At 62.0% G+C, this 48,305-nt stretch carries 51 protein-coding genes, 5 tRNA genes and 1 other RNA gene (1 of these 57 cut by a window edge); 34 read left to right on the top strand and 23 right to left on the bottom strand.

The window, feature by feature from the left end; translation table 11 throughout:
• The first annotated feature begins 524 nt into the window (after nt 1-524).
• From ACR30Z_RS14420 to ACR30Z_RS14390, 7 genes are all read left to right on the top strand, one after another.
• Nucleotides 525-944: a DUF3052 domain-containing protein gene (locus ACR30Z_RS14420; protein WP_026542347.1), complete on the top strand. Its 420-nt coding sequence runs from the start codon at nt 525-527 to the stop codon at nt 942-944.
• Nucleotides 941-1,444, top strand: coding sequence for a peroxiredoxin (locus ACR30Z_RS14415; protein ID WP_434373191.1), 504 nt, complete (start codon nt 941-943; stop codon nt 1,442-1,444). Before ACR30Z_RS14420 ends, ACR30Z_RS14415 begins: the two co-directional genes overlap by 4 nt.
• On the top strand, nt 1,441-2,397 hold the full coding sequence (locus tag ACR30Z_RS14410) for an NAD-dependent protein deacetylase (protein ID WP_434373190.1): 957 nt from the start codon (nt 1,441-1,443) through the stop codon (nt 2,395-2,397). The genes ACR30Z_RS14415 and ACR30Z_RS14410 overlap by 4 nt, the downstream gene beginning before the upstream one ends.
• A gap of 77 nt (nt 2,398-2,474) precedes the next feature.
• Nucleotides 2,475-2,550, top strand: a tRNA-Val gene (locus tag ACR30Z_RS14405).
• A 114-nt stretch (nt 2,551-2,664) separates the two neighbouring features.
• Entirely contained in the window at nt 2,665-2,955 is a 291-nt protein-coding gene (locus ACR30Z_RS14400) for a hypothetical protein (RefSeq protein ID WP_434373189.1), read from the top strand.
• A 255-nt stretch (nt 2,956-3,210) separates the two neighbouring features.
• Nucleotides 3,211-4,005, top strand: coding sequence for an IclR family transcriptional regulator (locus tag ACR30Z_RS14395; RefSeq protein ID WP_144651292.1), 795 nt, complete (start codon nt 3,211-3,213; stop codon nt 4,003-4,005).
• Nucleotides 4,006-4,133: 128 nt separating this feature from the next.
• Entirely contained in the window at nt 4,134-5,492 is a 1,359-nt protein-coding gene (locus ACR30Z_RS14390; RefSeq protein WP_434373187.1) for an MFS transporter, read from the top strand.
• Between the two features lie 90 nt (nt 5,493-5,582).
• Here the strand turns inward: ACR30Z_RS14390 and ACR30Z_RS14385 are convergent, their stop codons facing one another.
• A complete protein-coding gene (locus ACR30Z_RS14385) occupies nt 5,583-6,071 on the bottom strand; it encodes a hypothetical protein (RefSeq protein WP_144651296.1) in 489 nt (162 codons plus the stop codon).
• Between the two features lie 123 nt (nt 6,072-6,194).
• Nucleotides 6,195-7,262 (bottom strand): D-2-hydroxyacid dehydrogenase, encoded by a 1,068-nt coding sequence (locus ACR30Z_RS14380; RefSeq protein ID WP_434373186.1) that lies wholly within the window; start codon nt 7,260-7,262, stop codon nt 6,195-6,197.
• Nucleotides 7,263-7,343: 81 nt separating this feature from the next.
• On the opposite strand from ACR30Z_RS14380, the gene ACR30Z_RS14375 reads away from it, so the two are divergent.
• The 3 genes from ACR30Z_RS14375 to ACR30Z_RS14365 are packed head-to-tail and all read left to right on the top strand — an operon-like array spanning nt 7,344 to nt 10,110.
• Nucleotides 7,344-8,255, top strand: coding sequence for an NAD(P)-dependent oxidoreductase (locus ACR30Z_RS14375; RefSeq protein ID WP_434373185.1), 912 nt, complete (start codon nt 7,344-7,346; stop codon nt 8,253-8,255).
• Nucleotides 8,256-8,290: 35 nt separating this feature from the next.
• A complete protein-coding gene (locus tag ACR30Z_RS14370) occupies nt 8,291-9,061 on the top strand; it encodes an SDR family oxidoreductase (protein ID WP_144651302.1) in 771 nt (256 codons plus the stop codon).
• Nucleotides 9,061-10,110, top strand: a complete 1,050-nt coding sequence (locus ACR30Z_RS14365; protein ID WP_434373183.1) for an L-idonate 5-dehydrogenase — start codon at nt 9,061-9,063, stop codon at nt 10,108-10,110. Before ACR30Z_RS14370 ends, ACR30Z_RS14365 begins: the two co-directional genes overlap by 1 nt.
• Before the next feature lie 10 nt (nt 10,111-10,120).
• Here the strand turns inward: ACR30Z_RS14365 and ACR30Z_RS14360 are convergent, their stop codons facing one another.
• On the bottom strand, nt 10,121-10,849 hold the full coding sequence (locus ACR30Z_RS14360; protein WP_434373182.1) for a FadR/GntR family transcriptional regulator: 729 nt from the start codon (nt 10,847-10,849) through the stop codon (nt 10,121-10,123).
• A gap of 241 nt (nt 10,850-11,090) precedes the next feature.
• Here ACR30Z_RS14360 and gndA point away from each other — a divergent pair, with 241 nt between their 5' ends.
• Both gndA and ACR30Z_RS14350 read left to right on the top strand, forming a co-directional pair.
• Nucleotides 11,091-12,527, top strand: a complete 1,437-nt coding sequence (gene gndA, locus ACR30Z_RS14355; RefSeq protein ID WP_434373181.1) for an NADP-dependent phosphogluconate dehydrogenase — start codon at nt 11,091-11,093, stop codon at nt 12,525-12,527.
• A 102-nt stretch (nt 12,528-12,629) separates the two neighbouring features.
• The gene (locus ACR30Z_RS14350; RefSeq protein WP_434373179.1) at nt 12,630-13,469 is read left to right on the top strand and encodes an oxidoreductase; all 840 of its coding nucleotides are present in this window, start codon (nt 12,630-12,632) and stop codon (nt 13,467-13,469) included.
• Here the strand turns inward: ACR30Z_RS14350 and epsC are convergent.
• The 3 genes from epsC to msrA all read right to left on the bottom strand — a co-directional run bounded on the left by epsC (nt 13,466) and on the right by msrA (nt 15,619).
• Nucleotides 13,466-14,050, bottom strand: coding sequence for a serine O-acetyltransferase EpsC (gene epsC, locus ACR30Z_RS14345; protein WP_144651310.1), 585 nt, complete (start codon nt 14,048-14,050; stop codon nt 13,466-13,468). The two genes, ACR30Z_RS14350 and epsC, sit on opposite strands and share 4 nt — an antisense overlap.
• 41 nt (nt 14,051-14,091) lie before the next feature.
• Nucleotides 14,092-15,027, bottom strand: coding sequence for a cysteine synthase A (cysK, locus tag ACR30Z_RS14340; RefSeq protein ID WP_144651312.1), 936 nt, complete (start codon nt 15,025-15,027; stop codon nt 14,092-14,094).
• A 67-nt stretch (nt 15,028-15,094) separates the two neighbouring features.
• The gene (msrA, locus tag ACR30Z_RS14335; protein WP_434373177.1) at nt 15,095-15,619 is read right to left on the bottom strand and encodes a peptide-methionine (S)-S-oxide reductase MsrA; all 525 of its coding nucleotides are present in this window, start codon (nt 15,617-15,619) and stop codon (nt 15,095-15,097) included.
• Nucleotides 15,620-15,744: 125 nt separating this feature from the next.
• On the opposite strand from msrA, the gene ACR30Z_RS14330 reads away from it, so the two are divergent.
• Both ACR30Z_RS14330 and ACR30Z_RS14325 read left to right on the top strand, forming a co-directional pair.
• Entirely contained in the window at nt 15,745-16,671 is a 927-nt protein-coding gene (locus ACR30Z_RS14330) for a Nif3-like dinuclear metal center hexameric protein (protein WP_434373176.1), read from the top strand.
• An 89-nt stretch (nt 16,672-16,760) separates the two neighbouring features.
• Nucleotides 16,761-17,498: a zinc ribbon domain-containing protein gene (locus ACR30Z_RS14325; protein WP_144651318.1), complete on the top strand. Its 738-nt coding sequence runs from the start codon at nt 16,761-16,763 to the stop codon at nt 17,496-17,498.
• Between the two features lie 46 nt (nt 17,499-17,544).
• On the opposite strand, the gene ACR30Z_RS14320 is transcribed toward ACR30Z_RS14325, so the two are convergent.
• Nucleotides 17,545-18,309, bottom strand: a complete 765-nt coding sequence (locus ACR30Z_RS14320; protein WP_144651320.1) for a YaaA family protein — start codon at nt 18,307-18,309, stop codon at nt 17,545-17,547.
• Between the two features lie 57 nt (nt 18,310-18,366).
• Between ACR30Z_RS14320 and rnpB the strand changes: the two genes are divergently transcribed.
• The 4 genes from rnpB to ACR30Z_RS14300 all read left to right on the top strand — a co-directional run bounded on the left by rnpB (nt 18,367) and on the right by ACR30Z_RS14300 (nt 21,713).
• Nucleotides 18,367-18,756: RNase P RNA component class A (rnpB, locus tag ACR30Z_RS14315), an RNA gene on the top strand.
• Nucleotides 18,757-19,021: 265 nt separating this feature from the next.
• The gene (locus ACR30Z_RS14310; protein WP_434373175.1) at nt 19,022-20,509 is read left to right on the top strand and encodes a glyceraldehyde-3-phosphate dehydrogenase; all 1,488 of its coding nucleotides are present in this window, start codon (nt 19,022-19,024) and stop codon (nt 20,507-20,509) included.
• 72 nt (nt 20,510-20,581) lie between these two features.
• On the top strand, nt 20,582-20,791 hold the full coding sequence (locus tag ACR30Z_RS14305) for a hypothetical protein (protein ID WP_017200613.1): 210 nt from the start codon (nt 20,582-20,584) through the stop codon (nt 20,789-20,791).
• Between the two features lie 121 nt (nt 20,792-20,912).
• Complete coding sequence (locus tag ACR30Z_RS14300) at nt 20,913-21,713, top strand: HNH endonuclease family protein (protein ID WP_144651435.1); 801 nt, start codon at nt 20,913-20,915, stop codon at nt 21,711-21,713.
• Here the strand turns inward: ACR30Z_RS14300 and ACR30Z_RS14295 are convergent.
• From ACR30Z_RS14295 to orn, 4 genes are all read right to left on the bottom strand, one after another.
• Nucleotides 21,698-22,531: an acyltransferase domain-containing protein gene (locus tag ACR30Z_RS14295; protein WP_434373173.1), complete on the bottom strand. Its 834-nt coding sequence runs from the start codon at nt 22,529-22,531 to the stop codon at nt 21,698-21,700. The two genes, ACR30Z_RS14300 and ACR30Z_RS14295, sit on opposite strands and share 16 nt — an antisense overlap.
• Before the next feature lie 3 nt (nt 22,532-22,534).
• Nucleotides 22,535-23,107: a peptide deformylase gene (gene def, locus ACR30Z_RS14290; RefSeq protein ID WP_434373172.1), complete on the bottom strand. Its 573-nt coding sequence runs from the start codon at nt 23,105-23,107 to the stop codon at nt 22,535-22,537.
• 127 nt (nt 23,108-23,234) lie between these two features.
• Nucleotides 23,235-23,310, bottom strand: a tRNA-His gene (locus ACR30Z_RS14285).
• Nucleotides 23,311-23,442: 132 nt separating this feature from the next.
• A complete protein-coding gene (gene orn, locus ACR30Z_RS14280; protein ID WP_144651441.1) occupies nt 23,443-24,078 on the bottom strand; it encodes an oligoribonuclease in 636 nt (211 codons plus the stop codon).
• Nucleotides 24,079-24,226: 148 nt separating this feature from the next.
• Here orn and mptB point away from each other — a divergent pair, with 148 nt between their 5' ends.
• A complete protein-coding gene (mptB, locus tag ACR30Z_RS14275) occupies nt 24,227-25,783 on the top strand; it encodes a polyprenol phosphomannose-dependent alpha 1,6 mannosyltransferase MptB (protein WP_208760009.1) in 1,557 nt (518 codons plus the stop codon).
• A 15-nt stretch (nt 25,784-25,798) separates the two neighbouring features.
• Here the strand turns inward: mptB and ACR30Z_RS14270 are convergent, their stop codons facing one another.
• Nucleotides 25,799-26,485, bottom strand: a complete 687-nt coding sequence (locus ACR30Z_RS14270; protein WP_434373171.1) for a DNA alkylation repair protein — start codon at nt 26,483-26,485, stop codon at nt 25,799-25,801.
• 162 nt (nt 26,486-26,647) lie between these two features.
• On the opposite strand from ACR30Z_RS14270, the gene map reads away from it, so the two are divergent.
• Complete coding sequence (gene map / locus ACR30Z_RS14265; protein ID WP_144651445.1) at nt 26,648-27,415, top strand: type I methionyl aminopeptidase; 768 nt, start codon at nt 26,648-26,650, stop codon at nt 27,413-27,415.
• Here the strand turns inward: map and ACR30Z_RS14260 are convergent.
• The gene (locus tag ACR30Z_RS14260; RefSeq protein WP_434373169.1) at nt 27,378-28,016 is read right to left on the bottom strand and encodes a GNAT family N-acetyltransferase; all 639 of its coding nucleotides are present in this window, start codon (nt 28,014-28,016) and stop codon (nt 27,378-27,380) included. The genes map and ACR30Z_RS14260 overlap by 38 nt on opposite strands.
• A gap of 62 nt (nt 28,017-28,078) precedes the next feature.
• Entirely contained in the window at nt 28,079-28,633 is a 555-nt protein-coding gene (locus tag ACR30Z_RS14255; RefSeq protein WP_434373168.1) for a single-stranded DNA-binding protein, read from the bottom strand.
• 222 nt (nt 28,634-28,855) lie between these two features.
• On the opposite strand from ACR30Z_RS14255, the gene ACR30Z_RS14250 reads away from it, so the two are divergent.
• Nucleotides 28,856-28,928 (top strand) — tRNA-Arg (locus ACR30Z_RS14250).
• Between the two features lie 40 nt (nt 28,929-28,968).
• Here the strand turns inward: ACR30Z_RS14250 and ACR30Z_RS14245 are convergent.
• Nucleotides 28,969-29,406 (bottom strand): SRPBCC domain-containing protein, encoded by a 438-nt coding sequence (locus ACR30Z_RS14245; protein WP_144651451.1) that lies wholly within the window; start codon nt 29,404-29,406, stop codon nt 28,969-28,971.
• 90 nt (nt 29,407-29,496) lie between these two features.
• Between ACR30Z_RS14245 and ACR30Z_RS14240 the strand changes: the two genes are divergently transcribed.
• Both ACR30Z_RS14240 and ettA read left to right on the top strand, forming a co-directional pair.
• Nucleotides 29,497-29,985 carry a DUF6993 domain-containing protein gene (locus ACR30Z_RS14240; protein WP_244296775.1) on the top strand — a complete coding sequence of 163 codons (489 nt, stop codon included), beginning with the start codon at nt 29,497-29,499 and terminating at the stop codon, nt 29,983-29,985.
• Nucleotides 29,986-30,041: 56 nt separating this feature from the next.
• Nucleotides 30,042-31,724, top strand: coding sequence for an energy-dependent translational throttle protein EttA (gene ettA / locus ACR30Z_RS14235; protein WP_144651453.1), 1,683 nt, complete (start codon nt 30,042-30,044; stop codon nt 31,722-31,724).
• A 92-nt stretch (nt 31,725-31,816) separates the two neighbouring features.
• On the opposite strand, the gene ACR30Z_RS14230 is transcribed toward ettA, so the two are convergent.
• Nucleotides 31,817-32,722, bottom strand: coding sequence for an acyl-CoA thioesterase (locus ACR30Z_RS14230; RefSeq protein WP_144651461.1), 906 nt, complete (start codon nt 32,720-32,722; stop codon nt 31,817-31,819).
• A 63-nt stretch (nt 32,723-32,785) separates the two neighbouring features.
• On the opposite strand from ACR30Z_RS14230, the gene ACR30Z_RS14225 reads away from it, so the two are divergent.
• Nucleotides 32,786-33,457 carry a hypothetical protein gene (locus ACR30Z_RS14225; protein WP_144651463.1) on the top strand — a complete coding sequence of 224 codons (672 nt, stop codon included), beginning with the start codon at nt 32,786-32,788 and terminating at the stop codon, nt 33,455-33,457.
• 3 nt (nt 33,458-33,460) lie between these two features.
• Here ACR30Z_RS14225 and ACR30Z_RS14220 read toward each other — a convergent pair whose 3' ends face one another.
• Together ACR30Z_RS14220 and ACR30Z_RS14215 are read right to left on the bottom strand one after the other, a co-directional pair.
• Nucleotides 33,461-33,943 (bottom strand): globin, encoded by a 483-nt coding sequence (locus ACR30Z_RS14220; RefSeq protein ID WP_144651465.1) that lies wholly within the window; start codon nt 33,941-33,943, stop codon nt 33,461-33,463.
• Nucleotides 33,936-34,634, bottom strand: coding sequence for a mechanosensitive ion channel family protein (locus tag ACR30Z_RS14215; RefSeq protein WP_144651467.1), 699 nt, complete (start codon nt 34,632-34,634; stop codon nt 33,936-33,938). The genes ACR30Z_RS14220 and ACR30Z_RS14215 overlap by 8 nt, the downstream gene beginning before the upstream one ends.
• Before the next feature lie 87 nt (nt 34,635-34,721).
• On the opposite strand from ACR30Z_RS14215, the gene ACR30Z_RS14210 reads away from it, so the two are divergent.
• Nucleotides 34,722-35,720 (top strand): NAD-dependent epimerase/dehydratase family protein, encoded by a 999-nt coding sequence (locus ACR30Z_RS14210; RefSeq protein ID WP_434373166.1) that lies wholly within the window; start codon nt 34,722-34,724, stop codon nt 35,718-35,720.
• Here the strand turns inward: ACR30Z_RS14210 and ACR30Z_RS14205 are convergent.
• Together ACR30Z_RS14205 and pepN are read right to left on the bottom strand one after the other, a co-directional pair.
• Nucleotides 35,717-36,196 carry an OsmC family protein gene (locus ACR30Z_RS14205; protein WP_144651471.1) on the bottom strand — a complete coding sequence of 160 codons (480 nt, stop codon included), beginning with the start codon at nt 36,194-36,196 and terminating at the stop codon, nt 35,717-35,719. The two genes, ACR30Z_RS14210 and ACR30Z_RS14205, sit on opposite strands and share 4 nt — an antisense overlap.
• 51 nt (nt 36,197-36,247) lie before the next feature.
• Complete coding sequence (pepN, locus tag ACR30Z_RS14200; protein ID WP_434373165.1) at nt 36,248-38,815, bottom strand: aminopeptidase N; 2,568 nt, start codon at nt 38,813-38,815, stop codon at nt 36,248-36,250.
• Nucleotides 38,816-38,945: 130 nt separating this feature from the next.
• Between pepN and ACR30Z_RS14195 the strand changes: the two genes are divergently transcribed.
• From ACR30Z_RS14195 to ACR30Z_RS14185, 3 genes are all read left to right on the top strand, one after another.
• Nucleotides 38,946-39,950, top strand: coding sequence for a hypothetical protein (locus tag ACR30Z_RS14195; protein ID WP_434373164.1), 1,005 nt, complete (start codon nt 38,946-38,948; stop codon nt 39,948-39,950).
• 97 nt (nt 39,951-40,047) lie between these two features.
• Nucleotides 40,048-40,530 carry a ribose-5-phosphate isomerase gene (locus ACR30Z_RS14190; protein WP_374955190.1) on the top strand — a complete coding sequence of 161 codons (483 nt, stop codon included), beginning with the start codon at nt 40,048-40,050 and terminating at the stop codon, nt 40,528-40,530.
• Nucleotides 40,530-41,417, top strand: coding sequence for an Fpg/Nei family DNA glycosylase (locus ACR30Z_RS14185; protein ID WP_434373163.1), 888 nt, complete (start codon nt 40,530-40,532; stop codon nt 41,415-41,417). The genes ACR30Z_RS14190 and ACR30Z_RS14185 overlap by 1 nt, the downstream gene beginning before the upstream one ends.
• A gap of 81 nt (nt 41,418-41,498) precedes the next feature.
• Here ACR30Z_RS14185 and ACR30Z_RS14180 read toward each other — a convergent pair.
• A tRNA-Gly gene (locus tag ACR30Z_RS14180) sits at nt 41,499-41,572 on the bottom strand.
• A 128-nt stretch (nt 41,573-41,700) separates the two neighbouring features.
• Between ACR30Z_RS14180 and ACR30Z_RS14175 the strand changes: the two genes are divergently transcribed.
• From ACR30Z_RS14175 to ACR30Z_RS14150, 6 genes are all read left to right on the top strand, one after another.
• A tRNA-Pro gene (locus ACR30Z_RS14175) sits at nt 41,701-41,775 on the top strand.
• A gap of 69 nt (nt 41,776-41,844) precedes the next feature.
• A complete protein-coding gene (tig, locus tag ACR30Z_RS14170; protein WP_144651482.1) occupies nt 41,845-43,227 on the top strand; it encodes a trigger factor in 1,383 nt (460 codons plus the stop codon).
• A 220-nt stretch (nt 43,228-43,447) separates the two neighbouring features.
• The gene (locus ACR30Z_RS14165) at nt 43,448-44,059 is read left to right on the top strand and encodes an ATP-dependent Clp protease proteolytic subunit (RefSeq protein ID WP_014922040.1); all 612 of its coding nucleotides are present in this window, start codon (nt 43,448-43,450) and stop codon (nt 44,057-44,059) included.
• A 40-nt stretch (nt 44,060-44,099) separates the two neighbouring features.
• Nucleotides 44,100-44,759, top strand: a complete 660-nt coding sequence (locus ACR30Z_RS14160) for an ATP-dependent Clp protease proteolytic subunit (RefSeq protein WP_011775058.1) — start codon at nt 44,100-44,102, stop codon at nt 44,757-44,759.
• A gap of 182 nt (nt 44,760-44,941) precedes the next feature.
• Complete coding sequence (clpX, locus tag ACR30Z_RS14155) at nt 44,942-46,231, top strand: ATP-dependent Clp protease ATP-binding subunit ClpX (protein WP_434373162.1); 1,290 nt, start codon at nt 44,942-44,944, stop codon at nt 46,229-46,231.
• An 83-nt stretch (nt 46,232-46,314) separates the two neighbouring features.
• Nucleotides 46,315-46,959 carry a mycothiol-dependent nitroreductase Rv2466c family protein gene (locus tag ACR30Z_RS14150; protein WP_434373160.1) on the top strand — a complete coding sequence of 215 codons (645 nt, stop codon included), beginning with the start codon at nt 46,315-46,317 and terminating at the stop codon, nt 46,957-46,959.
• 18 nt (nt 46,960-46,977) lie between these two features.
• On the opposite strand, the gene ACR30Z_RS14145 is transcribed toward ACR30Z_RS14150, so the two are convergent.
• Both ACR30Z_RS14145 and valS read right to left on the bottom strand, forming a co-directional pair.
• The gene (locus ACR30Z_RS14145; RefSeq protein WP_434373158.1) at nt 46,978-47,853 is read right to left on the bottom strand and encodes an Fpg/Nei family DNA glycosylase; all 876 of its coding nucleotides are present in this window, start codon (nt 47,851-47,853) and stop codon (nt 46,978-46,980) included.
• 343 nt (nt 47,854-48,196) lie between these two features.
• A protein-coding gene (valS, locus tag ACR30Z_RS14140; protein ID WP_434373156.1) for a valine--tRNA ligase crosses the window boundary here: on the bottom strand, nt 48,197-48,305 show its end. 2,510 nt of this gene lie beyond the right edge of the window; the window shows 109 of its 2,619 coding nt (coding positions 2,511-2,619); the start codon falls outside the window, past its right edge; its stop codon occupies nt 48,197-48,199.

Genomic DNA, 48,305 nt, shown 5'->3' with positions numbered 1-48,305 from the left:
TCCGCGATCAACGCATCAAGGGACTCAATCCACTCCGCGGTCTCTTCCGGATCACGATCAGGCAGCTGGGCAGTCAACCCGCTGAGGATGTGTGAGGTCTCTTCTCCTGCAGCCACGTCCAACCTTCCTTTAGGCGCATGCATCGGCGCCTCAGGTCTGGCAGGGTAACTGCCCGTCGTGAACGCGTCGTGTGCGACATCTCGGTTTCAACAGCCCGGTCGGATGCGCCGGGCAGGTCTTGTGAGCGCATGGCTGCCCAGTAGAATTCTGCGGGGCGATCGCCCTGCAGCCATAACGCTCATGGCCACTCTAGCTTTCGCGGCGCTGCGATGCGTAGCCGCGAGCCCCGCAGGGCGTTGTATGTCACACCCAGCAGGGTTCCGTGACGGAAAGCACTCGATTGTCACGGCCCCGAAACGCCCTAGGTGGTGCGGAATGTGCCTCATGGCAGGGACAATGGCTTGAAGCACACGCCCAAAGGGTGTTGGCTGTTAGTAATGGAAGTCACTTCAAAAGGAGGAAACGTGAGCGAGGCCGACGCCGCCACATCGGTAAATGTGGCGGAACGAATGGGTTTCAAAGATGGGGATCTGATTCAGGAGCGCGGCTACGACGACGACGTCGACTTCGACTTGCGTGACGATATTGAAGATGTCACGGGCTCCGAGCTGTTGGATGAAGACGATCATGACGTTGTAGATGCTGTCGTCTTCTGGTGGCGGGATGGCGATGGTGATCTTGTTGATGCCCTCATGGATTCGCTCACCACGCTGAAGGAAGGCGGAGTTGTCTGGGTTCTGACCCCCAAGTCAGGCCGCGACAACTATGTTTCTCCAGCCGACATCCAGGATGCCGCGCCTACGTCCGGCCTGCACCTCACCACTTCGGCCGGCGTGTCGAAGGACTGGAGTGCCACGCGCCTGGTGCCCAAGAAGAACAAGTGACGGAAGTCCGACAGGCGCCTGCTTCGGTGTTCGTTCCTGGAATAGGGCAGCCTGCACCGGAATTCGAACTGCTGAACCAGTACGGTGAGCCCGTCCGTTTGTCGGACTACCGGGGCCGCAACGTTGTTGTGGTGTTTTTCCCTTTTGCTTTCTCCGGCATTTGCACCGGAGAACTGTGTGAGATTCGCGACAACATCGCCGCCTTCAAGGATTCGAACGCCACCGTGCTGGCGATATCGGTGGACAGTAAATTCGCCCAACGTGCCTACGCAGAGAAAGAACGCTTAGACTTCGACCTTCTGGCCGACTTCTGGCCGCACGGAGCGGTAGCGCAGGAGTATGGCGTTTTCGACGCCGAGAGTGGGATGGCACTGAGGGGTACATTCATCATCGACGTGTCGGGAATCATCCGTTATGTCGTGGTCAATCCGCGCGGCCAGGCAAGGGACTTCGCCGAATATCGGCAAGCCCTCTTGGCGCTGGGCGAACACCAGCCGTGAGCCGCACCAGACCCGGAGTGGGTATGACGGGTTTTGCCAGCATGCCGCCTGCTCGCGAGGTGCAGCTCGATTCCGACGAGCTGGCGGCCATGAGGCCGGCCCTGGAAATTTTGGGCGGCAGGCGCCTCGCTGTGCTGACGGGAGCCGGGCTGAGCACCGACTCCGGTATTCCTGATTATCGAGGACCCGGATCCGCGCCGCGCAACCCCATGACCTTTCAGGAGTTCATCGGCAGTGAGGCCAACCGCCGCAGGTACTGGGCTCGGAACCATATTGGTTGGTCCCATCTCCGGCACGCCGATCCCAACGCCGGACATGCCGCCGTCGCGCTGTTGGAGCGTCGGGGCCTGATGACCGGGCTTATCACCCAGAACGTGGACCGGCTCCACGAAGACGCAGGAAGCATCAATGTGGTGGACCTCCACGGACGCTTCGACCAAGTGATCTGCCTGGACAACGGGCATACCTTCAGCAGGCGGTTGATCGCAGCCATTCTTGAGGAAATCAATCCCGGCTTCCTGGAGGCTGCGGTGGAATCGGGGGTGGTGGAGATGGCCCCTGATGCTGATGCCACGGTTGAGGATCCGGAACTCATCACCTCGTTTGTCATGGCTGTCTGTCCCGTCTGCGGTGGGACGCTCAAACCCGACTTTGTCTACTTCGGCGAGAACGTGCCCAAAGGGCGTGTAGCACGCGCCTATGGGATGGTGGACGAGGCCGATGCCCTGCTCGTGGCGGGATCATCCTTGACGGTACAGAGCGGCTTGCGTTTCGTTCGTCACGCGGCAAAAGCCGGAAAGCCGGTAGTCATCATCAACAGGGGCACCACCCGTGGCGATGAATTTGCCGTGCTGAAACTGGAGCTCGGAGTGAGCGGAGCCTTGGACTTTCTGTCGCGCACTCTGCCGGATCTGCCAGAGGCTTCTGAACCGATTGGCGTTTCCGGCAATTGATCATGTAGAGTCATTGTTCGTTGGTTGAAGCGCTGAAGCAGTGAATAAGCACTGGGGAAGCGTCAAAACCATTGATTGGGTCTTTAGCTCAGCTGGTAGAGCGCCACGTTTACACCGTGGATGTCATCGGTTCGATCCCGGTAGGACCCACCATAGAAAAACCCCGTCGATTCAAGCCAAACGGCTTGGAGGGCGGGGTTTTTTGCTGCCTGTGAACTGTTTCCGGAACCGCCTTAAATGTCGGAGCTGGCCCCTAGGGTTTCGTCCATGGAACACGTGTACATCCGCACAACTGCCCAAGGACTCCCGGCCACCGTAGTGAGGGGGAGCCGGGAATGGCAGATTGCAGTGGAGCCAGTCCGCTGGTTTGAGCGCGTCTCATGGTGGGAAGCGTCCACGCGTATGCCGCGGGGGCAGGGTCGAGTGGACGTAGAGGTCTGGCAGGTCCAGGTTCGTTTGGGTGGCAATGTGAGGTCAGCCCTCGTCACTTGGCAACTGGTGCGGGACGGTTCTGGAGGGGGCTGGAGCCTGAGGGGCGAAGAAGCCGCTGTGGCGTAGCTATCCGCGCAGGAAATGGATGAGCTCTCCACCACGACTATTGGGGGATGCCGCGGTGGAGAGCTCGAAAATGAATATACAGCGAACTCTTGGGTTTGGAAAGCGGAGCAGTCTGGCGTTGCCCACACAACGGGGTGCCGCCCCATAACACCCTCCAGTTGCCCCCTTAAGTACCGACCAGGCCCATCCCAGTGCCACTATGATGGGTAGTGTTCAGCAGATTGAACGAACAGATTGCTCTGACGAAGGAGAATCATGGCCGATTCCCGCACTACCCGCTCCGAAGGGCTGGGCGCGTCGTCGCCGGCACCTGCTGTCACCCGCGCTGCCGCTGTGCTCGAAGCCCTCGCAGGATCGCCTTCCGGGCGTCTGACACTGAGCGATCTGTCGCGCGAACTCGGGATTCCAAAATCCTCCACGTCCAACTTGCTCCTCGCGCTGGAAGAGGCACGCCTGATCACCAGGCAGGGCGCCGACTTTGCGCTGGGGCGAAAGCTCGTTGAACTGGGGGCCGCCTACCTTAGTCGCCTCGATGAGGTGCAGGAGTTCTATAAATACTGTGAGCAGGCGCCCACTCTTTCGGGTGAAACCGTGCGGATCGCGATGCTCGACGGCGATCATGTCATTTACCTCGCCCGCTATGAGGGTCACCCTGCGGTCAGGCTGACATCCAATATCGGTGACAAAATGCCCGTCTCGCTCTGCAGCGTCGGAAAGGCCCTCTTGGCGCAGTTGCACGATCACGACATTGATGGAATGTTCCCGGACGGCATGGAACTGCCCGTCATGACCGCGAACTCCTTGCGAACAGCCGAGGCGCTCAAGGAGCAGATCAAGACCATCCGCAAGCAGGGGTTCGCCTTCGAGGACGAAGAGTCCACGGTGGGTGTTGTATGCCTTGCCGTGCCGGTGCCCACCCACGGGGCCCACGGCCCCAGCCTGGGCCTGTCCGTAACGGCCCTGAAGGCTACGTATTCGGAGGAGCAGGGCGCCCTCATGGTCAAGGAGCTCAAGGAGCTTGCCCGCTCTTTGGGTAATCCAATGGGCTGACCAAATAAATCTGATTACAACCTTGGCAGTAAGTTCAACAAGCTGTACTCTGTTCATCATAGTGATCTTGGCGGTGATGCCATCGCTATCTCGCTGGGCCAACGGGGGCCCGGGGTGATTTTGAGGGAGTGCTTGTGATAACTCGTACTAATGCAAAGCTCGCGGCTGAGGCCGACGACGCTGTAGTTGAGCCGGAACAGCTTCGGCGGGCAACGTTGGCCAGCTCGGTTGGTTCAGCCCTGGAGTACTACGACTTCTACATTTATGGGCTTGCTTCGGCACTGATCTTCGGACCACTGTTCTTCTCGCCCTTGGGCCCTGATGGGGCGCTGATTGCGTCCTTCGCAACCTACGGCGTCGGCTTCGCTGCCCGGCCGTTTGGTGGGTTGTTCTTTGGCTACATCGGCGACCGGTTCGGCCGGAAGATGGTCCTGATCCTCACCATCGCCTTGATGGGAACGGCAAGTTTCGCCATCGGCCTGCTGCCCACCTTTGAACAGGCCGGAATGCTGGGAGCCGTGCTGCTGGTGGCTTTGCGCATCGTCCAGGGTCTTGGCGCAGGTGCTGAGCAGGCAGGCGCCACCACCTTGATCTCAGAGGTGGCTCCGCGCCGTCGTCGTGGTTTCTTCGCATCCTTGCCGTTCGTCGGCATCCAGTTGGGCACGCTTCTGGGCGCGGGTACTTTCGCGCTGATCGCCATGGCGGACAAGTCCGTCCTGCAGGGCTGGCTGTGGAGGGTGCCCTTCCTGGCCAGCTTCATCCTGATTGCCGTCGCCATCTTCATCCGGCTGAAGCTCAAGGAAACGCCTGCGTTCCAAGAGTTGGAAAAGCACAAAAATGTGGTCAAGAACCCCATCGGTGAGCTGTGGAGGCATTCCAAGAAGAACGTCCTGATCGGCATCGGCCTCCGAATGGGTGAGAACGGCAACTCCTCGATCTACTCCGCGCTGCTGGTGTCGTTCATGAGCATGCCGGCAGGCGTCTTTGCTGGAAACAACTCCATTGGCCCGGTTGGGCTGCTGATTGCCGCTGGCTTCGCTGCCGTCATGGTGGTCACGTTCGGCGCGCTGTCCGACCAGTACGGTCGCGTTCCGGTGTACCGCTACGGTGCCCTGTTCCAGGCCATTATCGCCGTCCCCGCGTTCTACTTGGTCACCTTGGGCAACGTCACCCTGGTATGGGTAGTGATGGCCGTGGGTATCGCCATCGGTGTCCAGTCGATGCTTGGGCCTCAGTGCCCGCTCCTGCCAGAGCTGTTCGGCTCGCAGTACCGCTTTACGGGTGTCGCCATGAGTCGGGAGATCTCCGCAGTCCTGGCTGGCGGCCTCGCGCCCCTGCTCGGCGCGCTCATGCTCGCTGCAACCAACCACTCGTGGCTGGTCCTGGCCATCTACTCCCTGGTCCTGGCCCTGATCTCCTTCGTGACCACGTTCTTCACCCCGGAGACAGCCGGCCGCGACCTCGTCAGCACGGAAGACGCAAAGTAGCCTTCGCGGTCCTTCCCAGCAAAGCAGCGCGGCAGCCTCCCGGCGGAGGGTGCCGCGCTGCTTTGTGAGGTGTGGCCATGTGCGGACGGACTATTCCTGCCCGGCCCGCGGCGGCTTGAAGACGTTTCCTGAAAGCGGCGAGGCAGCGAACCAACCTGTGCCTTCTTCAGGTGGGTGGGCTGCAAGGGCGCGGGAGATCCTGTCTTGTTCTGCGCGCGCCGCGGCTACGAGGGCATCGAACGCAGCAACGGCCCGTGAGTTGGGGGATTTCGTACCGCGGAACCGACGTGCCACTGCGTTTTCCTCATATGGAGTGAACTGGACTTCGTAGCCGTCGCCGAGTTCATCGGCCAAGCGTTGAGCCAAGCGGTTGCCTTCAGCTGCGTAGAAGGAGGGCAGGTCCGGCGCTTTCCAAGCGAAATCGCGCGTCAACGAGTCGTAGTAGAACTGCTCCCAGTCTTTGAGCTCCTGTTCCAGGGATGGTGTGAGCCCGGCGAGCTCGTAGTCGACAGGCCGGTCGAGCCACAACACTGTGTCTGCATAGTCCGGAAAGATGCGCACAATCGCAGGCTTTTCCATAGGAGGATGGTACTGCGCGGGACGGGAACCTGCGACGACAATGGCGCTTGGGATGCCTTAACCACAACACGCCCAGAAGCCGTGATCCGGCTGCCGGGCGTGCGAAGTGGGAGGTCTGCCGGTTTAGTAAAAGTGAACCGGATCCACCAAGTGGGGGAGTTCGCCGCCGTCCAGGAAGGTGCGGAGGTTGCTGCAGAAGCGTTCGGCAATCAGGCGGTTCTCGGCTGTGCTGAGGGCAGAGGTATGAGGTGACACCAGGACCTTGGGGTGATTCCACAACGGGCTGTCCTGGGGCAATGGCTCAACGGCAAAGACGTCAAGGCATGCGAAGGAGACTTGCCCGTTGTCGAGAGCCTCAAGCAGGGCCTCCTCATCCACCACGGTGCCGCGGCCCACATTGACGAACACGGTTCCCGGTTTCATGGCCGAGAAGACGGCAGCGTTGAACAGCTTCTCGGTGTAGGGCGTTCCGGGAAGTGTGTTGACCACGGCGTCGGCATTGGCCAAAAGACCGGCCAGGCCGTCGTTGTCCGTCACTTCGTCGATGCCTTCGATGGCCTCGACATTGCGCTTGGTGCCGCTGACTTTCATCCCCAAAGCTCGGGCGATCCTTGCGGTTTCCATACCGATTTCACCCAGGCCGGTGATGACCAGCGTGGAGCCATTGACCAGCTTGGTGGGCGTCCGCAGTTCCGGCCAGAACTTGTCGGCCTGATCCTGTGCCATCTCCGCGCTGCGCTTGAAGCCGTTGAGGATGCCGAAGGCGGAGAACTCTGCCAAAGGCAGGGCATGAACTCCGGCAGATGTTGTGACGCGGAACTTCTGAAGGGTCTCAGTGTCCAATCCGGAAGCCTTGACTGCTCCTCCTGCGCCGGCTGCCATGGCGTGGATCCACTGCAGGTGCGGGTTGCTGCCGGCAATCCGCGCGAGTCCGGCAGGGCTTTCGTTGGGAAAGCCGTACAGTACCTGCGCGCGGTTCAGCATGGCCCAGTAGCGTTCCTCCTGTTCGGGCGTCCGTTTGAAATGGGGGTCGCCGGCGTGATCGGCGGGGAAGCGCTCGGGGGGCAGCAGCTCGGGATCGTAGAGAACTGTTACGGAGGGGTCTACTGCGCGAATCAGCTCTACGTGCTCTGCTTCGAGCGGTACAGCGATGGCGATGGTAAGTTCATCAGTCGTCATAGTGTTCATCATACTGAATGGCGGCTAGGATATTGAACAGATTTCGAGGAATTACGTCGCCGCCTATGAACACAACGAAGTGAGGAATCCACCATGACCAGCAAACGAGTCGGTTTCGTCGGCTTGGGCCTCATGGGTGCGCCCATGGCTGCCAACATCGCCAAGGCAGGGTGGGGCGTCACCGCCTGGAACCGCTCCGATGCCGCTTTCGACGGCTTGGCAGGCGTCAGCCGCGCAGCTGCGGTCGCCGACCTCCGCGATGAAGATGCCATCATCTTCATGCTCCCGGACCTGCCATTCATCGAAGCAGCCTCCGCCGCCCTGCTCGAATCCTGGCGGAGCGTGCCACCTACGCCAGGTACCGCCGTCGTCATCATGAGCAGCGTCTCCCCAACCGCGGTCCAGCGGTTTGGCGAAACAGTCCGGCAAGCAAGCAGCGGCAATGCCGTGGTGGTGGACGCCCCGGTCAGCGGCGGTACCACCGGCGCTCAGAACGGAACGCTGGCCATTATGGTCGGCACCACCGAATCGCGCTTTGAAGCGCTTAGGCCGCTCTTCGAGACCATGGGGACCACCGTCCGGCGTATGGGGCCCCTTGGGGCGGGCTCACTGGCCAAGGCCTGCAACCAATTGATCGTAGGAACCACGACGGCGGCACTTGCCGAAGCGGCCGAACTCGCCGAACGCTCCGGAATGGACGTGGAAGCCCTTTTTGAGGTCCTCTCAGGCGGGCTGGCCGGAAGCCGGGTGCTGGACAATGTCGGCCCACGCTTGGCCGCCAAGGACTATGCCCCCACAGGGCCGGCCAAGTTCATGCACAAGGATCTCGGCTTCGTCCTCGACAGCGCTGAAGCGGTGGGCTCAGCTGCGCCTCTCGCTACGGCCGCGATGGAGCTCTACGCCGAACTCAAGCGCCAAGGACTCGGTGACCAGGACCTCGCCGTCGTCCGACAAACCATCGCCAACCTGAGCCTGACACCAGCCGCGACGTCGAACAGCAACTGAGCCGGCGCAACCGAAGAAGGAATGAAAAACAAACTATGAGTGGACTTTTCGATCTGACCGGGCGCGTTGCCCTGGTCACTGGTTCAAGCCGGGGGATCGGCAACGCCCTTGCCCGGGGCCTCGCCGACGCCGGAGCAACGGTGGTGCTCAACGGCATCAACGCCGAACGGCTAGACGCCGCCCGGAAGGCCATGGCCGCGGACTACTCCGAGGACCGGGTTCACAGCCTTGCGTTCGATGTCACGGACGCCACGGCCGCCGCTGATGGAGTGGCATGGATTGAGCAGAACGTCGGGCCGCTGGACATCCTGGTGAACAACGCCGGGATCCAACACCGCGTTCCCATGCTGGACCTCGACGTCAAGGACTGGGATCGGGTGATCACCACGGACCTCACCAGCGCTTTCCTGGTGGGCAGGGAAGCGGCTAGGCACATGATCCCCCGGAAACAAGGCAAGATCATCAACATCTGCTCGGTCCAAACCGACCTCGCCCGCCCCACCATCGCGCCGTACGTCGCTGCCAAGGGTGGTCTCCGCAACCTGACGCGTGCCATGACAGCCGAATGGGCTGCGTCCGGCTTGCAGATCAACGGGATCGCTCCGGGCTACATCCACACGGAAATGACGCAGAACCTGGTGGATGACCAAGACTTCAACTCCTGGATCCTTGGCCGCACTCCGGCCAACCGTTGGGGGACTGTTGCCGATCTGGCCGGCCCCACTGTGTGGCTCGCATCCCAAGCGTCCAACTTCGTCAACGGACAAACGATCTTCGTCGACGGCGGAATGACGGTGGTGGTCTGATGAGCATCACCCTTCCCACCTCCGGTCCCGCTGTTGTTGCCCATGGCAAGGGCGATCTTCGTATCGAAGACATCCCGCTGGCCACCCCTGCCGAGGACGAGTCGATCGTGGAGATCGCCTATGGCGGCATCTGCGGTTCGGACCTCCACTACTGGCTGCACGGTGCCGCGGGGGAGTCCATCCTCAAAGAGCCCTTGGTCCTGGGGCACGAGATCGTCGGTGTAGTTGTCCAGCAAGCAGCCGACGGTACTGGGCCGGCGGCAGGAACGCCCGTGGCCGTCCACCCGGCAACGCCTGCGCCCGGCGATGTCAGATACCCCGAGGACCGGCCCAACCTTTCCCCAGGCTGCACCTACCTGGGAAGTGCCGCGCGGTATCCGCACACGGATGGGGCCTTCAGCCGCTACGCAAACCTGCCCTCCAGGATGCTCCGGCCGCTGCCGGAAAACCTGGACCTGCGCACTGCCGCATTGGTGGAGCCTGCCAGTGTCGCCTGGCACGCCGTGGCCCGCGCGGGGAACGTCCAAGGGAAAACGGCCCTTGTCATCGGCAGCGGCCCGATCGGCGCCTTGACCGTCGCCGTCCTGAAGCGCGCTGGCGCGGCCAGGATTGTCGCCGTCGATATGCATGACAAGCCTCTGGAGATCGCCCAAGCGGTCGGAGCGGATATGGTCCTCAAGGGTGACGAAGCCGAGGCCATCGCAGCGGTGGACGCCGATGTCGTCATTGAATCCTCAGGCAGCCACTACGGCCTGGCCTCGGCCATCAAGGGAGCTACCCGCGGCGGCAAAGTAGTGATGGTGGGCCTCCTGCCGTCCGGGCCCCAGCCGGTATTCATCTCCCTGGCCATCACCCGCGAGCTGGAGCTGCTGGGTTCCTTCCGCTTCAACGACGAGATCGATGAGGTCATTGCGGCGCTTGCCGATGGTTCGCTGTTTGTCGATCCCGTGGTGACGCACGAATTTGACCTCGCCCATGGTTTGGAAGCTTTCGAAGTGGCGAAGAACTCTGCGGAATCCGGCAAGGTGTTGCTGAACTTCCAGCCGTAACGTGGGTGCCCTAGTTCCTTGAGACCGGAACGAAGACGCGGGGCTGGTCGTCCCAGCTGGGGGCCAGCTCCGCGATGGTCTGACGCATGATCTTGGCGGCGGCGTCGCGCGCTAGGGGACCGTCACCGGCGTCGATGGCATGGGCTACGTCCATGTGCCACTGCAGCGCCTGCTTTTGGGGGTGCTCGGGCATGAGGCCGTGGACTGTTCGACCGGTCAGGGTCTCGGTGACCTGGCCAATGAGGTTGGCAAACATTTCGTTGCCCGAACCGGAGAGTACCAAGGCATGGAAGCGGATATCGAGATCGAGGAACGTTGCCATGTCCCCGGCGTCGCCGGCCTCCTTCATGGCCAGCGAAATTCCCACCAGCTCCTGCCGAAGGCTCTCCGGGGCGTTGCCCGCGGCAAGCTCAGCCGCAACGGGCTCGACGGCGGAACGCAGCTCGGCGAGCGACCGCAGTTGGGCGCCGCGCCCCTCGCCGGCAAGCCGCCAACGGATCACCAAAGGGTCGAAGGGATTCCAACGGTGTGCCGGAAGCACCCGGATGCCCACGCGCTTGATGGTCTCCACCAGCCCCAGCGACTGGAGCACCCGCACAGCTTCACGGACCACCGAGCGCGAGACATTGAGTTCGTCTTCCAGATGCTCAGCCAGCATGACGTGGCCGGTAGGAAGGTCGCCACCGACAATCCGGGTTCCCAGATGCTCGACGGCGCGGTGGTGGAGGCTGGTTGACATAGAGGTAAGCATAGTGGCGCGGAGACCTCGCGCGTCCAGCAACCGGCGTCGCAGTGCCCTCGGGCGCCAACGGCGTCACGGCGGCATCATAGACTGTTTATGACGCGGAACCGTTCCACAACGTGGGCTCCGCTTTCCCGCCCCAGACTTAAATACGTATGGTTTATTACAGCCCCTGGTTTTTGAATCCGCTTCCTGCGTGCCCGCAGGACTGTTTGTACACGAACGAATTGGAGTTTTGATGTCAGCACACATCGGTGTCACCGGCCTTGCGGTGATGGGCGCCAACCTGGCCCGCAACCTCGCACGCAACGGCTTCACCGTGGCTCTCCACAACCGCTCCGTGGAAAAGACCGACGCCTTGCTGGAAAAGCACGGCACGGACGGCGACTTCATCCGTACGGAAACGCTGCAGGAGCTCGTGGACTCCCTTGAAAAGCCCCGCCGCGTCCTTATTATGGTCAAGGCCGGCGCTCCCGTTGACAACGTCATCGAGCAGCTCGAACCACTGCTCGAGGCCGGCGACATCATCATCGACGCCGGTAACTCCCACTACGAGGACACCCGCCGTCGTGAAGCTGCACTGGCCAAGAAGGACCTGCACTTTGTAGGTGTCGGTGTTTCCGGAGGCGAAGAAGGCGCACTGAACGGCCCCTCCATCATGCCCGGCGGTTCCCGCGAGTCCTACGACGCCCTCGGCCCGCTGCTGGAGAAAATCTCCGCCAAGGTCGGCGGCGAGCCTTGCTGCGCTTGGATCGGTACCGACGGCGCCGGCCACTTCGTCAAGATGGTCCACAACGGCATCGAGTACGCCGACATGCAGGTCATCGGCGAAGCTTTCGACCTCCTCCGCTCCGGTGCGGGCATTGAGCCGGCCGAGCAGTCCAAGATCTTCGCTGAGTGGAACAAGGGCGACCTTTCCTCCTTCCTGATCGAAATCTCGGCCGAGGTTCTGGGCCATGTTGACGCCAAGACGGGCAAGCCGTTCGTTGACGTCGTCGTTGATGCCGCTGGCCAGAAGGGCACCGGCCGCTGGACGGTCATCTCCGCCCTGGAACTCGGCTCACCGGTCTCCGGCATCGCCGAGTCCGTGTTCGCCCGCGCACTGTCCTCCCAGACCGAGCAGCGCAAGCTTGGCCAGGAGCTCCTGGCAGGTGAAGAAGCTTCCGTGGAAATCCCGGAGACCTTCGTCGAGGATGTCCGCCAGGCCCTGTATGCCTCCAAGCTTGTCTCCTACGCCCAGGGCTTGGACATGCTGACCTCCGCTGCCAAGGAATACGGCTGGGACCTCAAGCTGGACGAAATCGCGTCCCTGTGGCGTGCAGGCTGCATCATCCGTGCAGAACTGCTCAAGGACATCACCAAGGCCTACGCTGCCGAAGAGAAGCCCGCCAACCTGCTGTTCGCACCGGCCTTCACCAAGGCCATCGCAGAGGCACTCCCGGCTTGGCGTCGCGTAGTTGCCACGGCTGTGCAGCTGGGTATCCCTGTACCGGTGTTCTCCTCCTCGCTGGCGTACTACGACGGCCTGCGCCGCAAGCGCGTTGCCGCCGCCCTGATCCAGGGCCAGCGCGACCTCTTCGGTGCACACACCTACGGCCGCGTAGACACCGAAGGAACGTTCCACACCCTCTGGGGCGAAGACAAGTCCGAGATCTCGGCAGTCGACACCCACTAGCACCCCCGTGCCCAAGGCCGGTTCCTCCCCGTTACGCTGGGAGGAGCCGGCCTTTGCCGTACCGGGTGCCGGTGCGGTGGCCGCCAGCGAAGGATTGATGCCATGCCAGCCCACGTCGCACTGGTCACCGGCGCCTCCACGGGAATCGGGTTCGAAACGGCCATCGCCTTGAGGGCCGCCGGATACGCCGTCTACGCAGGGGCACGCCGCGTTGACAAGATGGAGCCCCTGAAGCGGCATGGCATCACGGTCATGTTGTTGGACGTTACGTCGGAGGAATCCATGGTGTCCGCCGTGGCTCTGGTGGAGGCGGCTCACGGGCGGATCGATGTCCTGGTGAACAATGCCGGCTACGGTTCCTACGGCTCCCTCGAAGAGGTTCCCATGGCCGAGGGCAGGCGCCAATTCGAGGTTAATGTGATGGGCCTGGCCAGGATGACCCAGCTGGTGATTCCCGGGATGCGCAGCAGGAGCTCGGGCCGGATCATCAACGTCTCATCCATAGGCGGGAAGATCTACGAGCCGCTGGGCGCTTGGTACCACGGCACAAAGTTCGCCGTCGAGGGCATGAGCGACTCCCTGCGCCTGGAGCTGAGGCCCCACGGCATCGACGTGGTGGTCATTGAACCGTCGGGAACGGACTCCGAATGGGGAACCATCGCCGGTGGGAACCTGCTGGCCAACTCGGGTGACGGGCCTTATAAAGAGCATGCACACATTGTGGCTGCTGCACTGGCATCCACCTCGGGACCGGGCCATGTGCTCTCAACGCCGGCGCGGGTTGTGGCCAACACCATTGTTCGGGCTGCGAAAGCAAGACGCCCCAGGACCCGCTACCCGGTGGGCAGGGGAGCCTGGAGCGTCCTGGCAATGCGCAGAATTCTTCCGGACAGGATTTTCGACGCCGTCTTCTTGAATCTCTACAAGAGGCTGGCCGGCTAGATCCGGTACTCGATGTAGTACTCCGCCGGATCCACTGCCGGTTTTCTCTCCGACTTCGCGTCACGGTGCCGCCACGTGGCGGGAATTCCCGTGATGATCGACTCCGGTGGCGCATCCTTGACCACCACGGCGTTGGCGCCGATTGCACTGTCCGCGCCGATGGTGATGGGCCCCAGGACTTTTGCACCTGCGCCGATCGTGACGCGGTCACCGATGGTCGGGTGGCGCTTGACCTTGGCCAAGGAGCGGCCGCCGAGCGTCACGCCGTGGTAGATCATGACGTCCTCGCCGATCTCGGAGGTTTCTCCGATCACCACTCCCATGCCGTGGTCGATGAAGAACCGGCGGCCGATGGTGGCGCCCGGATGGATTTCAATGCCGGTGAGGAACCTGGCCAGCTGCGAGATCAGGCGTGCAGGGAAGCGAAGTGCCGGATTCTGCCACAGCCGATGCGTCAGCCGGTGCGCCCAAATTGCGTGCAGGCCGGAATAGGCGAAAAAGTTCTCAAAAGAGCCTCGAGCCGCCGGGTCATGTGACCGGGCGGCGTCGAGGTCTTCCTTAAGCCTTGCGAAGAAGCTCACAAAGACCTTTCTACAGGAAATGAAGGTGTGCGTGCCTGGTGTTAGCCGCGGATGTCGTCGAACAGCACGGTGGAAATGTAGCGCTCTCCAAAGTCGCAGACGACGGCGACGATCAGCTTGCCGGCGTTCTCAGGACGCTTGGCGAGCTCCAGGGCGCCCCAGACGATGGCGCCGGAGGAAATGCCACCCAAAATGCCTTCGCGGGCACCGAGGTCGCGGGCAACGCGGACGGAATCCTCCAGGGTGGCGTCCAGGACTTCGTCATAGACGTTGGTGTCCAGGATTTCGGGAACAAAGTTGGCGCCGATGCCCTGGATCTTGTGCGGGCCGGGAGCGCCACCGTTGAGGATGGCAGAGTCCTTTGGCTCGACGGCCACGATCTGGACACCCGGTTTGCGTTCCTTGAGGACCTGGCCCACGCCGGTGATGGTTCCACCGGTGCCCACGCCGGCAACGAAGATGTCCACTTCGCCGTCGGTGTCTTCCCAGACTTCCTCGGCCGTGGTGGTGCGGTGGATGGCCGGGTTGGCCTCATTGGCGAACTGCTGGGCCCAAATGGAGTTCTCCGTGTTGGCCACGATTTCCTGGGCCTTCTCCACGGCGCCGCGCATGCCTTCGGATCCAGGGGTCAGGACGATTTCGGCGCCGTAGGCACGCAGCATGACCCGGCGCTCGGTGGACATGGTTTCAGGCATGGTCAGGATGACTTTGTAACCGCGTGCTGCGCCAACGAGTGCCAGGGCGATACCGGTGTTTCCGGAAGTGCCCTCGACGATGGTTCCGCCTGGCTTCAAGGCGCCGGACTTTTCAGCTGCGTCAATGATGGCCACACCGATGCGGTCCTTGACGCTGTTGGCCGGGTTGTAGAACTCAAGCTTGACTGCAACCGTGGCGTCGAGGCCTTCGGTAAGCCGGTTCAGGCGAACCAGTGGAGTGCGGCCGACCAGCTGCGTGACGTCGTCGTAGATCCTTGCCATGAAAATTTACGCCTATCTCTGAAGAGGGAATGCTGAGGTCAGCCTAACGAGCCGGATCGAAACCCTGCTAAGCAGTAAGCCATGCAGAGTAATATTTCCGGGCCTTCGCCAGCTTGGGATTAATGATCACCTGGCAGTACCCCTGATAGGGGAACTTGGCATAGTAATTCTGGTGGACTTCTTCGGCTTCGTGGAACTCGGGAAGGCGGCTTACTTCGGTCACAATCGGATCGGACCATAGGGCTTGGGCTCGCTCGATCGCTTCTTCGAACAGCACTTTTTCCTCCGTTGTGGAGTAAAACATCGATGAGCGGTACTGGGTTCCGACGTCGTAGCCCTGCCGATTCAGCGTGGTGGGATCGTGAAGGGCGAAGAACATATCCAGGATCACCTCTTCGGGGACCACGGATTCATCGAACGTTACGGCCACCACCTCCGCGTGCCCGGTGGTTCCAGAGCAGACCTCGTAATAATCGGGATTACGGACATGGCCGCCGGTGTAACCCGACACAACTGAGCTAACGCCGCGGGTCTTCTGGTAAACGGCATCCAGGCACCAGAAGCAGCCGCCGCCAAGTACGAAAGTTTTCATGTTCTCTTCAATGGATCGGAGGGGCTGATGATTCCCGGTTCACCTTACGGGAGAATTACGGCACCTGGCAGGTGTCGCGGGGACGGAAAACTGCCTGATCCAGCGCAGTAGGGAAGAATATGGGTATGGAAGCTGTAAACACTGGCATTTCTGATGCGGATTCCGTCGAAGATGACGAAACAGAAGACGACCAAACAGTTGAAGCCAGCGGTGATCCCACGCTCGGTCAGGTGTTGCTGGCTGTCGAGGAGCTCTGGCCGGAGTCGCTGGCCGAGGATTGGGACGAAGTAGGCCTTGTGGTCGGCCGTCCCACGGTCCCAGTCACCAAGGTACTTTTCGCCGTGGACCCCACGTTGGCAGTGATCGATGAGGCCATCGAGTGGGGCGCCGAACTCCTTATTACCCATCACCCCCTGTTGCTCAAAGGGGTGAACTCCGTTGCCGCAACGTCGGCCAAGGGCCTCGCGGTCCACCGATTGATTGAAGCGGGCACTGGCCTGTTGACTGTGCACACCAATGGCGATTCGGCCGTTGGGGGAGTGTCGGACGTCCTGGCCGATGCGTTCGGGCTGGAGAATGTCACGCCCCTCACCGTGGCGGCCAACGGCTTGCCGGAGGAAGGGATCGGAAGGGTGGGCGATCTACGGGAACTCATGACTCTGGGTGATTTCGCTGCCCGTGTCTTTGAGATGCTGCCCGCAGTTGCCGGGGGAGTCCGCGTCGCTGGGGATAAGGATGGCCTGGTACGGCGAGTCGCTGTCTGCGGCGGCGCCGGCGACTCCCTGTTCGACGCCGTGCGGGCCAGCCATGCGGATGTGTATGTGACAGCAGACATGCGTCACCACCCGGCGTCGGAAGCGCGTGAAGGCGCCACCAACGGACGGCCCTACTTGATCGACGTATCGCACTTTGCCAGCGAGTGGCTGTGGCTGCCTGCCGCTGCCGAAGCACTGGGCAACGTGCTCGCAGACCAGGGCTACGACGTCGAGATCCGCGTTAGCAGCACCAACAGTGATCCATGGGACTTCATACTGACTCCCGGCGGGGACTAGAGTCTAGAAAGATATGGGCGGCCCGAACAGATACAGGCCGTCCGGCCGGACCTGATCTCCAGGAACGGCGGCGACAAGCGGAGGTAAGCGTGGCGAAAGCAGCACCGGCAGAACAATTGAAATTGCTTGAACTGCAGGGACTGGATGCCAGGCTCAAGTCGCTGGCCGGCCGTCGGAAGGTACTTGAAACGGACCCCCGCATCACGGACCTGACGGATGCCCTCAGCGTGGCCAATGGTGAACTGGGCGCGGCAAAGGTTGCCGTGCACGACGCCGAGGCCGAACTGCGCCGCGCGGAAGCCGACGTGGAACAGGTTGCTTCACGCATCGAACGCGACGAAACCCGGCTGAACAGCGGCACCGGATTGTCCAAGGACCTGGTGGCGCTGCAGAGTGACATCGCCTCACTCAACAAGCGGCGTTCCGACCTCGAGGATGTCGAGCTGGAAATCCTGGAGCGCTTGGATACCCTCCGGGAACGTCAGGCGGCGCAGCAGGCGATCGTCGACGATATCCAGGGATCTTTCGGCAGTATCCGTGCCGAACTGGACGAAGCAATCGCAGAGATTGCCGCCGAAGAGACGGTGGTGCGTGGCCAAAGGGCCGCCTTCGCGGACACCTTGGAAGGGGGACTGCTGGCGGTTTACGAGAAGACGATAGCCAAGAGGGGTGTCGGCGCCGCCAGGTTGTTCCATGGCAAATCCGAAGGTTCCGGCATGATGCTCAGCCCCGGCGACCTCGCCGAGGTCAAAGCGGCAGCCGAGGACGAGATCGTTTTCTGCCCGGACTCTGGAGTCATCCTGGTCCGCTCGGCTGAATGGAACTGAGCCGGCTGAATGGAACTGAGCCGGGACCAATCCGGCTGGCCCGGACCTACTTCGGCAGGATGATGTTCAGCGCGTGCGGCTTGCGGGCCGTGCCCTCGACGAGTTCCGTCGTCCAGACTTCACTGGCTGCCTTCGCCAGCTGAGCTGGAGTAGCCGGTGCCTTGCCACGCCGCGTCAGCAGGTGCCGCGCCAGTTCACCCCGGGTGTGCTTGGCGAAGTGGCTGACCACCGTGCGCTTGCCGTTCGACTCGCTGAACACGTTGACGTTTACCGTCTGCGTCGCCGGGGGAGCCCAAGCAGCAGCGTAGGTGCTGGAGCGGCAGTCCACCAACAGTTCGCCCTCGGCCCGTTGGGTGAGGGCAGCGTTGAGCTGCGGCTTCCAGTAGGAGGCGAGGCGTCCGACGTCGGGCAGTGCAGTTCCCATGGACAGCCGGTAGGCGGGCACATGGTCGCCGAAGCCGATGGCGCCCCACAGGGCGGACACCACCAGGATGGATTCGGTCGCCTTGCGGCGTTGCGCGGGGGTCATGCTGTTGTAGCCCAGGGCGTCATACAGGACCCCTGAGTAGACCTGGTGCGCGGGAGCCGCCGGTTCGGCGTGCAGCCGGGTATTACGTTCGACGTCGTCCCGCAACGAGGCGCCGACGCCCAGCAACGCCAGGGCGTCCTCGTGCGCGCTCACCGTTCCTAAAGCTTCGAGGACCTTCGCCCTGGCGGGGTTCAGCTCCGGAAAGCTCAGCGACTCCCATTCGATGGCGGGACCATTGGAAGCGGGGGTCTTGCCTTCTGAGGGCGGCAGGAGAATCAGCACCAGTCGATATTACCGGGGTCTTTGGGCTGTCCCAACGCCGGTAGACTTGACGACGGATGGGTCGACCAGGCGGTCGCGCGCCACGAAAGTGGCTCGAGGAACGTCCGGGCTCCGCAGAGCAGGGTGGTGGGTAACGCCCACTCGGGGTAACCCGCAGGCCAGTGCCACAGAGAACAGACCGCCTGCACCAGTGACGCTTGCGTCACCGGGCGCAGGTAAGGGTGAAACGGTGGTGTAAGAGACCACCAGCTCCCTGGGTGACCGGGGAGGCTAGGTAAACCCCACCCGGAGCAAGGCCAGACAGGACACGCTTGAGGGCTGCTCGCCCGAGTGTCCGGGTAGGCTGCTGGAGGGCGTCGGCAACGGCGTTCGTAGATGGATGGCCGCCACTCCCTTGCCGGTAACGGCAGGGGATGACAGAACCCGGCGTATCGGTCGACCCATCCATTTATGACCGCCGGGTTTGCTGGCGTGTGAGTGATTTCACGCCCCTGGGATGCCTATGCCCCTTCCTTCCGCCCTAGAATGGTTAGTGAACGTAGATGTTCTGCCGCCGGGACTGCGTTCGCAGCCGGCGGATTTTTCTTTGCTCTCGTTCAAGGCGCTGTGGGTGGACCGAAGCCCGCCGGCGCATGTGCCGCAGGATTACTCCGGGCGGCCGCTGCCATCTGCATACGAGGACGTATGTGGTTGACCCAAGGAAGGTAGTTCTGTGAGCCAGACGTCAGATTCTTGTCTTGATAAGTGGATGGGCCGGGAGGCTCTCGCCGAGGCCATGATTCCGGTGATCGGCCGGTTGTACCGGGAAAACAACGTGGTCACCAGCATCCACGGCCGCAGCCTGATCAACAAGTCCACCATGAACATCCTCAAGGCACACCGCTTTGCGCGCCGAATGAGCAACCATGAGCTCCTGCTCGAAGAAACCGCACCCCTGCTGAACGCCTTGTCCGAGCTGGAACTCGGCGCTGCAGCCATTGATATTGCACGCTTGACGGAGAAGTTCCGGGCCGAAGGCAATGGAGCCTCGCTGGACGAATACCTGCGTGCCGAGCTCGCCGAGATCGTCGGAAAGCGTGGCGCTGACGACCGCACCAGCACCGACGTCGTGCTGTACGGCTTTGGCCGTATCGGCCGCCTCCTGGCCCGCATCCTGATTGAAAAGGCCGGCGGCGGTCACGGTTTGCGCCTCCGTGCCATTGTGGTTCGCAAGGGTGCTGACAACGACCTCGTCAAGCGCGCCAGCCTGCTGCGCAGGGACTCCGTGCACGGATCCTTCGAAGGCACCATCCGGGTGGACGAGGAAGCCAACACCATCACCGCCAACGGCGTGCAGGTCCAGGTCATCTACTCGGACAACCCCGCCACCGTGGACTACACGGCCTACGGCATCAAGGATGCCTTGGTAGTGGACAACACCGGCCGCTGGCGCGATGCCGATGGCCTCGCCCAGCACCTGCAAAGCAAGGGTGTTGCCCGCGTCCTGCTCACAGCACCGGGCAAGGGCGAACTCAAGAACATCGTTCACGGCATCAACCACCGCGACATCTCGGACGACGACAAGATCGTTACCGCGGCATCCTGCACCACCAACGCCATCACGCCGGTGCTGAAGGCCATCAACGACAAGTTCGGCATCATCCACGGCCACGTGGAAACGGTTCACTCGTTCACCAACGACCAGAACCTGATCGACAACTTCCACAAGGGCGACCGCCGTGGCCGTTCCGCTGCGCTGAACATGGTCATCACGGAAACGGGTGCTGCCAAGGCTGTTGCCAAGGCCCTCCCCGATCTCCAGGGCAAGCTGACGGGTAACGCCATCCGCGTTCCTACCCCTGATGTCTCCATGGCAATCCTGAACCTCAACCTGGAGAGGGGGACCACGCGTGACGAAGTCAACGACTTCCTCCGCGAAATGTCGTTGCACTCCGATCTCCGCAAGCAGATCGACTACATCGACTCGCCGGATGTCGTTTCCACCGACTTCGTAGGCTCGCGCCGCGCAGGCATCGTAGATGGCCTCGCGACCATCTCCAACGACAAGAACCTCGTGCTCTACGTCTGGTACGACAACGAGTTCGGCTACTCCTGCCAGGTTGTCCGCGTCATGGAGGAAATGGCAGGCGTCAATCCGCCGTCGTTCCCTGCGCGCGACGTCGTGGCACCCATCGCAGTCCTTGAGACTGCCGGCGCCTAGCCGCTCGAAGTATTCGTGGGTTTCCCGGCTGAGTTACTGGTATCAGCCGGGAAACCTGACCAAAATGGGTCCATGGAAAACGAATCAACGTTGGAACATGAGACCACGCTGGAACACGCTCTGGACGTAGCCAAAGCCAACCACAAACAAGCGCAGAAACTCCTGGACCAGGCCATCGCAGCCAACGCTGCCGGCGACGTCCCCGACCAGCGCGTCGAACAACTGCGTGGGCTCCTCGCCCTGGCAACCGAGGACCTGCAACGAGTGATGCGGGAGCAGTAAACCCGAGCATTCACCCATGACCGCAGTGTGACTTTTCCTACACACTGTGGATACCGGCTCTGACTGTCAGAGCCTTGCCATACGCTCAAAGGACACTGCCTGCACCACCGGATGGAGTCCCTTGAGCATCACTTGGTCTGCCTATAAACGTGCCCGGCGAAGGTCGCGCCAAGCATGGGCCATTCTCGGCCTCGCGGCCGCCACTGTCGTGGCGGGGCTGTCATGGTTCTTCACCACCGGACAATTCAATGCTGCTGAGCCATGGGTATCGGGCCCCAGTGAAGCCCCCGTCTACAATCCCGCGTGGATGAAGCCCATCAGCGGAGCAGCCCCCGTTGCCGCCGAGAAGGCAAGCGAGGCCCTGGAGCACCTCCCGGTCAAGGGCAGGGCTCCGAAAACCGACTACGACCGGGCGGCGTTTGGCCAGGCATGGGCGGACGCTGATCGCAATGGTTGCGATACCAGGAACGACATCCTGCGCAGGGACCTCTCAGCGGTCGAGTTCACCCAGGGCTCATCCTGCAAAGTGGCCGCAGGAGAATTCCACGAACCGTACACCGGGGCGCACCTGGCGTTTCTACGGGGACAAGACACCAGTGCCGCCGTTCAAATCGACCACGTAGTGGCCCTCGCTGACGCTTGGCAGAAGGGTGCACAGCAGCTCAGCGCGCAGCAAAGGCAGACCCTTGCGAACGATCCTTTGAATCTGATCGCTGTTGATGGTCCTGCGAACGTCAAGAAGGGCGCAGGTGACGCCGCAACGTGGCTGCCGTCGAACAAGAACTTCCGGTGCCACTACGTAGCCCGGCAGATTTCGGTAAAGGCAGCCTACAAACTCTGGATCACCCAAGCGGAGAAGGACGCCATGAAGGGCGTCTTATCCGCCTGCCCGGAACAGCAGACGATCTACAACGCGAGGTGACCGTGGCCCAATTGCCAAGTGCCGCCGTCGTCGATTCTTTCCAGAACCACGCGCTGAAGTGAGGTATCACGCGGGAGTTTGTTCAGATCCTGAAGCCCTCGTTGGCGGAACGTGAAGTACACGGCATCGGTGGGCGCATCGGTGCAACGATCCAAGGTGAAGCGTTTGGCGAAGGAAGCGATGTTGCTGTCCGGAAGGCGCGACACCAAATACGGATCGAGCATCCAGGAGTCGCACGTAGCCACCGCAACCGGCTTGTCCGGAAAGTAGCGTGGGAAGAAGGTGCGTGCCTCTGCGAAGCTGGCATCGACCAGGGCAGGGGAGAGACCGCCGTCCTCCGGAATGTGCACGCCCAGCACCCACTCTTCGGCGGTGTGGGTAGCCTGTCCGGCCTCTTGGGGAGCGCGGACCAGGTGGAACTGCAGCCTGCCGAGTCGGAACAGGTTTCCGGCCATGTGCAGAGTGAGCCAACTCCAGGTATCCAGCCCAAAGCGCCCGTGGACGCGTCGGTTAATGCGGAGCTGCAGCCCCACATCGGCCAGTGAAGCCGCTGACACTGCCGGACTGATCCCGAGTTCCACATGGTAGGCGTGGGCGGACGGGGCAAACCGCAGGAGTGCCTCGATCCATTCCGTCTCGCTGGCGCCGTCTGCGGGTAGGCTTTCGGACGAACAGGACCCAAGCCTCTCCCGCATGGCCGTCATTGCCCGCAGCACGGGCTCACTTGGCGGAGTGTCCAGCAGGGCGGCGCATTCCAGTGCGTCCTCATCGGTGATATCCAGAAGTTCGAAAAGCGCCCTGTGGGCATGAGTGGCCATGGGCTAGTGTCCGAAGGGATCGGGATCGACACCGGGCATCCAGGTCAGTCCAGGTACGCCCCAGCCGTTCCTTTTGGCCTGTTTGAGGGCCTTTTTGGCGTACTTGTCCACCAGTCGGTTGACGTAGAGCTTGCCATCCAAATGGTCGAATTCATGTTGCAGGATTCGGGCGAACCAGCCGGTCGCTTCAAAATCAACGGGGTTGCCGTTGCCATCGAAGCCTTGGACCCGCGTCCACTCAGCTCGTTGCAAAGGGTAGTACTCTCCGGGGAAGGACAGGCAGCCTTCAACATCCTCGTCGGGATCCGGAAGGGCTCCCGAGACCTTGGAAAGGGTGAGCACGGGGTTGACCACCACGCCCTGTTCCGGAACGTCGTCGTCATTGGCGTACTTGTAGATAAAGATCCGCTTGCCCACGCCGATCTGCGGGGCTGCGAGGCCCACTCCGTTCGCGGCGTCATTCGTCTCGAACATATCAGCGATCAAGGTGCGGAGTTCGTCGTCGAAGACATCGACTTCGCTTGCCCGGCGGTGCAAAACAGGTTCGCCCCAAATGGTGACTGGCAGGACGGTCATGTCAGTTCTTCCTTTTGTTGATCGCAACGGTCCGGTGCGGCCTTGACCGCTACCCGGGTTAAAAGCAAAGGCCGCACCGGATAACCGGTGCGGCCTTTGTGGAAACCGGCTCTGGAGCCAATCTCGGTGGGGTGAGCTACGGGGGTTGAACCCGCGACCTCCTGGACCACAACCAGGCGCTCTGCCAACTGAGCTAAGCCCACCATGTGCCTTTTTTGGCTAGTCCGTTTGACCGGCTTTCCTCGAAGGCAACGACAAATAGCTTACCTGCTGTTTTGGGGTGCAAAGTCCACTTTTGCCGGTTTTGGCAAAAAAACCTTCAAAAATGGCGCAGATCACACCGTTTCGCTGGATCCCAAGGTCTCGGCGGTAGCGATGATGTCCTTGGAGATGCGCTGGGCAGTGGCCGTATCCGGCCCGGGAGCGGCCACGAAAACGGCTTCCCGGTAATAGCGGAGCTCATCGATGGAGTCTTTGATGTCACCCAACGCCCGGTGACCGCCGTGCTTTGCCGGTGACTGGAAGTAAGCGCGGGGGAACCAGCGCCGTGAGAGCTCCTTGATGGTGCTCACATCAATGACGCGGTAGTGGAGGTGCTCCACGATGTTTGGCATGTCCCTGGCCAGGAACATGCGGTCCGTTCCCACTGAATTGCCGCCCAGGGGAGCCTTGCGAGGATCCGGAACCCATTTCTCGATGTACTCAAGGACTTGGGCCTCAGCCTCGGCCATGGTTTTGCCGAGAGGGAGTTCGTCAAGGAGCTTGGAGCGTGTATGCATGTCGCGCACGAAGTCGTTCATTTGTTCCAGTGCGGCATCGTCCGGCTTGATGACGACGTCGACGCCGTCACCCAGGATGTTGAGTTCGGAATCCGTGACCAGCGCTGCCACCTCGATGAGGGCATCGTTCTTCAGGTCCAAGCCGGTCATTTCGCAATCGATCCAGACGATGCGTTCATTAGTAATAGGCACGCGCCTAGCCTATCCTTCAGGCGCTTCCAAGTGCTCCGATGGTACGATTTTTGAGCGCGGCAGTGTCGTTTCCACCTGCCGTGGAAAGCCCCCATGACTCAGAATTTCTGACCCGAACAGAGCGGGCGAACGATTGGACAACGACCACATGACGGTGCCAGCACCCGCCGCCCAGATGGCAGGGGTGGCGGCGCCGTCGCCGGATTCTGCTGCCAGCGAGGTGGATAACGCGCGCTCGCCGTTGATCGCCGGATTCATCGGTTCGATGTTCCTGATGTTTGGTTCGCTTGGCGTGGGATGGCTTGCCCCGGCCTCGGAGTTGCGGCGGCTCCCGCTGTTCATTTGGATGCGCACCGAAGGTGTTGGCGTCGCGCTGTCCATTGTCCTGCTGGCCATTGGTGGAATGCTCTTGGTCCGGGCCTGGCTCCGTCTCGGACAGAGGGTCAGGGTGTGGGGGCCGGAGGCCCGGAAGGCTACGTTGCAGGCCGTGGCGGCCTGGGGACTGCCCATGATGTTCTCGGTTCCCCTCTTCAGCAGGGACGTCTACGCATATATCGGCCAGGGCCGGTTGATGGTTGAGGGCATTAACCCTTACGAAAACGGAATATCGGCCCTGCCCAACTATTTCCAATTGGGTGCGGACAAGCAGTGGACCGAAGCCCCAGTGCCCTACGGGCAACTGTTCCTGTGGATTGAACAGTTTGTGGTGTGGGTGACCAACGTCCAGCCGGAAGCAAGCGTTATGCTTTTCCGTCTTGTCGCGGCGGTGGGTGTGGTTTTGTGCATCGTGTACGTGCCGAAGCTGGCCGAACTCCACGGTGTGAACCCACACAGGGCACTCTGGCTCACTGCCGCCAACCCGCTCTTCCTGACCAACTTCATCGCCAGCGTCCACAACGATGCTTTGATGATTGGCTTGGCGCTGGCGGGCCTTTACTACTGCGCAACCCGTCGGGTCATCCTCGGCATCATATTGGTCACCCTTTCCATCTCGGTCAAGCCCATCACCGTGGTCTTCCTGCCTTTCATCGGTCTTCTGTGGGCGGGCAAGGGTGCTTCGTGGCCCCGCAGGTTTGTTTTTTGGTTCTTCACGGCTGCGTTGAGCCTGGGACTCCTCTATGCCTTGAGCTTGGTTAACGGGTTCGGTTTTGGGTGGATCAAGGGCCTGTCAGCGCCCGGAAGTGTTGCTATCTGGTACGCGCCTGTTGGCTTGATCGGCTTGGCTGTCGCATCAATCTCCAACGTTCTGGGGCTTGACGGTGGGGTCATCGCGAAGTGGGTCTATGACGCGGGTAAAGTCCTGATGGTGGCTGCTCTCGCCTGGCTGATTTTCCGGGGTGACTACGACCGTCTGATGCGGCGCCTTACGCTGGCATTCGCTGCCATTGTCTTGCTGGCACCGATGATTCAGTCCTGGTATGTCGTGTGGTTGATTCCGTTGTTTGCCGTGACCGGAATCCGCAACGACTGGCAGGTCAAGGCACTTTACTTTGTGGTCTCGTTCTTCATGGTTTACGCCATCTCGGACCAACTGGACGTGTTCCCGTATCTGCAAAGTGAAGATCTGGGCCTGGCCCTGCTGCTGGCCCGCATCGCAGCGGCAGTCATCGCGATCTTCTTCGCGGTCTATTTGATCTTCATTGACCCCAAAACGAAGAGCCTGTTCCGCAACCGCGACGAACCAGGGTTGCGGCCCATCATCTGAGCGCCGGCAACCGGTTCACTTGGGCAGGATCAACCGCAAAGCCTCCCGCAGGGACAATGGGCTCAAGGCATCCGCGTTGTCTGCAGCGTAAGCCCGGACCCATTCCGGGTCCGTTTTGCCGTACTCCCGAAGGGCCCAGCCAATGGCCTTGCGGATGAAAAATTCCTTGTCCGGCAGGTTCGGTTGAATAACCGCTGCCAGCAAGGCGGGGTCGGTCTTGGTCTTGGCTCCCAACTGTGCAGTGATGGACGCCCTGCGAACCCACATATCGTGGTCGGTGGACCACTGGAGCAGCAGGGGAGCCATATTGTCGTGATGGGCAAGCAGCAGAGCGCAGATCCTGTGTGATACCCCGTCCACGAGGTCCCACCACGCACCCGTGCGGATGATCTCCTCATAGACGGGCAGCATGTCCAAGTCTGTCTTGACCATCCGCAGGCCCGTGAGGTCAATGGCTGCGTACCGCTCCTCGCGGGCCTCCGCCTGGCGCCATAGGGAGAGAACGGCCTGTCTCAGACCCGCCGGTGAAGAAACCGGGAATTCTTTTGCAGCCGCTTTCACAATTCTGCGTACCTCGGGAACCCGGATGCCCCAGGAGGGCATATCGGACTTCATGTAGGCCTGGGCCCCGCGCGCACGCTCAGCGTTCCCTTCGGAGCGAAGCGTGGCACGGATGGATTGGACGAGATCCTCGGTAGTCACGTCTTAACCCTAGGGCTGGGCCATGACGGACGCGTGTAGGCTGCCTCCACCTGGCTGTCCTCGCGCCTGCCAAAGGGCCGCCGTAGAGTAGGAGTGCCGGCAAAGCGATGCCCCGGTGCCAGACCCAACTCCCATTGCATGCCCCGCTACGGAGGAATTCCGATGTCAATGCTGAAATCGCCGGATCAAATTGCGATAATGCGGGAGGCTGGCCGGGTAGTTGCCAATGCCCTGGCAGCCGTGAGGCAACACGCTGCCGTGGGCGTCACGCTCAAGGAACTCGACGACGTGGCGGCCGCGGTGATGTCCGACGCCGGAGCCAAGCCCGCCTTCCTCGACTACCATCCTCGATGGGCCGCCGTGCCTTTTCCCGGTGTGATCTGTGCCAGTGTCAATGATGCCGTGGTGCACGGAATTCCCAATGGGTACGTCCTGGAAGACGGCGACCTACTTAGCGTTGACTGCGGCGCCTTCATGGAAGGTTGGTGCGGGGACGCGGCAGTCAGCTTCATTGTAGGAACCCCGGACCCTGTAGACCAGGAACTGATCGACGCGACGGAGGCCGCACTCGGCCGGGGCATCGAGGCGGCCCGCACGGGCAACAAGATGGGCGACCTTGCCTACGCTATCGGCGGCGAGGCCAAGCGTGCCGGATACGGCCTCCTGGCCGATCATGGCGGGCATGGTATCGGCAGGACGATGCACGCAGAGCCCCCTGTCCCCAATATGGGGAGGCCGGGTCGAGGCATCAAACTCGAGGAAGGGCTGGTCATCGCCATCGAGCCAATGTTGATCCTTGGCGGCAAGGACGATTACTACCACGATGAGGACGAGTGGACCCTGCGGTCTGCGAACGGACGCAGGGCTGCCCATAGCGAACACACGGTAGCCGTCACCGCCGAAGGCCCGATGATCCTGACCTTGCCCTAGGGGATGCTCCAGCCTTTTCAAGGCGTACAACCGGCCTCCCCGGCACGGACTCGGACGCAGGCGAAAACCCGGCAGCGGTAAAAAGCGAAAGTGTGCCGTGGTACAAATCCGCGGCCGTTGCCTTAGCCCTGACTTCTGTGTCGACCGGGTAAGCCTCAATGACCTGCGCGCCGTTGTCGAAAGCATGGTCCACCGCCGCAGCAAGCAAAGCGGCAGACACACCTCTGCGCCTCTGGCTTGGGGCGACCACGAAGCAACTCACGGCCCAAAGGTTGACGCTATCCTCGGGCCTGGGATATTCGGCCCTCAGGACTTGGGATCTCTTGAGCCGGGGATAATTGACCCGTGGTTCTACCGCACACCAACCAATTGGATGGCCGTCCCGGAATGCGAGAACTCCTGGTGCCGGACCAGTTGTGAAGGCTGTCTTCAGTAGCTGTTTACGATCATCCGGAGATGTGGAGGACCAGTCTTTGCCGGAAAGGGCGAACCACCGGCACCAGCACCGGGAGGGCTCGCCCTTGGTTCCGAACAATTCTTCAACAGCTGCCCAAGAGGCGGGAGCAGTCTCAACACTCGACGTTGCATCGTGGTGTGCCATGAACCCAGAATAGGCTCATCCCCGGGGTTGGTTTTGAAGCTGGTGGCGGCCCGGCTGGCGGTTCAAGCGCCGGCACCCACGAGTTCACCCGTGGTGGTGTCGACCATGAGGGTACCGGTGCCGTCCTCTTCCAGCCCGGTCGTCACGGTTTCGTGTTCCGGGGGAACCTGTTCGTCTTCGTCATCCGACTCCCACCCCGGGCTGTCCTCATGGGCGCTGACTGTCTCGACGGGTGGTGCGGACCCGGCTGGAGCTGATGTGCCGTTCATACGCGTGAAGTTAGCGGAGCCCCACATAAGATCGTGCCCAACGGACTCTGCGTCGATTTCCGCCACGTGGTAAACGCGGCCTTCATGCTCCCATTGCCGGAGGCGGAGTTTGCCAACGACGATGACCCGTTGCCCCTTCTTGACGCTGCACCCAACGTGCCCGGCCAGGTAGCGAAATGATTGCACTGTGTACCAGTTTGTGTTCCCATCCACCCAGGTATTGCTGGCGCGGTCGTAGCGGCGTTCGGTAGTGCCCAAACGGAATGAAGCGGTGGACGTGCCGCGCGTAGTTGTGGAGCTCTTGACCTCCGAGGCCACGAAGCCCCGGACGGTGATCATGTCGTTCATGGGTGGTCCTTCTCGGTGTAGGGAAGTGCCTGTCCGGCTCCTTCAGCTTCGTCCAACGAAGTCGGGGAAGGGAGCGATGAATCCGGCTATGTGGATAACGCAGCCCTACCGACTCGCTGTGGAGGAGCGGACACAGCCGGTGTGGGATGGCGGACCGCTGGCTGATCGCACTGTAAACTCTTTGTGGCGCCAGCGGCCTGCGATGGTGATGGCGCCAAGTGCGCCCCAGTAGCTCAGGGGATAGAGCAGCGGCCTTCTAATCCGCCGGTCGGGGGTTCGATTCCCTCCTGGGGCACAGTTAATCCCCCTTGGAACCGTCCAAGGGGGATGCGCCGTTAAGGCCTCAACTCAAGGAACCGCCTGAGGTTCTGGAGCACCAACCGCCAGGTCGCGGTGGATTGTTCAACTTCTTCCTCACTCGAATTGTTGCCCTGCGTGATAGTCACGGTGGTTCCTTCGGGGGCCGCCGCAAGGCTGTATTCGACGGTGTGGTAATTCTCCGGAGCGTCCGGTCGCCCGGAAGCCGGACTAAAGTGAGTTGTTTTCAGCACTACGGGGGGATCGAAAACAAGGATCGTGCCCCGGTCTTCATAAGACTTGCCGTTGAATTCGCCGGAGTAGGTGATGGGCTCGCCCACCTGCCAGGAGGTGGTGACGTTGGTACCCAGGAAGTACTGCTTGATGAGGGCCGGATCAGTCAGAGCCTCCCAGACATTTTCGGGCGGCACCGCGATGGTGCAGGAGACCACGGCGTCAGCGGCTCGTTGATTCATGTGATTGCTCCATCTCCCATGCGTCCCTGCGAAACTCCCGGTGGCAACGCTACGCCGGTCAGCGTCATGTGTGAATGGCACAATAGCTAGGTGATATGCAGGGAAAGCACACCGGAACATGGCTGGCAAGCAGCGGCGGGGATCCGCCTGGCAGGGTTGTCGCTGTTTGTCGCTGGGGCCTTGGCGATGACAGCCTGCACGGCAACTTCGGCTTCGCCGGTGGGCCAAGCTGCTGTTACGCCAGCACCTTCCACCACGTCCCAAACCGCACCAAGCGTGGCCCCCGCCGTCGCTGCAACCACCGCCGCTGTGGAATCGGCCCTCAAAAAGCTTGTGGCCAGTAGCCCCAAACCGGACCGCGAAGCAGTACGTGCGGCTTTGGCGGCCGCCGGCATCCCGCAAGCCAGCCTTGAAGTCTCTGTCAGCCGCACACCAACCGGGCTCGATGTCGACGCCATGGAAGCCGCCGCCCTCACGGGTGAAAGCTGTGTCATGGGGCAGATCCGTGATGGTGGAGTGGTGGTGACAGTGCTGCCCGTGCTGGCCACCGGAAAATGCTTCGTGGGAGATGCCCGCTAGCTTCACTCCAGCACCCGAATGTGAGTTAAGTACGCCTAGCCACTAGATTTAAGGGTATGGCGGAATTCATTTACACGATGACCAAGGCTCGCAAGGCCGTTGGCGACAAACTTATTCTGGACGATGTCAGCATGTCGTTCTACCCTGGCGCGAAGATCGGCGTCGTGGGACCGAACGGTGCTGGTAAGTCCACCATCCTGAAGATCATGGCCGGACTGGACACTCCTTCCAACGGCGAGGCCCGCCTGAGCCCCGGCTACACCGTGGGCATCCTCCTGCAGGAACCGCCGCTGAACGAGGAAAAGACCGTCCTGGGCAACGTCCAGGAAGGCGTGGGCGAGATCTACGGCAAGATCCAGCGCTTCAACGAGATCTCCGAGGAAATGGCCAACCCGGACGCGGACTACGAAACGCTCCTGGATGAGATGGGCAAGCTGCAGGAAGCCATTGACGCTGCCGACGCCTGGGACATCGACTCCCAGCTCGAGCAGGCCATGGACGCGTTGCGTTGCCCGCCGGCAGATTCGGATGTCACCGTCCTGTCAGGTGGTGAGCGCCGCCGCGTTGCGCTATGCAAGCTCCTTCTCCAGAAGCCGGACCTCCTGCTCCTTGACGAGCCCACCAACCACTTGGACGCAGAGAGCGTTCTTTGGTTGGAACAGCACCTTTCCCAGTACCCCGGTGCCGTTCTTGCCGTAACCCACGACCGTTACTTCCTGGACCACGTGGCTGAGTGGATTGCAGAAGTCGACCGCGGTCACCTCTACCCGTACGAAGGCAACTACTCCACGTACTTGGAGAAGAAGAAAGCCCGTCTCGAGGTCCAGGGCAAGAAGGACGCAAAGCTGTCCAAGCGCCTGACGGAAGAGCTTGAGTGGGTGCGCTCCAACGCCAAGGGCCGCCAGACCAAGTCGAAAGCCCGTCTGGCCCGCTATGAAGAAATGGCTGCGGAGGCCGAGCGCACCCGCAAGCTGGACTTCGAAGAGATCCAGATTCCGCCGGGACCGCGCCTGGGCTCCTTGGTCATCGAAGCCAAGAACCTGAAGAAGGGCTTCGACGATCGCGTACTGATCGAGGACCTTTCTTTCTCGCTGCCGCGCAACGGCATCGTCGGCGTCATCGGGCCGAACGGTGTGGGTAAGTCCACACTGTTCAAGACGATCGTCGGCATGGAGCCGTTGGACGACGGTGAGCTCAAGATCGGCGAGTCCGTGAAGATCTCCTACGTTGACCAGTCCCGTGGCGGCATCGATCCCAACAAGTCGCTGTGGGAGGTTGTCTCCGAAGGCCACGACTTCATCCAGGTGGGCCAGGTCGAGATGCCGTCCCGCGCATACGTATCGGCGTTTGGCTTCAAGGGTCCGGACCAGCAGAAAAAGGCCGGTGTCCTCTCAGGTGGTGAGCGCAACCGCCTCAACCTGGCACTGACGCTCAAGCAGGGTGGCAACCTCCTGCTCCTTGACGAACCCACTAACGACCTCGACGTCGAAACCCTGAGCAGCCTTGAGAACGCCCTTCTCGAATTCCCGGGTTGCGCCGTAGTGGTATCGCACGATCGCTGGTTCCTCGACCGGGTGGCCACCCACATCCTCGCCTACGAAGGTGACGACGAGAACCCGTCCAAGTGGTACTGGTTCGAGGGTAACTTCGACTCCTATGAGGAGAACAAGGTGGAGCGCCTTGGCCCCGATGCTGCCAAGCCGCACCGCGTTACGCACCGCCGCCTGACCCGCGACTAATTACCGTCGCCGGCGGGTACAAATGTAGAAAGGCCGGTCCCTTGGGGGGCCGGCCTTTCTGCGTTTGCTTCCGAAGCTTACGCTTGCGAAGCTTACGGAATCCTGACCATGCCCTCTTGCGCCACCGTGGCAACATGCACACCGTCGCGGTTGAAGATCCGGCCAGTGGCGAGCCCACGCGCGCCTTGTGCACTGGGCGACTCCTGGACGTACAGCATCCATTCGTCCACGCGTACAGGGCGGTGCCACCACATGGCGTGGTCAAGGCTGGCGACGCTCATTCCCGGCGTCATCCAGGCAAGGCCGTGCGCACGCAGGATTGGCTCCAGGAGCGTGTAGTCGCTGGCATAGGCAAGCGCTGCCCGGTGGAGGTTGGGGTCGTCGGGCAAGGGGCCCATGGTCTTCATCCACACTGCGTTGGTAGCCACCTGCTGGGCGGGAGGCGATACGTACAGGGCGGGGTCAATGTGGCGAACATCGAACGGTCGCTCGGATGACATATGCCGGGCCATCGGGTGGTCGAAGTGGGACAACAACTCGGCCGTGCTGGGCAGAGATTCGGGATCAGGGATGCCTTGCGGCATGGTGGCCTGATGGTCCAGTCCGGTGTCTTCCACCTGGAATGAGGCGATCATGGAAAGAATCGGGACGCCGTCCTGGTAGGCGTGCACGCGTCGGGCGGAAAACGACCGGCCATCGCGCAGCCGTTCAACACCAAAAGTGATGGGCTTGTTGGCGTCGCCAGGCCGCAGGAAGTAGCCGTGCATCGAGTGCGCCACCCTGTCCGGCTCTACGGTCCGCATGCCGGCCATCATCGACTGGGCCAAAACCTGGCCACCAAAAACGCGGTGGCGGGGTTGCTTCTGGGACGGGCCCAGGAAGATGTCCTCGTTGGTCCGGGCACCATCGAAGTCACCAAGGTCCAGCAGGCCTATCAGCACTTCCATGGGGTCTTCTGCGGGTGCTTCCACGTCAAGGCCAGCGTTCGTCTCAGTCATGGTTCGACTTTAGACGCCGCCCCGACCCCTCTCAACCGAGGACATGCCGGTAGAGTCGATCATGTGACAGACGTCTTGACCCAGTCCTTCCGTTTCGCCGATCCCCGTGACCTTGCTGACCTGAAAACCTTCGTCACCCGGGCAAAAAGCATCGACGACGGCGCCATCCGCCTCCAGGCCGCAGGCAATGTCCTGGCTGCCTATGTGTGTGTCCTCAGGCCCCGCATTCTGGGGGAGTCCACGCCCACGATCCTTGGCCTGCGAACCATGGCCTTGGCGGAGCCAGCCCACGCGGACGTCACGGTGACGCTCGCGTCCGTGATGGACCGTTTGGCCCGCTCCGGTGCCGAGGACGTGGAACTACCCATTCCGCCGTCGACAGTTTCCGAGTCATGGGCCGGTGTCGGCGCACCCCGCAGCGGTTGGGAGGCCCAGGGCGTCATGCTCGACGCCGACCTCAAGTCCGCGGCCGAGGCCGGCATCGCGGAGGTGGCTGGCGTGATACCCACTTTGGCGGGTGCCGCCGTCGTCAACAGCGCCAGGGCCGCTGTCTGGGGCCGGGCTCTCCCCGGTGCGGGTGAACTGCCCGCAGGAGCCGCGTTCGCCGCCTTTGCCCTGGGTTTCCTGGGCGACGCAGAGCAGCAGGTCTTCCGCAACGGACGCTGGTTCCGCTTGAGTGGTCCCCGCGGCCACGTGCTTGTTCGCACGGGCGCGGGGTTGGGCCTCGGTTTTTAGGCCCTAGGCGTCCGGTCCGGCTGATGGGCTGTTGACCATGGTCAGCGCCGCTCGTTCCATGTAGTCCCACAGGGTGCCCTCGTGCAGCGGGGACAGCTCAAGGGAATCGACGGCGCTCCGCATGTGGAAAAGCCAGCGATCCTTGGCCTCGGGGGTGACCCGGAAGGGCATGTGACGCATCCGAAGGCGCGGATGGCCGCGTTCCTCGCCGTAGGTGGTGGGGCCGCCCCAGTACTGCTCCAGGAACATGAGGAAACGGCGCTTTGCCGGCTCAAGGTCCTCCTCCGGGTACATGGGGCGCAGGAGGGGATCAGTTGCTACTCCGTCGTAGAAGACATCGATGAGCTTGACGAACGTCTGGTGCCCGCCGACGGCTGCGTAGAAGCTGTCCGTGTAAGCCGGCTGGCTGAACGGGTCGTTCTGCATCAGCTGGCGTCGGGGGCCCGCTTGGGGTGCCGGGGGTTGCCCGCCTGCGGTACTACTCATTGGACTTCTCCTCGGCCTTGGTGACGCGCGGGGCGCCTGCTGTCACCGGCGCTGCTGCTGCGCCGGGTTCGTCGCTGGTGTCAGGTGTCTCCAGCGGCACGTAGTCTCCCTGGGAACGGTTTCCGACCCTCAGGATTTCACCGTTCCGCAGGTACCAGATGGCTCCATCTTCGGCACGGACACGGGTAATGCGCAGGCCTACCGATTCAACGGTACCAATGACTTCGCTGGTGACGATCACATCGCCAATCCCGTATTGGTCTTCAATGGTAATGAAGATTCCCGCGAGGAAATCGCGGATCAACTGCTGGGCGCCGAAACCGATGGCGACACCCAAAATACCCACGCTCGTCAACAGCGGTGCGACATCCACGTTCATGTATTTGAGGACGTAAATGATCACGATTACCACCACTACGACGCTCACCAGGCTCGTCAACAGCGAACCGATGGTCTCGGCACGTTGTGATCGGCGTTCGTGGTCCAGTGCGCGGATGGCAGGTTGCACCCACTTGAAATGCGGCTTCTTGAAGAAAGAGCTGCCTGCGGAGACCCGTCGGGTGATGCGCAGGATGATGAAGCGTGCCACGATCCACACGGCCAGGCCCACGCCTACTGTGATGAGGATTGACATGAGGTCGATCTTCTCGGGTTCGATGTTGATTGCTTCCGCCAGGGGGATGGAGGTCAAGGTTGAATAACTCCTTGTCGTCGGCCCGTGTTCGCCGGGCGCGGAACACTCTGTCCACCTACAACCCTAGCGCCGTAGCGTGACGGTATGCGCATCCTGGTCTTGGGCGGTACCGCCTTCCTGTCGGCTGAAATCGCTCGGCAGGCCGTTGCTTCCGGCCATAGTGTCACGTGTTTCGCGCGGGGTACTTCAGCGGACCCGCCCGACGGCGTCACCTGGGTAAGGGGCGACCGGACGTTGGGTGCCGCAGCCTTCGCGGACGTGGCTGGCCGCTGGGACGCCGTGGTGGACGTGTCGCGGGATCCCTTGCAGGCGCGCGTTGCATTGGACGTGCTGGGGCCGGGCACGCAGCACTGGACTTTTGTCTCCAGCTGTTCGGTGTACGCGGACCACTCCGTACCTGGCGCGGATGAAAGTGCTGCTCTCCTGGAGCCGTTGCCCGAGGGCCAGCCAGGCAGCCCGGAAACCTACGGAGAGTCCAAATCAGCGATCGAGCAGATGACGCTGGCCCTGGTGGGAGAGAAAGCGCACATCGTCCGGGCCGGGCTTATCGGAGGTCCAGGGGACGGCACTGACAGGTACGGCTACTGGCCCGCCCGGTTCGCCGCGAACACCAACACGGTACTGGTGCCGGACATTCCCGATGCCGCGACTCAGATCATCGACGTCCGGGACCTCGCCGCGTGGGTCCTGCGATCCGCAGAACAAGGGCTAGTGGGTACTTACAACGCCTTGGGGGATGTGGTGAGGTTTGGCGACTACATTGACGGATCCCAGCAGGTGGCTGGAACTGTGCAGGAGGACGTCGTCCGGCCCAGCGAAGCCTGGCTCGTGGAGCAGGGTGTGGACTACTGGGCCGGGCCTGATTCATTGCCCTTATGGCTGCCGCCGGGACATGACGGTTTCCAAGCCCGGTCCAATCGGGCCGCGCGGGAGCGCGGGATGGTTCTGCGGCCGTGGCAGGAAACGCTCGCGGCGACGCTTGAGGATGAAAAACGACGGGGTTTGGACCGGGACCGTAAAGCCGGCCTAGGCCGTGACACCGAGCAGAAGCTCGTGGCACTTTGGCGGGAACGTCAGCCCTAGGCCGCTTCCGCCGTCGTCATCGGCTCGTGCAGCACCGGAAAGTTGACGCTGCGCGCAATGAAGCACACCTGGTTCGCTTCGTGGTGAAGCTGCGGCATCAAGGCGGTGTGGGCGGGATCGGCGATGGTGACGTTCGGTTTGAGCGTTACGCTCTCGAATTGTCCGCTGCCGTCGCGGTTGAGCTTCATGAGCCCTTCAGCGTTGTCCTCGTAGCCGGTCACCACCACGCCATGCTTGACCGCCACATGCAGGAAGGACAGCATGTGGCACTGCGAGAGTGCGGCCAGGAGCAGTTGTTCAGGGTTGTAGCGTGTCCGATCTCCATGGAACGTGGGATCGGCCGATCCCTTCAACGTTGGCAGTCCGCTGATCTCGACGTCGTGGTCGCGTGAGTATCCCCGGTAGCTTGCGGTGCCTTCGCCGAGGTTTCCGGTCCAGCGGACGGTCAGCGCGTAGTGATGTTCGTTGAGGCCCATGCGGACAGTCTAGCCAGGCACGATCGACTGTCCGCACGGGCCTCAAGGGTGCTACTCGTTGATGTCCGCTGCCCGTGCGCGCAGGGCGCGGGCTACGGCGTCGCGGTTTTCGAGCATCATGCGGCGCAGGGCCGCGCTTTCTTCGGGGAGCCCGGCCAGGAACTCATCAGTACGGTCCACCGTCGCCTGGGTGGTGAGTTGGGCGGGGTAGAGACCCACCACGATCTGTTGTGCCAGGGCGTGGGTGCGTTCCTTGACGATTCCCGGGACCGCTTCGAAGTACTTTTCCGCGTAGGGCTCCAGCAGGGAGGTGTCCGGGACCCGCATGAAGCCGGCCACGGCCGAGGACTGCAACGCGTTGGACAGCTCTCCGGTGACCACGATCGAGTCCCAGGCTGTTGCTTTGGCTTCCGGGGTGGGGATGGCTGCTGTGGCTTGGGCGGCCGCGTTCTGGCCGTTGGAGGTGTTGTCGCGGGCGAGTTCGGCGTCGATGCGTTCCTGGCCTTGGCGCCCGCCGGCCACCAGTGCGGTCAGGAGCTCCCAGCGCATGTCCTGGTCCACGGTGAGGCCTTCGAGGGTTTCTGTCCCGTCCAGGAGGGCTTGGATGCGGTCCAACTGGTCGCTGCTGCGGGACAGCTGCGCGTAGGACTTGGCGAATTGGAGTTGGGCATCGGAGCCGGCCTCCACGGAGGAAGCGAGTTCCCAGAGCTTGTCCGCGGCCGCGATGGTGGTGTCGGCTTTGTGGTCCGCGGCAACGTAGTACGTCAGGGTTGTGGCGAGTTGGCGGAGTTGGACCAGGATGACCGAAGAATCCGTTTCGTGGGCGATGTTGGCCAGGATCAGGTCCACGTAGCCGCGGGCCGGGGTTTCGCCGTCGCGCGCAGCGTCCCATGCCGAGCCCCAGACCAGGGTGCGGGGCAGGCTGGCCGCGAAGTCCTTCAGGTGGGCTTTGGCAGTGGCGAGGGAGTGTTCATCGAGGCGGACCTTGGCGTAAGCGAGGTCGTCGTCGTTGAGCAGGATCAGGTCCGGGCGTACTTTGCCCACCAAGGCGGGGACTTCGGTGCGGGGTCCGTCGACGTCGAGTTCCTCGCGGTGGGTGCGTTCCAGCTTGCCGTCATCGGAGAGCGAGTAGAAGCCGACGGCGAGGCGGTGCGGCCGGAGGGTGGGCTGTTCGTCGATCGCGGTCTGCAGGATCGCGAAACCGGTGATGGTGCCGTCGTCTGCCACCTCCAGGTCGGGGGCGAGGGTGTTCACACCGGCGGTTTCGAGCCAGAGTTTGCCCCAGGCGTCCAAATCGCGTCCGGATGCGGCTTCGAGTTCCTCCATGAGATCAGCGAGCTCGGTGTTCTTCCAGGCGTGCTTGGCGAAGTATGTACGGACACCGGCCATGAACTGCTCCGGGCCCACCCAGGCCACCAATTGCCGCAGCACGGATGCACCCTTGGCGTAGGTGATGCCGTCGAAGTTGACCTCCACGTCTTCAAGGTTGTTGATCTCGGCGAAGATCGGGTGTGTGGTGGGCAGCTGGTCCTGCTTGTAGGCCCAGGACTTTTCCACCGAAGCAAACGTGGTCCAGGCCCGGTCAAACTCAGTGTTCTCCACGGCAGCCAAGTGCGACATGTATTCGGCGAAGGACTCGTTAAGCCAGAGGTCGTTCCACCAGCGCATGGTGACGAGGTCTCCGAACCACATGTGCGCCAGTTCGTGCAGGACGGTGATGGCGCGGCGCTCAATCTGGGCACCGGTGACCTTGCCGCGGAAGACGTAGCCTTCCAGGATGGTGACGGCGCCTGCATTTTCCATGGCGCCGGCATTGAATTCCGGTACAAACAGTTGGTCGTACTTCTCGAACGGGTACGCGCAGCCGAACTGGGCCTCGAAGAACTCGAATCCCTGGCGCGTCAGTTCAAAGATGTTGTCCGCGTCGAGGTACTGCATGAGCGACTTGCGGGCGAAGACTCCGAGTGGGATGACCCGGCCGTCGGAACTCGTAACCTCGGAGCGAACGGACTGGTAGGGGCCGGCGATCAAGGCCGTGACGTAGGAAGACAAACGCGGGGTGGGCGCGAATTCCCACACGGAGCGGGCGCCGCCGTCCTCACCGGGCGCGGTTGCGGACGGAACCGGAGTGGGGGAGTTGGAGATGACGTCCCAGTGCGACGGCGCAGTGACCGTGAACGTGAAGCTTGCCTTCAGGTCGGGCTGCTCGAAGACGGCGAACATGCGCCGGGAGTCCGGAACTTCGAACTGGGTGTAGAGGTACACCTCGCCATCCACGGGGTCCACGAAGCGGTGCAGGCCTTCGCCGGTATTCATGTAGGGCGCGTCAGCAACGACTGTGAGTTCGTTCTCTGCCGCCAGCCCAGGCAGCTGGATGCGGATGCCATCGGAGATTTGGGCGGGGTCCAGGTCGGTGCCGTTGAGCGTAACGCTGTGGACCCTTTCGGTGATCGCATCGATGAACGTGGACGTTCCCGGCACAGCTGAGAACTTCACCACAGTGGTGGATCCGAAAAATTCCGGACCCTTGGTGAGATCCAAGGCGACGTCATAGGACTCGACGTTGAGCAGGGCGGCGCGGTTCGCGGCTTCGTCGCGCGTGAGGTTCAGGCCTGGCAAGTGGTGCCTCCGGGGATTGGCATGGCCGACCGGACAGGCCGGTCGCTGGTGTGAAGCCATTCTTTCACTCCGCGCCCGTAAGGCAAGGAGCCATCACCACAGTGTCGCCCCCACGGAGTAGCGTTGAACCATGGGACAGTTCCGGGACACTCTCGACTTCCGCGCACTGAGGTTTGCGGTGGCCTTTCCTCTGCTGCTCGCCCTTGGCTTCGTAGTGTGCGCGCAGATGCTGCGCAACGAGCTCCCCAACCCGGTGGCGGTGATGTGGAATTCCGACGGCGGTACCTCCTTCGCCCCGTTTGGCGCCTATGTGGCCGGCGGCGCAGCCCTCATCGTCTGCTGCGGGTGGGCGGCCTTCCTCCAGTCGGTGCCGTTGTCCCGGCCCGTGATCATGAGGCGCGTCATGATGGGCCTGGGGCTCATGGTGAGTCTCTTCATCACCACAGTGCTGGCCGCTGGCCTGGTGGGGCAATCCGGTGCTGCTGACGCCCGGGAATCCCATGTGGACCCGATCGTTTTGGCCATGGGCAGTGGTGCGGCTTTGGCCCTGGGCGTGGTCATGATGTTTGCCTTCAAACCGGATCCCCGCTGGACGCACGAGGACGACGCGGCGCTCCAGGCTGAGCTTCAGCTGCTCGAGGATCCCGATCTCGCCAGCGACACCATCAGGCTGTGGGTGCACGCCCGGAGCTCGGTTTTCATCATGATCATTGTGTCGGCCTTGTTTCCCGCTGCGTTGATAGCTGTGGCGGTCCCGTGGCTGGGTGCCTTGGTGGCAGCGGCAGCGCTGGTCGGCGCCGGGTTCCTGTTTGCCAGGGTGCGCGCCGACAGGGGAGGACTCCAGGTGTTCGCCGGTGGCATCGTGCGCGTCCTGGCCGTTCCCGCCGTCGAGATCGCAGCGGCGGCCCCCGCAGAAGTCAGGGCCGCCGACTACGGCGGGTGGGGCTGGCGACACCATGATGACGCCACGGCGATGCTGGTCAGCAGCGGTCCTGCCGTCGTCGTAAGGAAACTTAACGGTGGGCGTGTGGCGCTCAGCGCCGGCACTCTTGCCTCGGCTGACAAACTCGCCGGAATCCTCAACAGGGCCGCCCATCGGGCCCAGGACGAAGGTCAGGCCCAACAACCCGGGTAGCGGTACCCTAGGTAGCGCATCCCTTATCGCCGCGCCCGGCATGCGCTGTGCCGCTGCCCAGTGCCGTACCGGCGCGCCACAAAGAAACGGACTTCCTGTGACTACACCCCGCGTCCACATCGCTACGGACCACGCCGGCATGGAACTGAGTGCCCACCTGGTCAGCCACCTCACCGCCAAGGGCTACGAAGTGGTGGATCACGGGCCCAAGGAATACGACGCCCTGGATGACTACCCGTCCTTCTGCATCAACGCCGGCGTTGCCGTCGTGGCGGACCAGGAGGCCGGCGTGCACGCGCTGGGCATCGTCCTGGGTGGCTCCGGCAATGGCGAGCAAATTGCTGCCAACAAAGTCAAGGGCGTCCGCGCTGCGCTGGCTTGGAACCTCTCCACCGCCAAGCTGGCCCGCGAACACAACGACGCCAACGTCGTGGCCGTCGGAGGCCGCCAGCACAGTGTTGAGGAAGCCACCGAACTCATCGAAGCGTTCCTGCAGGAACCGTTCAGCAATGACGAACGCCACGTCCGCCGCATCGGCAAGATCGCGGTGTACGAAACAACCGGCGAAATCGTCGAGTAGTGCCTGAAGGGCATTCGGTCCATAGGCTGGCGCGCCAATTCCAGGACGTTTTTGGCGGCCAGCCCTTGGACGTCTCCAGCCCCCAGGGGCGGTTTGCCTCCGGTGCGGAGCTGCTGACCGGGCACACCATGGTGGAAGCCACGGCACATGGAAAGCAGTTCTTCCTCAGGTTCGATCATGGGTTGTACCTGCACGTTCACCTGGGTCTGTACGGCGCGTGGAGTTTTGGCGGCGACAGCTCTTTCACGGGTGCCTCCAGCATCGGCGCCCCTCGGCGCATTGGCGAACGGGAAAGCGGCTCTGCCGGCGAAGACGGCGAGTATGCCGGCCCGCCCGCTCCGGTCGGCGCCGTACGGGTCCGGTTGGTCTCCCGCCACGGCTGGGCGGATCTTCGGGGGGCCACCACCTGCGCAGCCATCACCTCGGCTGAGGCGCAAACCGTGCTGGATCGATTAGGTCCTGACCCGTTGCACAACAGGGCAGGGGATCGCGACGAATTCATCCGTCGTCTCCGTCGCCGCAAAACGGCTGTGGCGCTGCTGATGATGGACCAGTCGGTGCTGGCCGGCGTCGGGAATATCTACCGCGCCGAAGTCCTGTTCCGGCAGGCAGTGGATCCCTGGACGCCGGGCAGCAGCATTGACCACGAGACCGCCGGCCGCCTCTGGGACGACACCGTGAACACCATGTCCGACGGCGTCCGGGACGGACGGATTGTTACGACGCCCGCCGCGCTGTGGACGTCGGGCAGTGCAACAGCGCCCGACGCCGATGCCCACTTTGTCTACAAGCGCAACGGCCTGCCCTGCCGGGCCTGCGGGACGCTCGTGGGTGTAACGGAAATCGGTGCCCGGAAACTGTATTGGTGCCCGGGCTGCCAAGTGTGAGCCCTCCGGGTTCTGCTCCCGAGCCAAGCAGAAACTCGCCGAAACAAAAACGCCCCGATCCGCAGATCGGGGCGTTTCACATGGAGGGGACGACGGGAATCGAACCCGCGTAATCAGTTTGGAAGACTGAGGCTTTACCATTAAGCTACGTCCCCAGGAGGAATATCCACTTTCAGGACAACTTCCCGGTGGCTGTTGAAGCCGGGTACAACTAAACCTAATTCCGGCGGCAGTGTCAAATGTGCATTCCTGGCTCGCTTACCCGTAGACTGTCCTGTGCATTCGGGGTGTAGCTCAGCTTGGCTAGAGCGCCTGCTTTGGGAGCAGGAAGTCGCAGGTTCAAATCCTGTCACCCCGACTCTGTGTTTGTGTCCGCTTCTGGGACGCAACAGAACCCCATACCCACAAAATCAGGAGTACTTAGACTGTGAAGAGCGCTGTCGAGAACCTCACCGCAACGCGGGTCAAGCTCAACGTTGAGGTTCCCTTTGAGGAACTGAAGCCGAGCATCGATGCCGCGTACAAGACCGTTGCTTCGCAGATCCAGGTTCCCGGATTCCGCAAGGGCAAAGTTCCCTCCAAGCTCATCGACCAGCGCGTTGGCCGTGGCTACGTTCTGGAGACGGCCATCAACGATGGCCTCAATGGCTGGTACCAGGCTGCAGTTCAGGAAACCGGTGTTCGCCCCCTGAGCCGCCCCGAGGTTGAAATCACCGAGGTTCCGGACCCGTCCGCAACCGACGGCGAGCTCAAGTTCCAGGTGGAAATCGACGTCCGCCCCGAGATCGAGCTGCCGGAGTACGCCGGCATCAAGGTCGAGGTTGCTGCTGCTGAGTCCTCCGAAGCTGACGTCGACAAGGCACTGGACGAACTGCGCGGCCGTTTCGGCACGCTGAAGTCCGTTGAGCGCCCGGCGAAGAACGATGACTTCCTGACCATCGACATCACCGCCACGATCGATGACGCCGAGATCGATTCCGCGTCCGGCCTGTCCTACCAGGTGGGCGCTGGCACCATGCTTGAAGGCCTCGACGAAGCCGTCACCGGCCTGTCTGCCGATGAAGAAGCGATCTTCGACACCACTCTGGTCGGTGGCGACCACGCCGGCGAAGCCGCCCAGGTCAAGGTTGTGGTCAAGGCCGTCAAGGAGCGCGAACTCCCTGAAGCCAACGATGACTTTGCTCAGCTCGCTTCCGAGTTCGACACCTTGGCTGAGCTCCGTGAGGACCTCGCCAAGCAGGCCGCCGACTCAAAGGTTGTTGAGCAGGGCGTAGAGGCGCGCGACAAGGTCCTGGACAAGCTCGTTGAGCTCGTTGAGGTTCCGGTTCCGGACTCCGTCGTCGAAGAGCAGATCGAGGCACACTTCAACCCGGAGAACGCCCACGGCGAAGGTGACCACGACACCGAGGAGCACCGCGCCGAGGTCAAGGCCAACACCGAGCGTGCTTTCCAGAACGAAATCATCCTTGACGCCATTGCGGACAAGGAAGAAGTTGATGTCAGCCAGAACGAGCTGATCGACTACATCGTCACCACCGCAAGCCAGTACGGCATGGACCCCAACCAGTTCGCCCAGATCATTGATCAGAGCGGCCAGGTTCCCATGATGGTGTCCGAGGTTCGTCGTCGCAAGGCATTGGCAGTTGTGCTTGGCCAGGCCGAGGTTGTCGACACCGAGGGCAACAAGGTTGACCTCACCGACTTCGTCCGTCCTGCAGGCGAAGCAGCAGCCGAAGAGGCTGCAGCCGTTGAAGCCACGGAGGAAGCGGAGACCGTCGCCAGCGACGACCCCGCAGCAGTGAAGTTCTAGTCAACGACTTCAACCGACCCCGGATCTCTGGATCCGGGGTCGGTTTGCTTTAAGCCTGAACATAGGTGCCGGACGCAGACGTGCGCCGTCAGCGAACAGTGCGATTTCGGCGAACAAATCGTCCTTGAAAACGGTTAGTGTCCAAGTAGTGAAGTTCAGTGAGGTCACTGGCACCAGCGAGAGGTAAGTACTTATGTCACAGCAATCAGAGGCTCCCCGGATGGCAACTGTCGATCCCGCAGCCCAGGACAACTACATCTACAACCGCCTGCTGAAAGAGCGCATTATCTGGCTCGGCTCTGAGGTGCGTGACGAGAACGCCAACGCCATCTGCTCCCAGCTCCTGCTCCTCTCGGCCGAAGACCCTGAGAAGGACATTTACCTCTACATCAACTCGCCAGGTGGATCCGTCACGGCCGGCATGGCTATTTACGACACCATGCAGTTCATCCCCAATGACGTAGTCACCGTGGCAACCGGCCTGGCAGCATCCATGGGTCAGTTCCTTTTGTCCTCGGGCACCAAGGGCAAGCGCTACGCAACCCCCAACGCCCGCATCCTGATGCACCAGCCCTCCGGCGGTATCGGCGGCACGGCGTCGGACATCAAGATCCAGGCGGAACTGATCCTGCACATGAAGAAGGTCATGGCTGAACTTACGGCCGAGCAGACTGGCCAGAGCGTGGAAACCATCCTCAAGGACAACGACCGCGACAAGTGGTTCACGGCCACCGAGGCCCTGGAGTACGGCTTCTTCGACAAGATCTCCGCCCACGCCGGTTCCGTTGCCGGTGGCGGCGGTACGGCCAACCAGTCGAACTCCGAAAACTAACCGGCACCAAAGAGCCACTGAAACCCCAGGAGTAAAGAACATGAACTACAACTTCGGATGGTCTGCCGGTAATCTCCCGTCCAGCCGTTACGTCCTGCCCCAGTTCGAGGAGCGCACGCCGTATGGCTTCAAGCGCCAGGACCCGTACACCAAGCTGTTCGAGGACCGCATCATCTTCCTCGGCGTCCAGGTTGACGACGCATCCGCCGACGACATCATGGCCCAGCTGCTGGTGCTCGAGTCGACGGATCCGGACCGCGACATCACCCTGTACATCAACTCGCCGGGTGGCTCGTTCACCGCCATGACGGCGATTTACGACACCATGCAGTACATCCGCCCGGAGATCCAGACGGTATGCCTGGGCCAGGCAGCCAGTGCTGCTGCCGTCCTGCTGGCCGCCGGTACACCCGGCAAGCGCCTGGCACTGCCGAACGCCCGCGTCCTGATCCACCAGCCCGCCCTGTCCGGCGGCCAAGGCGGACAGGCATCCGACCTCGAGATCCAGGCAGCGGAAGTCATGCGCATGCGCACCTGGCTTGAGGACACGCTGGCACACCACTCGGGTCGTACTTCCGAGCAGGTCAACAACGACATCGAGCGAGACAAGATCCTCACTGCTGCGGACGCCCTGAGCTACGGTCTGATCGACCAGGTTCTGGACTCCCGGAAGATCAAGCCGCAGGCAATCGCCCGGTAGCACACGGAAATCGACGCCGGTGCGGTTCAAGAAATATGGACCGCACCGGCGTTCTGTTTCCACGCAAGCAGCCCATTGTGACCTAGAGTGGATGTTGTCACGGTGGTGCCATCCGCGGCTTGGCCGCACACTTGAGTACGGCGCGGAGCCGCATCACCCGCATGCAACGAAGGGATTCCCACATGGCTCGGATTGGCGAGAGCACGGATCTGCTGAAGTGTTCTTTCTGCGGAAAGAGCCAAAAGCAGGTGCGGAAGCTGATTGCCGGGCCCGGTGTGTACATCTGCGACGAGTGCATCGAGCTTTGCAACGAGATCATCGAAGAAGAGCTCGCGGAAGTCTCGGATCTGGGTAGTTTTGAATTGCCCAAGCCCCGTGAGATCTTCGATTTCCTGCAGGAATACGTCATCGGCCAGGAACCCGCCAAGCGGTCGCTGGCTGTGGCCGTCTACAACCATTACAAGCGCATTCAGGCAGGGCATGCTCCCAAGACCGGAAGCCTTGGTGAGGGATCACACCACGAAGACGTGGAGATCGCCAAATCCAACATCCTCCTGATCGGGCCCACTGGTTGTGGCAAGACGTACTTGGCACAAACGCTGGCCCGGCGGCTCAATGTTCCCTTCGCGGTTGCTGATGCCACGGCCCTGACGGAGGCCGGCTATGTAGGCGAGGATGTCGAGAACATCCTGCTCAAACTCATCCAGGCCGCCGACTACGACGTCAAGAAGGCTGAGCAAGGAATCATCTACATCGACGAGATCGACAAAATCTCGCGTAAGAGCGAAAACCCGTCGATCACCCGCGATGTCTCCGGCGAGGGCGTGCAGCAGGCGCTGTTGAAGATTCTCGAGGGAACGGTGGCCTCCGTGCCCCCGCAGGGTGGGCGCAAGCACCCGCACCAGGAATTCATCCAGATCGATACCACCAACGTTCTCTTTATCGTTGCCGGAGCATTCGCGGGCCTGGAAGACATCATTGGGTCGCGTTCGGGGCGCAAGGGCATCGGGTTCGGTGCACCCCTCAACGAGGCCCGGGACAACGTAGATACCTACGGCGAAGTCATGCCCGAGGATCTGCTCAAGTTCGGCCTTATCCCGGAATTCATTGGCCGGCTCCCGGTCATCACCACGGTGTCCAACCTCGACCGCCCTGCCCTGATTCAGATTTTGTCCACTCCAAAGAATGCGCTGGTCAAGCAGTACCAGAAGATGTTCCAGTTGGACGGTGTGGACCTGCAATTCGATAACGACGCCTTGGATTCCATCGCTGACCAGGCCCTGGAACGCGGCACTGGTGCACGTGGCCTCAGGGCAATCATGGAAGAAGTGCTGCTTCCCGTCATGTTCGATCTCCCCAGCAGGGACGACATCGCCACGGTAGTCATCACAGCTGACGTGGTAGCCAAAAAGGCCCAGCCCACCATGATCGCCCACGACGTCGTGGCGAAGCGCCGGAATAAGTCGGCCTAGCCACCTGTTGGCCTAAACAAGGAGCGGTTCCTTCGGGATCGCGAGCCTCATGCCACCTTCCCACCCTTTTCGAGGAGTTCACTGTGCCTGAACAGACTGTGTCCGAAGCGACTGCCCCAGAACAGACAACCAACCGAGCCGATTTCTGGTTTGACCCCGTCTGCCCGTTCGCTTGGATCACGTCGCGCTGGATCGGTGAAGTGGAGCAGGTGCGGGGCATCGAAACTGAGTGGCACGTCATGAGCCTCTCTGTCCTCAATGAGGGCCGCGACCTCCCCGCCGACTACCGGGCCATGATGGACGACAGCTGGGGTCCCGTCCGTGTGATCATTGCTGCCCAGGAGCTGCACGGGAGCAGCTACGTCAAGCCTCTCTATGACGCCATGGGGGAGCAGATTCACCACGAGGGCAACAAGGACCGCGCTTCGGTGATTCAGAAGGCCCTCGCGGAGACCGGACTTCCGGCTGATCTGGCCCGCTTTGCGGACTCGGATGAGTACGATGCCCAGTTGCGTGTTAGCCATGAGGCCGGCATTTCGCTGGTGGGCCAGGACGTAGGTACTCCGGTTGTAGCCGTCAATGGAACCGCGTTCTTCGGTCCTGTGCTGACCCGCATTCCGCGCGGCGAGGAAGCAGGCCGTATCTGGGACGCTACCGTCACCCTGGCTGGCTACCCGCACTTCTTCGAGTTGAAGCGCAGCCGCACCGAAAGCCCTGAATTCAACTAACACACGTGAAGGGAAACGCTACTTAAGGAACCGTGAGGTCCGCCGGTCAGCAAGGATCTTCCCGTTGGTCTGGCATGTTGCGCAGTACTGAAGTGAGGTGTCCGCGAAGGACACCTCACGGACCGTGTCACCACACGCCGGGCATGGCTGGCCGGTCCGCGCATGCACCCGGAAGTTGCTGCGTTTGGTGTCCTTGAGCTCGCTGGAAGGTTTCCCGGCGGCCGCGTTGACGGCGCCCACCAATACCTCCTGCATGGACTCGTACAACCGGGCCACCGTCTCCCTGTCCAATGATTTTGCGCTGGCAAAGGGTGAAATCTTCGCTGCGTGGAGGATCTCATCGCTGTAGGCGTTCCCGATCCCGGCGATCACGCTTTGGCTGCGGAGTAGTCCCTTAATCTGCTGGGAACTGGAGCCAAGGATTACGGCCAGTGCGTCAAGATCGAAGTCGGGGCTGAGGGGCTCGGGCCCCAGGGTAGCAATGCCCGGGACGTCCTGGGGGTCCCTGACGACATAGATGGCCAGGCTCTTCTTGGTTCCCGCCTCTGTCAGGTCCACCCCGATGTGGGCATCATCCGCGGGCCGGTGGAGCAGGAGCCGTGCTGAGATGTTGCTTTTTCCCATGCGCAAGCCGGCCGATGACGGATGCTCCGTGTAGCGGACCCAGCCGGCCTTGGCCAGGTGGAACACGAAGAACAGGCCGTCAACGTCAATGCTGACGAACTTCCCAATGCGTTGCACGCCTTGGACGGTCCGGCCTTCCAAGGCGGTGTAGGGAGGGTCCGCGGTCTTGAGCGCGGAGATGGAGTTGATGCGGACTTCGGTCAGCACAGCTCCATGGAGTTGGGTGTCCAAGTACATGCACAGGCCGTGCACTTCGGGGAGTTCCGGCATGGACAATACTTTGCCACAGGTAGGTCCAAGGGCGCAGGAAAACTACAGGATTGTAGTTCGTTCCAAGGCCTTGTGCATCCCTGTCGGCGGGACAACAATGGTTCTTACCCACTTCGAAAGAAGAGGGACACGGAAACCAAAGATTCAGTGATATGCAACCAACGCAGCCTTTGGCAAAGTTGGAAGCAAGCTACCAGTGACGAGGTAGGAAGACCTGAAATTCCAAGGATTCCGCCAGACTGTCAAGACGTCACCAGACAGCCGAAAAGTCGAAGCCCCACCAACGGCAAAACGCTGATGGGGCTTCCCCTTTGCCCGGACTGCCGGGCTCACCGTAGCCTGATCAGGCTGGAGTCTCCTCGGCAGGTGCCAGGACAACATCGCTGACCGTCAGTTCACCTTCGCCGGACTGGAGTGTGATCTCCTGGGCGTTGGCGGCAGCCTTCAAGTCA

Origin of the sequence: Paenarthrobacter sp. FR1, from assembly GCF_051106045.1 — a bacterium.
Lineage (GTDB): Bacteria > Actinomycetota > Actinomycetes > Actinomycetales > Micrococcaceae > Arthrobacter > Arthrobacter nitroguajacolicus_A.
The sequence above is the reverse complement of the archived record's forward strand: the minus strand, read 5'-3'. Positions and strand labels throughout refer to the sequence as shown.

Bases quoted from the DNA above. Each gene is read 5' to 3' on its own strand.
- ACR30Z_RS14400 (WP_434373189.1), top strand. From the start codon at position 2,665: ATGGAACACGTGTACATCCGCACAACTGCCCAAGGACTCCCGGCCACC.
- ACR30Z_RS14395 (WP_144651292.1), top strand. From the start codon at position 3,211: ATGGCCGATTCCCGCACTACCCGCTCCGAAGGGCTGGGCGCGTCGTCG.
- ACR30Z_RS14385 (WP_144651296.1), bottom strand. From the start codon at position 6,071: ATGGAAAAGCCTGCGATTGTGCGCATCTTTCCGGACTATGCAGACACA.
- ACR30Z_RS14380 (WP_434373186.1), bottom strand. From the start codon at position 7,262: ATGATGAACACTATGACGACTGATGAACTTACCATCGCCATCGCTGTA.
- ACR30Z_RS14375 (WP_434373185.1), top strand. From the start codon at position 7,344: ATGACCAGCAAACGAGTCGGTTTCGTCGGCTTGGGCCTCATGGGTGCG.
- ACR30Z_RS14370 (WP_144651302.1), top strand. From the start codon at position 8,291: ATGAGTGGACTTTTCGATCTGACCGGGCGCGTTGCCCTGGTCACTGGT.
- ACR30Z_RS14365 (WP_434373183.1), top strand. From the start codon at position 9,061: ATGAGCATCACCCTTCCCACCTCCGGTCCCGCTGTTGTTGCCCATGGC.
- ACR30Z_RS14360 (WP_434373182.1), bottom strand. From the start codon at position 10,849: ATGTCAACCAGCCTCCACCACCGCGCCGTCGAGCATCTGGGAACCCGG.
- gndA (WP_434373181.1), top strand. From the start codon at position 11,091: ATGTCAGCACACATCGGTGTCACCGGCCTTGCGGTGATGGGCGCCAAC.
- ACR30Z_RS14350 (WP_434373179.1), top strand. From the start codon at position 12,630: ATGCCAGCCCACGTCGCACTGGTCACCGGCGCCTCCACGGGAATCGGG.
- cysK (WP_144651312.1), bottom strand. From the start codon at position 15,027: ATGGCAAGGATCTACGACGACGTCACGCAGCTGGTCGGCCGCACTCCA.
- msrA (WP_434373177.1), bottom strand. From the start codon at position 15,619: ATGAAAACTTTCGTACTTGGCGGCGGCTGCTTCTGGTGCCTGGATGCC.
- ACR30Z_RS14330 (WP_434373176.1), top strand. From the start codon at position 15,745: ATGGAAGCTGTAAACACTGGCATTTCTGATGCGGATTCCGTCGAAGAT.
- ACR30Z_RS14305 (WP_017200613.1), top strand. From the start codon at position 20,582: ATGGAAAACGAATCAACGTTGGAACATGAGACCACGCTGGAACACGCT.
- ACR30Z_RS14295 (WP_434373173.1), bottom strand. From the start codon at position 22,531: ATGGCCACTCATGCCCACAGGGCGCTTTTCGAACTTCTGGATATCACC.
- def (WP_434373172.1), bottom strand. From the start codon at position 23,107: ATGACCGTCCTGCCAGTCACCATTTGGGGCGAACCTGTTTTGCACCGC.
- mptB (WP_208760009.1), top strand. From the start codon at position 24,227: ATGACGGTGCCAGCACCCGCCGCCCAGATGGCAGGGGTGGCGGCGCCG.
- map (WP_144651445.1), top strand. From the start codon at position 26,648: ATGTCAATGCTGAAATCGCCGGATCAAATTGCGATAATGCGGGAGGCT.
- ACR30Z_RS14260 (WP_434373169.1), bottom strand. From the start codon at position 28,016: ATGGCACACCACGATGCAACGTCGAGTGTTGAGACTGCTCCCGCCTCT.
- ACR30Z_RS14255 (WP_434373168.1), bottom strand. From the start codon at position 28,633: ATGAACGACATGATCACCGTCCGGGGCTTCGTGGCCTCGGAGGTCAAG.
- ACR30Z_RS14245 (WP_144651451.1), bottom strand. From the start codon at position 29,406: ATGAATCAACGAGCCGCTGACGCCGTGGTCTCCTGCACCATCGCGGTG.
- ettA (WP_144651453.1), top strand. From the start codon at position 30,042: ATGGCGGAATTCATTTACACGATGACCAAGGCTCGCAAGGCCGTTGGC.
- ACR30Z_RS14230 (WP_144651461.1), bottom strand. From the start codon at position 32,722: ATGACTGAGACGAACGCTGGCCTTGACGTGGAAGCACCCGCAGAAGAC.
- ACR30Z_RS14220 (WP_144651465.1), bottom strand. From the start codon at position 33,943: ATGAGTAGTACCGCAGGCGGGCAACCCCCGGCACCCCAAGCGGGCCCC.
- ACR30Z_RS14210 (WP_434373166.1), top strand. From the start codon at position 34,722: ATGCGCATCCTGGTCTTGGGCGGTACCGCCTTCCTGTCGGCTGAAATC.
- ACR30Z_RS14205 (WP_144651471.1), bottom strand. From the start codon at position 36,196: ATGGGCCTCAACGAACATCACTACGCGCTGACCGTCCGCTGGACCGGA.
- ACR30Z_RS14195 (WP_434373164.1), top strand. From the start codon at position 38,946: ATGGGACAGTTCCGGGACACTCTCGACTTCCGCGCACTGAGGTTTGCG.
- ACR30Z_RS14165 (WP_014922040.1), top strand. From the start codon at position 43,448: ATGGCAACTGTCGATCCCGCAGCCCAGGACAACTACATCTACAACCGC.
- ACR30Z_RS14160 (WP_011775058.1), top strand. From the start codon at position 44,100: ATGAACTACAACTTCGGATGGTCTGCCGGTAATCTCCCGTCCAGCCGT.
- clpX (WP_434373162.1), top strand. From the start codon at position 44,942: ATGGCTCGGATTGGCGAGAGCACGGATCTGCTGAAGTGTTCTTTCTGC.
- ACR30Z_RS14145 (WP_434373158.1), bottom strand. From the start codon at position 47,853: ATGCCGGAACTCCCCGAAGTGCACGGCCTGTGCATGTACTTGGACACC.